General features: G+C 43.3%; 38 protein-coding genes. 22 read left to right on the plus strand and 16 right to left on the minus strand.

Features of this window, described 5'->3' with window-relative positions; genetic code table 11:
* The first annotated feature begins 145 nt into the window (after window positions 1-145).
* Together AB4138_RS22310 and AB4138_RS22315 are read left to right on the plus strand one after the other, a co-directional pair.
* Window positions 146-1051 carry a LysR family transcriptional regulator gene (locus tag AB4138_RS22310; RefSeq protein ID WP_017060060.1) on the plus strand — a complete coding sequence of 302 codons (906 nt, stop codon included), beginning with the start codon at window positions 146-148 and terminating at the stop codon, window positions 1049-1051.
* Between the two features lie 261 nt (window positions 1052-1312).
* Complete coding sequence (locus AB4138_RS22315) at window positions 1313-2464, plus strand: BamA/TamA family outer membrane protein (protein WP_017069662.1); 1152 nt, start codon at window positions 1313-1315, stop codon at window positions 2462-2464.
* A gap of 83 nt (window positions 2465-2547) precedes the next feature.
* On the opposite strand, the gene AB4138_RS22320 is transcribed toward AB4138_RS22315, so the two are convergent.
* The 3 genes from AB4138_RS22320 to AB4138_RS22330 all read right to left on the minus strand — a co-directional run bounded on the left by AB4138_RS22320 (window position 2548) and on the right by AB4138_RS22330 (window position 7035).
* Window positions 2548-3105: a PhnA domain-containing protein gene (locus AB4138_RS22320; protein WP_004730927.1), complete on the minus strand. Its 558-nt coding sequence runs from the start codon at window positions 3103-3105 to the stop codon at window positions 2548-2550.
* A 221-nt stretch (window positions 3106-3326) separates the two neighbouring features.
* Window positions 3327-5762, minus strand: a complete 2436-nt coding sequence (locus AB4138_RS22325; protein ID WP_372307752.1) for a VolA/Pla-1 family phospholipase — start codon at window positions 5760-5762, stop codon at window positions 3327-3329.
* 13 nt (window positions 5763-5775) lie between these two features.
* Window positions 5776-7035, minus strand: coding sequence for an outer membrane protein transport protein (locus AB4138_RS22330; RefSeq protein WP_048608352.1), 1260 nt, complete (start codon window positions 7033-7035; stop codon window positions 5776-5778).
* A gap of 357 nt (window positions 7036-7392) precedes the next feature.
* Between AB4138_RS22330 and AB4138_RS22335 the strand changes: the two genes are divergently transcribed.
* Complete coding sequence (locus AB4138_RS22335) at window positions 7393-8475, plus strand: site-2 protease family protein (RefSeq protein ID WP_017060065.1); 1083 nt, start codon at window positions 7393-7395, stop codon at window positions 8473-8475.
* A gap of 137 nt (window positions 8476-8612) precedes the next feature.
* Here AB4138_RS22335 and AB4138_RS22340 read toward each other — a convergent pair whose 3' ends face one another.
* Window positions 8613-9401, minus strand: a complete 789-nt coding sequence (locus tag AB4138_RS22340; protein WP_017060066.1) for a M48 family metallopeptidase — start codon at window positions 9399-9401, stop codon at window positions 8613-8615.
* A 139-nt stretch (window positions 9402-9540) separates the two neighbouring features.
* On the opposite strand from AB4138_RS22340, the gene AB4138_RS22345 reads away from it, so the two are divergent.
* The 5 genes from AB4138_RS22345 (at window position 9541) to AB4138_RS22365 (ending at window position 13367) form a co-directional block, all read left to right on the plus strand.
* Window positions 9541-9966, plus strand: a complete 426-nt coding sequence (locus tag AB4138_RS22345; protein ID WP_017060067.1) for a hotdog fold thioesterase — start codon at window positions 9541-9543, stop codon at window positions 9964-9966.
* Window positions 9967-10061: 95 nt separating this feature from the next.
* Window positions 10062-10295, plus strand: coding sequence for a DUF3389 domain-containing protein (locus AB4138_RS22350; protein WP_048660191.1), 234 nt, complete (start codon window positions 10062-10064; stop codon window positions 10293-10295).
* A 153-nt stretch (window positions 10296-10448) separates the two neighbouring features.
* On the plus strand, window positions 10449-12140 hold the full coding sequence (locus tag AB4138_RS22355) for an SgrR family transcriptional regulator (protein WP_372307756.1): 1692 nt from the start codon (window positions 10449-10451) through the stop codon (window positions 12138-12140).
* Window positions 12141-12188: 48 nt separating this feature from the next.
* Window positions 12189-13094 (plus strand): DMT family transporter, encoded by a 906-nt coding sequence (locus AB4138_RS22360; RefSeq protein WP_372307759.1) that lies wholly within the window; start codon window positions 12189-12191, stop codon window positions 13092-13094.
* 21 nt (window positions 13095-13115) lie between these two features.
* Window positions 13116-13367: a hypothetical protein gene (locus tag AB4138_RS22365; protein ID WP_017060071.1), complete on the plus strand. Its 252-nt coding sequence runs from the start codon at window positions 13116-13118 to the stop codon at window positions 13365-13367.
* 124 nt (window positions 13368-13491) lie between these two features.
* On the opposite strand, the gene AB4138_RS22370 is transcribed toward AB4138_RS22365, so the two are convergent.
* On the minus strand, window positions 13492-14100 hold the full coding sequence (locus tag AB4138_RS22370) for a DUF2238 domain-containing protein (RefSeq protein ID WP_017067299.1): 609 nt from the start codon (window positions 14098-14100) through the stop codon (window positions 13492-13494).
* A gap of 201 nt (window positions 14101-14301) precedes the next feature.
* On the opposite strand from AB4138_RS22370, the gene AB4138_RS22375 reads away from it, so the two are divergent.
* Both AB4138_RS22375 and AB4138_RS22380 read left to right on the plus strand, forming a co-directional pair.
* Window positions 14302-15141, plus strand: coding sequence for an isopenicillin N synthase family oxygenase (locus AB4138_RS22375; protein ID WP_017060073.1), 840 nt, complete (start codon window positions 14302-14304; stop codon window positions 15139-15141).
* A gap of 309 nt (window positions 15142-15450) precedes the next feature.
* A complete protein-coding gene (locus tag AB4138_RS22380) occupies window positions 15451-16071 on the plus strand; it encodes a DNA-J related domain-containing protein (protein ID WP_029235437.1) in 621 nt (206 codons plus the stop codon).
* A 125-nt stretch (window positions 16072-16196) separates the two neighbouring features.
* On the opposite strand, the gene mrdA is transcribed toward AB4138_RS22380, so the two are convergent.
* From mrdA to AB4138_RS22405, 5 genes are all read right to left on the minus strand, one after another.
* Entirely contained in the window at window positions 16197-18095 is a 1899-nt protein-coding gene (mrdA, locus tag AB4138_RS22385; RefSeq protein ID WP_102478747.1) for a penicillin-binding protein 2, read from the minus strand.
* A gap of 376 nt (window positions 18096-18471) precedes the next feature.
* Window positions 18472-20127: an ABC-ATPase domain-containing protein gene (locus tag AB4138_RS22390; RefSeq protein ID WP_017060076.1), complete on the minus strand. Its 1656-nt coding sequence runs from the start codon at window positions 20125-20127 to the stop codon at window positions 18472-18474.
* A 120-nt stretch (window positions 20128-20247) separates the two neighbouring features.
* Window positions 20248-22155, minus strand: coding sequence for a GGDEF and EAL domain-containing protein (locus AB4138_RS22395; RefSeq protein WP_102333628.1), 1908 nt, complete (start codon window positions 22153-22155; stop codon window positions 20248-20250).
* A 179-nt stretch (window positions 22156-22334) separates the two neighbouring features.
* Window positions 22335-23534 carry an enoyl-ACP reductase FabV gene (gene fabV / locus AB4138_RS22400; RefSeq protein ID WP_372307762.1) on the minus strand — a complete coding sequence of 400 codons (1200 nt, stop codon included), beginning with the start codon at window positions 23532-23534 and terminating at the stop codon, window positions 22335-22337.
* 81 nt (window positions 23535-23615) lie between these two features.
* On the minus strand, window positions 23616-24233 hold the full coding sequence (locus AB4138_RS22405; RefSeq protein ID WP_017060079.1) for an arylesterase: 618 nt from the start codon (window positions 24231-24233) through the stop codon (window positions 23616-23618).
* Here AB4138_RS22405 and AB4138_RS22410 point away from each other — a divergent pair.
* The 3 genes from AB4138_RS22410 (at window position 24232) to AB4138_RS22420 (ending at window position 29333) form a co-directional block, all read left to right on the plus strand.
* A complete protein-coding gene (locus AB4138_RS22410) occupies window positions 24232-24906 on the plus strand; it encodes an ABC transporter ATP-binding protein (RefSeq protein WP_004730959.1) in 675 nt (224 codons plus the stop codon). The genes AB4138_RS22405 and AB4138_RS22410 overlap by 2 nt on opposite strands.
* A gap of 1 nt (window position 24907) precedes the next feature.
* Window positions 24908-27346, plus strand: coding sequence for an ABC transporter permease (locus AB4138_RS22415; protein ID WP_017071507.1), 2439 nt, complete (start codon window positions 24908-24910; stop codon window positions 27344-27346).
* A 532-nt stretch (window positions 27347-27878) separates the two neighbouring features.
* On the plus strand, window positions 27879-29333 hold the full coding sequence (locus AB4138_RS22420; protein WP_017060081.1) for an FAD-dependent oxidoreductase: 1455 nt from the start codon (window positions 27879-27881) through the stop codon (window positions 29331-29333).
* A gap of 180 nt (window positions 29334-29513) precedes the next feature.
* Here AB4138_RS22420 and AB4138_RS22425 read toward each other — a convergent pair whose 3' ends face one another.
* The 3 genes from AB4138_RS22425 to AB4138_RS22435 all read right to left on the minus strand — a co-directional run bounded on the left by AB4138_RS22425 (window position 29514) and on the right by AB4138_RS22435 (window position 32087).
* The gene (locus tag AB4138_RS22425; RefSeq protein WP_017060082.1) at window positions 29514-30464 is read right to left on the minus strand and encodes a biotin-dependent carboxyltransferase family protein; all 951 of its coding nucleotides are present in this window, start codon (window positions 30462-30464) and stop codon (window positions 29514-29516) included.
* The gene (locus AB4138_RS22430) at window positions 30457-31209 is read right to left on the minus strand and encodes an allophanate hydrolase subunit 1 (protein ID WP_017060083.1); all 753 of its coding nucleotides are present in this window, start codon (window positions 31207-31209) and stop codon (window positions 30457-30459) included. Before AB4138_RS22430 ends, AB4138_RS22425 begins: the two co-directional genes overlap by 8 nt.
* A 134-nt stretch (window positions 31210-31343) precedes the next feature.
* A complete protein-coding gene (locus tag AB4138_RS22435; protein ID WP_017060084.1) occupies window positions 31344-32087 on the minus strand; it encodes a 5-oxoprolinase subunit PxpA in 744 nt (247 codons plus the stop codon).
* Between the two features lie 170 nt (window positions 32088-32257).
* On the opposite strand from AB4138_RS22435, the gene AB4138_RS22440 reads away from it, so the two are divergent.
* The 4 genes from AB4138_RS22440 (at window position 32258) to galE (ending at window position 36071) form a co-directional block, all read left to right on the plus strand.
* Window positions 32258-32473 carry a hypothetical protein gene (locus tag AB4138_RS22440; RefSeq protein ID WP_065681473.1) on the plus strand — a complete coding sequence of 72 codons (216 nt, stop codon included), beginning with the start codon at window positions 32258-32260 and terminating at the stop codon, window positions 32471-32473.
* Window positions 32463-32999, plus strand: coding sequence for a YfiR family protein (locus tag AB4138_RS22445; RefSeq protein ID WP_372307765.1), 537 nt, complete (start codon window positions 32463-32465; stop codon window positions 32997-32999). Before AB4138_RS22440 ends, AB4138_RS22445 begins: the two co-directional genes overlap by 11 nt.
* Entirely contained in the window at window positions 32999-34975 is a 1977-nt protein-coding gene (locus tag AB4138_RS22450; RefSeq protein ID WP_372307768.1) for a diguanylate cyclase domain-containing protein, read from the plus strand. Before AB4138_RS22445 ends, AB4138_RS22450 begins: the two co-directional genes overlap by 1 nt.
* Before the next feature lie 82 nt (window positions 34976-35057).
* A complete protein-coding gene (gene galE / locus AB4138_RS22455; RefSeq protein WP_372307771.1) occupies window positions 35058-36071 on the plus strand; it encodes a UDP-glucose 4-epimerase GalE in 1014 nt (337 codons plus the stop codon).
* Window positions 36072-36429: 358 nt separating this feature from the next.
* Here the strand turns inward: galE and AB4138_RS22460 are convergent, their stop codons facing one another.
* Entirely contained in the window at window positions 36430-38577 is a 2148-nt protein-coding gene (locus AB4138_RS22460) for a TonB-dependent hemoglobin/transferrin/lactoferrin family receptor (RefSeq protein WP_372307773.1), read from the minus strand.
* Between the two features lie 224 nt (window positions 38578-38801).
* Between AB4138_RS22460 and AB4138_RS22465 the strand changes: the two genes are divergently transcribed.
* Window positions 38802-39689: a LysR family transcriptional regulator gene (locus AB4138_RS22465; RefSeq protein WP_065584957.1), complete on the plus strand. Its 888-nt coding sequence runs from the start codon at window positions 38802-38804 to the stop codon at window positions 39687-39689.
* On the opposite strand, the gene AB4138_RS22470 is transcribed toward AB4138_RS22465, so the two are convergent.
* The gene (locus AB4138_RS22470) at window positions 39681-42362 is read right to left on the minus strand and encodes a GNAT family N-acetyltransferase (protein WP_372307775.1); all 2682 of its coding nucleotides are present in this window, start codon (window positions 42360-42362) and stop codon (window positions 39681-39683) included. The genes AB4138_RS22465 and AB4138_RS22470 overlap by 9 nt on opposite strands.
* A 216-nt stretch (window positions 42363-42578) precedes the next feature.
* Between AB4138_RS22470 and AB4138_RS22475 the strand changes: the two genes are divergently transcribed.
* Both AB4138_RS22475 and AB4138_RS22480 read left to right on the plus strand, forming a co-directional pair.
* Window positions 42579-43142, plus strand: coding sequence for an SPOR domain-containing protein (locus AB4138_RS22475; RefSeq protein ID WP_017060092.1), 564 nt, complete (start codon window positions 42579-42581; stop codon window positions 43140-43142).
* 179 nt (window positions 43143-43321) lie between these two features.
* On the plus strand, window positions 43322-44317 hold the full coding sequence (locus AB4138_RS22480; RefSeq protein WP_048613615.1) for a D-alanine--D-alanine ligase: 996 nt from the start codon (window positions 43322-43324) through the stop codon (window positions 44315-44317).
* Window positions 44318-44472: 155 nt separating this feature from the next.
* Here the strand turns inward: AB4138_RS22480 and AB4138_RS22485 are convergent, their stop codons facing one another.
* Complete coding sequence (locus tag AB4138_RS22485) at window positions 44473-45441, minus strand: tyrosine-type recombinase/integrase (RefSeq protein WP_372126408.1); 969 nt, start codon at window positions 45439-45441, stop codon at window positions 44473-44475.
* Window positions 45442-45541: 100 nt separating this feature from the next.
* On the opposite strand from AB4138_RS22485, the gene AB4138_RS22490 reads away from it, so the two are divergent.
* Window positions 45542-45910, plus strand: a complete 369-nt coding sequence (locus AB4138_RS22490) for a DUF3319 domain-containing protein (protein WP_372307778.1) — start codon at window positions 45542-45544, stop codon at window positions 45908-45910.
* Between the two features lie 3 nt (window positions 45911-45913).
* Window positions 45914-46225, plus strand: a complete 312-nt coding sequence (yciH, locus tag AB4138_RS22495) for a stress response translation initiation inhibitor YciH (RefSeq protein ID WP_372126409.1) — start codon at window positions 45914-45916, stop codon at window positions 46223-46225.
* Window positions 46226-46428 lie beyond the last annotated feature (203 nt).

Genomic DNA, 46428 nt, shown 5'->3' on the forward strand with positions numbered 1-46428 from the left:
CATCAACGATAAAACCTACTATCTTAAGTAGGTTTTTTTGTTTCAAATTGACGAGTTATTTTCACTAATATTATTCTGACAAAGTAGATATTTCGCCAACCTGTGATAATTTAAATACATAACGATTAAAAGTAAGCACAACAAAATGAATTTCAGCATTGAACAACTTCTCGCGTTCGTTACCGTTTATGACCAACTCTCTTTCAGCAAAGCCGCCGTTAAACTCAATAAACACAGAACGACAATCGGGCAGGTTATTACTAACCTTGAAGACCAACTCGCGGTAAGCCTATTTGAAAGGGTTGGGCGCTCTGTAAAGCCGACAGAAGACGGGCATCTTCTTTACCATTACGCTAAGCAAACCATTGAACAAGCTCGTACCTTCGATAAGGTAGCATTGAGCCTCTCTTATGGCGGGTTGGAAAACATCACCTTTGCTTATTCTGGTGTGATACCTCATCAAATGCTTTTGGATATTCGAAAGAAACTGCGTCGTGATTTCCCGATGATGCGAGTGAACTTTTTAATCCGAAACAAAAAGGATATTAAGAAGGGCCTTCAAAGTGGCGAGTACCACTTTGGATTAGTCAATGTGCATGACAGCCGGGGTATACACAGCTTTGATGCGACTTTTCTAGGTCACATTGAGTTTTCCCCATTCGTTCAAAAAAATGGTGAGTTCTCATCTTTGGCGCAAGAGGATGTACTTTTAGCGTTAAGAAATTCAACGCAGTTTATCTTGAGATCGTTTATTGAAGAGGGAATGTCAGAAAAAGTAACCATCAGCTCCGATAACGAAGAAGTCGATCAATTGGCGTTAGTTATTAAAATGGTTGAAGCCGGTTTAGGGTGGGCACTGTTACCAAAAACGTTTGCTCATTCTGAATTTTCCCATTACGACATTGAACCTATACAGTCGTCTGAAATGCACCAAGGATTCAAATTCGGTTTTGCGCTTTGGTGCAATCATTCTAAGCAAGTGAAGGATGTAAAATTATCGGTTTTATCTGTTATACAAGAACATGTTGATCGAGTATTGAGTCAATATTAGCAAAGGAAGAATGTAGGTAACTTATTAATAGAGGCTCATTTATATGAGCCTTTTGCGTTTCTGTCATCTCGAAAGCTCTTTAATTTTGTAGGGCGACATCCTCTATATAGGAGTAGGGCAACACCATTATTTGGCCTATTCTATGCCCGTCGATTGAGGACCCCCTTTATTGGCAATAAGTGTTTAATTTCTATGTTTATTGCAAGGAAGCAAACTTTCGGCCGGGTTTCGTTACCCGGTCTTTTTTATGAGGCAAATTTTATGACTCGCTGCGGCGGCATTGTTCTTCTTTCCTGCTTTTTATTTACAACATCTTCTTTCGCATCGTTTTATGATCCTGTTGATGGTCAATTTGATATGGGGCATCACCTTGCGGAAAACGCATATGGCTTTTTGCCTATCCCAATTTTGATTACCGAGCCTGCGGTGGGGTACGGCGGCGGTGTGGCTGGTTTGTTTTTACATGAGACGGATGAGGAAAAGCGACAAAGAAAGCAAGCTGCTCTTTCTGCCATAGATGGTGGTGCGCAGTTAGTACCCTCAGCAATGTCAGTAGTGGGCGCAGTAGGGACAGAGAACGAAACTTGGTTTGTATTTGGTGGCCATAGACGATCTTGGATGAATGATTCCATTCGTTACACAGGAGGCGGCGGCTTTGGTGTTGCGAATTTGGATTTGTACACATCAATCAACTGGGGCCCCATAGATCATGACCTTAGAATAGGCACGTCAACTTCGGTAGCCGTACTTTCACAAAAGGTGCAGTTCCGGATTGGGCATACGCCTTGGATGTTGGGAATAAAGCAGTTATTAGCTAAGTCTGAGATTGAATTTGATAACATGGTTTTAGACCGAATTTTGGGTAACGAATCGGTTACTTCTGGTTTAGGGTTGGAGGCTGAATATGACACAAGAGATAATTTATTTTATCCAACCAAAGGTTACAAATTGTCTGCAGATTACATGGTGTACGACGATGCGATTGGCAGTGATTACAATTACCGAAATTTGAACATAGATGGCGAAGCCTATATCCCAATTGCCAATAAATGGACGTTAGGCTTGGCTGCAAATTATCAAAGCTTCGAACAGCAAGACCTGTTTGTATCACCCACAGCGAAACCGTACGTGTCGTTACGCGGGGTGTCATCTTATCGGTACCAAGGAGATGAGATTGAAACAATCCAAGGCCAATTGACGTATAGCATCACTCATCGTTGGAAGGTGTCTGGGTTTTACGGTTCAGGGGTTGCAAAGCAAGATAACGGCATAAGCCACGACAGTACCGTCAATGCCGGAGGTGTCGGCTTTCGATACCAAATCGCGAGACGTTACGGTTTGCACCTTGGGATGGATTATGCGCAAAGCCATGAAGAACGCGCTATCTACTTTAACGTAGGCAGTGGTTTCTAGAACAACGGAATAGGTTAAATTTTTCCAAGAAAAAAGGCGCTAATTAGCGCCTTTTCGTTTTCTATCACTTTCTTACAGTAAGATTACTTCTTACGGCAGAACTCAGCGATTACGTACATTGATTGACCGCCGTTTGTTTTACCAGAAACAAGCTTAGGATCGTCACCAACGCTGATGCCACGGATAACAGTACCTTGCTTAATCACTTGGTTAGTACCTTTGATTGGCAGGTCTTTGATTACTGTTACGTCGTCACCTTTTTTAAGTTCAACGCCGTTCACATCAAGAGGCTTGTCATCAGCAGACATGCCAATTTGTGCCCAAACTGATGTTTCTTCTTCAAGGTACATCATGTCTAACGCGTCTTGAGCCCAGCTTTCAGAATTCAGACGAGTAAGTTGACGCCATGCCATTACTTGAACTGGCGCTTCTTGGCTCCACATGCTGTCGCTTAGACAACGCCAGTGGTTGATATCTTTTGGATCGTCAATCTCACCAAGGCATTTGTCACATACCATGATGCCGTGATCCACTGTTACGTGGCTGTGTGGCGGTACTGCGTATGCAGTAAGAGAAGAATCAGAACCACATAGTTCACATTTAGATTGGCAGCGTTCTAGCATCGTAGCTTCAGAAGACATAATGGACTCACATTTATTAGGTATTAAATTACGGGGCTATTATCCACTTTATTTGCAATAAAGAAAGAGGTCGTACGGTATTCTGTCTTGATTAATTTTAGCTGAGATCAACCAATTGTGTTTTAAGGTTCTATGCAAACGGTTAACTAGGTACGATGGGATGTCGATAGATACAAAAATGCCAGCGGTTAGGCTGGCATTTGTTTACTTGCAACTATTACTTATTCTAAGAAGGAACCAGTAATGGATCCTGAAGTTAACGCGTTGTCGATCAAGAAGTCTACAGCTTGTGTCTGCATGCTTGCATGATGACCTGCGTCCAAAGGTGTTGGTGTAGTGGTATCTTGCGGTAATACAAATGTACTATGCGCAGCAACATCACTGAACTTAACAAAGTCCTTCGCACCGTCAGGGGTCGTGTTACTCGAATCAACGGCTGTTAGGCCAAGCTTCGTTGCCAACGGTGTGGTTCCCGCGAACGGAGCGTTTGCCACAGTGTTTGGTACTGTATCATCACCTTGTACTTGCCCCATATAAATAGGCAGAACAGGTGAGCCAGAAGCAACTAGATAAGCAGCATTGGTAAATGGGTCAACAGTATCTAACACAGTTTGTGCAGCGTAAGCGAACTGTTGAAAAGCGGCTGTCATGGTTGCTTTCTGTGCTGCAGTCGCGTTTGCTTCAAACGTTTGGTAGCACTGCTTATTAGAAAGACTTCCACAGTTTGCGGTTGCGAAACCTGCGTATTCAGTTGAAGCGCTCAATGCAACGCTGTGCTTAACTTGAGGACCAAACTCTGTAGAACCCAGTAGAAGGTTAGATATCTGACCGCCTGAGTTTTCTATAGCTGCTGCACTGAATGAATAAAGCGAATTAGCTGCGACACTACCGAGCGTACGGTTAGAGGCTGCAACTGCAGTCGTTCCAACAATACCGCCTAGTGAGTGACCTAGAAACTTAACTTGCGAGCCTTTGGTTAAATCAAAACCTTTAAGTGGCGACGCGCCTAACAATGTTGCTTGTGATGATACGGCTAAAGCCGCGCGTAAGCCCATTACATCAAGCGCACTTTGGCGTACGTTATCGCGAGCGACGGGTAAGTTCGCTAAGTTTAGATAAGCCAGAACGTCAGCGTTTGCCGAACGAGTATCATCCAAACTACGTGTACCGTGGAGCGGTAAGTCAATCGCTAAAACAGCTGTTCCGGCTCGTGCTAAGTTGTAGGCAAATGCGTAAGCGTTTTCTTTCGCTGAGGTGATACCGTGTTGGTAGATCACTACATTAGCAGGATCAGAACCATTCGGTGTAAACAACAAGAATTCAACAGCTTCCAATGATTTAACTTGTGGGACAGGAGAGTACTTGGTGAGCACTCTTTCAATATCAAGCGGTGAGCCGTCAACCAGCGTTAAATTTAAACCGATTAACTTCAGCTGTTCAGTTTGACTCGTCGCTAATATGCTTGTGTCGATGCCTGCAGCAACTAACTGGGCTGCCATATTGGCTTGCTCGGCACTATTACTTAAAGTATTTGAGACCTTAGCCAGGCTAGGCATACCCGATTCGAATGGCTGTGCATTCCATTCAGTAGCACTTGTTTCTAGATAATAAGGTAATTGAACGAAACCTTGGCTAACATCAACATTGTCAGTGGCACCGTACATAAGTTCGATGGCTCCTTTGGCTTTCGCGATTGTTGCTGCATCTCCGCCGCCAATGTATTTGTCAAAATCAACATCGTTAGTTAATGCGGTTTTGAACGTTTCAGTAGAAACAAACTGCATTGCGTAAGCTGTTGTAAGGTCGACAGAATTAGGGTTTGCACTGCCTTTCCAGACACCATTAAGGTTTGCAGATGCTAATCCTGTTGCGGTTGCTGCCTTTGTTGCGAAAAGAGAGCTGCCAACCGATTCGGTTGTAAACCACGTCGAATAGATGATGTCTTTGCTATCAAGGCTAACCTTGCCGGCTGCATTGGCCCCTGCAAAGATTGTCTCTACACCCTGAGTTACCTTCTGCGCTTGAGCAAGGCTACCTTCTGTGTAAGTTACTGCACTCGATTTCAGCGCAGCATAACTTGCCGACATGCCAACTGGGTCGCCGTTAACATCCGTTAGTTCATTGGAAAGTGCCAATACGTATTCACTTGAAGCATCTAAGGATTCATTGAACACAATTGTGAATGTGTCAGTTGAGGCGCTAGATAGAACGTTGAAGTCGGTACCTAGGGTCAATACTCCAGCAACACTTGGTGCAGTTTCAGAAGTTAGTGAGCCACTAAGCTTTAATAAGTAAACACCCCCAGTTGCGACACCATCAGCTAAACCAGTACCTTCAAAATTCATGATGATTGGCATCGAAGTCGACCAACCATCCATTGTATTCATTGCAGCAATAGGGTTTGTTAATGAATCATCACCACCGGTCGGCAAGCCAAGTGTACCGTCGGTAGTATCCATCAACGCGAAACTAGGAAGAGGAACAGCAATATCAGCACCCGTTAATTGAAACTTGATGCTCGTCGCTTGTGCGAGTGAATCTTGAATGTATTGCTCATATTGAATCGCTGTTGAAGCACCTGAACTCGAAGAGTCATCACCACAACCAGCAAGAAACATTGCTGAAGCGAGCAGCGAAATATTAAATAACTTTTTCATGTTTTAATTCCGTTTAGTTGAAGGTGTAGTTCATTTGAATTGCAGATAAGTAAGCTACAGCATCACCAGAGAATTCAAGTTCTTGACCAAGTTCATTGGTTTCAGTGAAATCACCTTCTTTACTTTGAACAAGAGCGAAACCAGCATCGATTGAAAGGTTAGGGCTGTACTGATATGTCAAACCTGCGCTGTACCAGAAACGATCGCTATCTGGAATACTCAATGTCGCTTCACCAGCTTGCTCGTCATAAGCTAAACCAGCTCTTAAGGTCCATTCTTGGTTTAACTGGTAAGTTGCACCCAGTGAGTAACGGTTATTGTCGTCGTAGTCTTCGGTCTTTTTAAAACACTCGCCATTTGCGCAATCTGAACTCGTCGCTTTAAGCTCTTTAAAGCTACTCCATCCAGTTTGTTGCCAGCCGTAGTGAATTGCCCATTGGTCGGTCAATTGGTGGAAAGCTGAAATTTCAATAATTGAAGGCAACGTGATTTTTAGACGGCCTGTTGTTGTCGTAGCACTACCTTGCACGATGCTGCCCGTGTAATCAGTAAAGTCACCATCATCAAAGTCGAGGTCTACCTCTGAACGATAAGCGATAGAGAATCGGTTGTTTTCATTCAGTTCATATAACGCGCCTACGTTCCAACCAAATGCAAATGTTTCACCTGTCATGCTGATCAGTTTTGTAGAGGCAGAGTCACCAGTAATGTTAGAGATAGAGCCTTGGTGACGATTAAGTTCAGCTTCTGCGTAAACAAGGTTTGCACCCGCACCGACACTAAATTGATCATTAATACGATAAGCGACATTAGGGTTTACGTTTACTGATATAAGTGAGGTATCACCAGCAAGATCACCCGCATAAATATCATCTGGGTAATCGGTAGCAACTCCATAGTTAGAGAACATACCGATACCCCAAGCCCATTTATCGTTGATCGGGCTGATGTAGTAAGCAGCAGGGACGACTTGCAGTGGCGCTACGTCTTTAGATACTTGGCTCTGTCCGCCTGAACCTGGAACATTGTTTTGAGTAATATCCACCTCTGGATCAACGATAGAAACCGCGCCTGAAAATTGGGCTGTATCAAATAGGGTCATTGCGGCGGGGTTTCTCGCTAGTACACTCGCGTTATCAGCTACAGCACCTTCACCTGAAAATGCGCGACCAAGACCTGAGGCAGAGTGCTCAGCAACTTGGAAACCAGCCGCAAGTGAATTACATGCAAATAGCACAGAAAGTGAAACGAGAGAGCGTTGTATTGTTTTCATCCTTGACCCTCCTAGGGCATCAAATCTCATTCTTATTGTTGAAAACACACTGAGCGTTGTTGGTGTTTAAGCTCTAATGTAAATGGCATGTTAAATTCATGTTTAATATAAAGTCAAAGAAAGAGTTGTTATTTTGTGAGGTTATGTTTTAAAGGGGCGGCACTTTAACATCGATAATATAAGTATAATCAATAATTTATTCGTGGTTGGAGGTGTGACCAGAGTGTTTATGCATCGTTGCGGTATAAATAGTGTTCAATAGCTCAATATGTAACAACTTTGTTTCTGTTTACCACCATTCGCTAAATCGGCATAATATCGACACTCGTTAGAAGTCATTAAATTGGAATTTTAAGTTTGGAATTACTCGCGATAGAGTTTCTTGGTAAACCGCTTCGTTTAGAAGGATCAATGGCAGGGTGGCAACAGTTGTATTGGGATAACACTTTGGTATCTCAATTAGATGCGACCACAGACCAAGAAGACGCCCGAAAACACGAATTTACACTACGCGCTGGCGAAGAAACGTTGCAGTGTCACGTTGAATCGACCGTTCAGTGGCAACCGTTTGAGATGACGTATAAAGCGTCGGTGAATGGGCAAACCATTACCGAAGGCAATCGAAACACCAAAGATATTGAACAACAAACTCCTGTTGTCGCTCCTAAACCAGAGAAGCGTTTTAGCTTAATTGGGTTGGTGTCGCTTGGTATGAAAGCGCTTAAAAGCGCCAAGCTAATCAAGGTCGTACTTGCTTCTGCGAGTTTAGCGGCCTATTCATGGTTGTTTTCAATTCAGTTCGCTTTGGCCTTAATCGCCTGTTTAATGTTCCATGAGTACGGTCATATTAGAGCGATGAAATACTTCGGCATGAAAACCAAAGGGATCTATTTGATACCATTTCTTGGTGGCTTGGCGTTATCCGATGAAAAGATTAATACGCGTTGGCAAGATGTGGTTATCTCAATCATGGGGCCATTGTTCGGCCTGATATTGTCGTTAGTATTTATGGTGCTGTATTGGGCGACTGGCGAAATGTTCTTTGCCGGCCTTGCAGTATTTAATGCTCTATTAAACCTGTTCAATCTATTGCCGATTTTGCCTCTCGATGGCGGACATGTTCTTAAAAGTATCAGTTTCTCGATGAACAGTGTGCTTGGCATTGTACTTTGTGTCGCGGCTGCCGTTGCTGGTGTGGTATTGAGTTATCAGTTGAATTTAACCCTGTTTGGTTTCTTATTGATCATGGGCAGTGTTGAAATACTGTTTGAATGGAAAGGACGTCATCACAGTCACTTGTTACCGTTAGACAAATACGGGCAAGTCGTGTCGTTCGTTTGGTATGTAGGTTTAGTGAGCAGTTTGATTGGTGTTATCTGGTATTTTGCATCTACTGGTGATCAGCTATTAAGCCTACCATTACAAATTCTTGGTACTTAACGAGTGAGTTTCTGTTGTTGGAATTATCCAGCTGCTTAGTGCACTTGAACTGTTAGCAAGCAAGAAACTGAAAATGCCCTAACCAATATGGATAGGGCATTTTTGTATTTACACCAGCTAGGCGATTCTTACTTAGATTACGCTTTGCAATTTGGTCTTGGTGAACCTGATTGAGGAAGCGTTTTTATCGTTGCTTGTAGATCTTTAATACGCGTACTGTGGGAAGGGTGCGTAGAAAGCAACTCTGGCGGTTGATTACCCCCTGATGCTTTCGCCATGTTTTGCCACAAGTTGACACTTTGGTTTGGATCGAAACCTGCTTGAGCCATATACTCTAAACCAACAACATCGGCTTCAGACTCTTGAGTTCGCCCATACGGTAGAATAACGCCATATTGAACGCCTAACCCTAACGCGGCCATCGTCATACCTTGATACTGTTTGTATTCTGATGCACCTAACGCAACGTTAGTAATAGATAAGCCCGTATTAGCGATTTGAGACTGAGAAAGGCGCTCATTACTGTGGTCCGCTAAAACGTGTGCCACTTCGTGACCGATAACCGTCGCGAGTTGGTCTTGATTGACTGCAACCTTGAGTAACCCTGTGTATACACCGATTTTTCCGCCAGGTAGGGCGAATGCGTTCACTTGATCACTATCAAACACAACAACTTCCCATTCACTAAAACCTTGTTTAGGAATATATTGAGTGATGCTGTTCGCTACGCACTGTACATAAGCGTTAGTTTTGGCATCTTTGCTGATGGGTTGTTCTTTTTTCATTTGTTCAAAAGACTGTGCTCCAAGCTGAGACATGTCTTTATCTGAAAAAAGCAGCAATTGGTTTCTGCCTGTCGGAGAAGCGCTACACGCGGTTAGGCCTGCAAGTGTGAGAAGCGAGGCAAACTTCATCCATGACGTCATACAATATCCTCTGTGTATTCGGTTTTTATGCATGTTAACATCAACTTGCGTAATAGCTAAGGGCTGTAAGATAACTAACAGCGGTAATATAGAAAAAAGCTATGCACGCGATAACAAGATCAATAATTAAGGAACCTATATGAGTATTTGGAAAAAGCCCGTTGACCTAGATACCTTCAACGCGACCTCAAAAAATACCTTAATTGAACACCTCAACATTGTTTACACCGAAGTAAATGACAATTCTTTGGTAGCAACCATGCCGGTTTGTCACTTTACGCACCAACCACTGGGTATGCTTCATGGCGGCGCATCGGTTGTGCTAGCAGAAACGCTTGGCTCATTGGCTGCAAACTTCTGCGTACCAGAAGGCTATTATTGCGTTGGGCTCGATATCAATGCGAACCACGTAAGGTCAATGCGTGAAGGGCATGTCATTGGTACTGCTGAGCCTATTCACTTGGGCGTCTCTACTCAAGTATGGCAGATCAATATCACTGATGATCGTCAACGCTTAGTTTGTACCAGCCGTTTAACCATTGCCGTTAAGAAACATAAGCGATAACAGACTAGGCAGTCGTACGCTGGTTTTGTCTTTAGAAGAAGTAATCAGTACTTAGAACAAGCAATCAGTATTTAAAGAAGTAACCCGAGAAGCCCATGGTCATAACGTTTAAAAGTGGAAAAGTCATCGCAACCGCACATGAATTGGTTGTTCGTTTAGATGGTGAGCATAGAGTCACGCTGCAAGCCCAAGTTGATGCAATTCAATTGATCGGAAAAGGGGCAAATGTCATTTCAGCTAACGGTTCTGAGTGTAAATGGTCGATAAAATTAGACGATGAACAGCAGCTCCGTGAAATCGCTAATGAAATTGGCTGCGATGTAATATAATCCTTTACGGTAAAAGCACTTAACCCTTAAGACTGAATAACATCTTAGGGTGTCGTACTCATAATTCACAATAAAATTGTGTCAGTAATATTGATTTTACGCCATAAAATAGGGAAACTGAATTCAATGTCCTTTGAATAAGTTTTCCTCTTTATGAGCAGCCCAAGACTTCGCGTTCAATTTGAAACCCTGTTTGAATACTTCGATGGTAAAGATTCTGATGTTCAACTCGACGACATCACGGATGTGCTTTGTTGTACCCGTCGTAATGCCCGAATGGTACTCAACAAGCTTGAAGAAGAAGGGTGGGTAGAATGGTTACCTGCAGCTGGTCGAGGGAAGTTATCTCAACTTATCTTTAAACAGAATCGTTGTGATGTCAGCGAGAACCTAGCAAGACGCTATTTACAAGAAGGCAAAATTGGACAGGCGCTGTCAGTGCTTGATCACAATGCTGCCAAACTCACCCAAGTTATTCAAAACTACTTGGGTGTACAGTATCAAGAAGGCGAACAAGTTATTCGTTTGCCTTATTACCGTCCGCTATCCATGCTTAATCCGACAAAGTCTATGCGTCGTTCAGAGCAACACATCGCCTGCCAAGTCTTCAGTGGTCTAACGCGTTTGGATGAAAACGATCAGCTCCAGCCTGATCTTGCGCACTCGTGGCAGCAGATTAGTGATTATCAATGGCGGTTCTTCTTGAGGCCAGGTGTTCGTTTTCATAACGGAGAACCTCTGTTAACCAACCATGTTGTGGATACACTTCTTGCCCTCGAACCTCTCAACATGTTTTCGCATATCAAAGATGTCTCTTCACCTGCAAATTGTGTAGTAGATGTTTTTCTCACACGTCCAGACAAGTATTTTCCCCTCGCACTAACGGAATCGGTCGCTAAAGTCACATTACCGATCACTTTACGTGGTGAAGACTACGATATTCGACCGATTGGAACGGGACCTTATCGCATTGAAAAGAACGACGAGAAACAACTCGTGTTAACCGCTTTCAATGGGTACTTTGGTTTCAGACCGTTAATTGATCGCGTTGAAGTTTGGGTGGTGGATGAGGCTTATTCTTCAATGGTTTACCCAAGCCTATCTAAGCCTGTTATGGCCGACCGTGGCGATAGCGATGAAGTAGAACTCGATCCTGGTTGCACGTATTTACTGCTCAATAGAAAGAAGGGTATTGCACAAGATCCCGCATGGGCACAGTTTTTATCTAACGCGTTGAATGCGGCGGATCTGTTTGTTCATATTCCAAAAGAGACTGTTATCGATTTGGGCGTGTTACACGCTTATGGGATAAAACCCGGTTGGTATGACATAAAGTTAAAAGTGCCCGTTTGTCCACCAGCAAATTCCAAACCAACGATAAGATTGGCGTATCAATGCCAACATCCAATGTTTCCAACGCTTGCCAAGGCGATTGTCACGATGCTGAAGCAATACAACGTCGATGTTGATCTTTACGGTTACGAAACCGATCCTCCACACGCTGATGATGTCGATATTTGGATTAACCCTATGGGTATCGCTAATAACAGAGACGACGCTTTAGCCGGTTGGCTAATGGACTACAGTTTTCTTGATGAATCTAGCCCGGCAGAAGACTTCGACCAATGGTGTCACATGATTGACCGTTGGCGTTCTGGTGAATTCGAGCAATTCCCAGCAAGACAGTTAGGTAAACAACTAGTCCAAAGCAATCAATTGATCCCGATGTTCCATTGCTGGTTAGGCGTCAATAAAGATCAATGTGGTACGTTGCAAAACGCGAAATGTAATGCATTAGGTTGGTTCGACTTTAGCCAAGTTTGGGTGAAGCCTGACGTTGATTGAAATCCAAGAAAACTCAATTAGGACCAAATAACTCATTTAGGAAAAACGATGCAAACTCTGATGGTTACATTTATTACGCTGGTGGCATTTGCTGCGAATTCAGTTTTGTGTCGCTGGGCCTTAATGGATCAAACGATCGATCCTTTGAGCTTTTCGATCGTTCGCATCTTATCTGGTGCGCTTACGCTTCTGATTTTATTAACTTTGTCTTCCCAATCTAAAGCTAGACGTGTGTTAACAAACAACACATCGCTATACACAAGGCTAAAATCACAGTTTCAATTCACGTCAATACTGTCACTGTTCGTGTATATGTTTGGTTTCTCGTTTGCTTACTTAGAGCTCGGCGCAGGTCTTGGTGCTCTGGTGTTGTTTGTCGCAGTGCAATTTACGATGATTGCCGCGCACTTGCTTTCTGGCAACAGAATGTCACTCATTGAGTGGGGCGGGTGTTTGTTATCTGTGGCAGGGCTTGTTTACTTGTTAATGCCAACGGAATCGACTCAAGTACCCGACTTAGTTTCTATTATCTTGATGTCTCTGGCCGGAGTTGGTTGGGGTATTTACACATTGGCAGGAAAGACATCGTCAAACGCACTGCAATCGACGACCGCTAACTTTGGATTCAGTTCGCTAGTTATCCTTGTGGCATTAAGCTTGTTAGTTTTGATTCCTAATGCGTTAACGCAAGTGTCTATCACTGAACCAGGTTTGATTTACGCGGTTATATCGGGCTCGGTGGCTTCCGGTGTGGGTTATAGTTTGTGGTATTACGTAGTGAAAAAACTGAATACCGTGGTTGCGTCTATTGCACAGCTTTCTGTTCCAGTTATCGCAACACTTGGTGGTGTATTACTGTTATCTGAACCTGTCACTATGCAATTTATAGTCTCATCAACCGTTATACTTCTTGGGATAAGCTTGGTTCTTGTCGCCCCTAAACTTAAGAAATAAAGAGTTCAATCATTAACTTCTATGGCTAAACCAAACAAGAAACAACCGACCAAGACGGTTCAGATTTTCTGTGCCAAATGCAAAACGCAGCTTTTTAAGTATCGGAAAGGTGGCAAAGGTGCACTCGTGAAATGTTTTAAGGAGCGTATCGTTGAAGATTTCACGACAAAACCATGTGTGTGCCCTGAATGCGGGATTGAATTTGCGCGAGACACTTTGGTTCGAGGTACGCCAGCCTACAAGTTTGTTGGTGGCAAGGTAACGATGAAATAACCCGTCACGATGAAACGACCAATCATTATAAACGAGAAAATAATGTTGAAACTAAAAATGCCACAGCACAGTTTGTGTGTGGCATTTCAACGTTGCTTTTGATACTCAGAGTAAAGAATTGAGCTCAGTAAGCTCTGACACGCCCTTGAAGCTTAAGAAGTAATAGCGAAACAATTGCGCCCGTCGTATCACACAGCATATCTTTCTGTGCATCCCAAATATCGCCTTGTGAACCAAGGAATGCGATACCTTCATCACCACCTGCAATCTCCGCGTACCACCACTCGATGATTTCATAACCTGCAGCAACACTCATGATCGCAAATAACGCAAAGAAACATGCAAGCACCGGTTGAGCCAGTTTTTTACGAATCAAGTACTCAGCGAGTGGGTAAGCATAAAGGCCAATAGAGAAATGCGCGACACGGTCAAAGTTATTCCGTTCTGAACCTATCATGTTATTGAACCAATCAAATGGCACTTCCGCGAAGGTATATTTTGCGCCTATCGTATGCAAAATCAGCCAGATAAACATTAAAACGTAAGCTGTCTTAGTGAAGGTGAGCTTTGTTGATAACCACCAAATACCCACCAATATCGCGAGCGCTGGGACAATTTCGGCAATCCACACCGCTCTTGAAGAGGGAGCAAACGCTGAAAATAGAAACACAGTCAGATACAGCGTCGTCAATGACAGCAATGGTCGATTTTGAGCAAGTGGCGTGATTGTCATATCAAGATCTCTCGTCGAAGTTTTTAATAGTGTTACACAATAATGAACAGTGTTCAATTGGGTCTTAATCACCAGATTTGTTGAAAAGTGGTGTTATCGCCCAGTATCTAGACAAACGGTTGCTAGAGTTTCACAAAAGTTTGATTTACAACAAAGCGATCCTTAAAATCGCTCTATTACTACATAACAAGAAAGAAAGTCATGAAACTGGAAACTGTCGATTACCTTGCTGACGACGCAGCAGAACAATTTGTTCGCTCTCTACGTGAAACTGGTTTTGGTGTTCTTAAGAACCACCCAATCCCGAAAGAGCTTGTTGAGTCAATTTACGAAAACTGGTACCAATTCTTCATCTCTGAAGAGAAAGAGAACTTCCACTTTAATGTTGAAACACAAGATGGATATTTTCCACCTTCAGTGTCTGAAGTTGCTAAAGGCCACACTGTAAAAGACATCAAAGAGTACTTTCACGTATACCCTTGGGGCCAAATCCCTGAACAGCTGAAAGAACAGATTCTAGATTACTACCAACGTGCGAATGCTTTTGCTCAAGAGCTGCTAGGTTGGGTTGAAGCTCATGCTCCTAAAGAAGTACAAGAGAAATTCTCTATTGCGTTATCAGAAATGATCAACGGCAGTGAACAGACTCTGCTTCGTGTTCTTCACTACCCACCAATGCAAGGTGATGAAGAGCCAGGTGCAATCCGCGCTGCGGCACACGAAGACATCAACTTACTGACGGTTCTTCCTGCTGCAAGCGAGCCGGGCCTTCAAGTTAAAGCTCAAAATGACGAGTGGCTAGATGTTCCATGTGACTTCGGTAACATGATCATCAACATCGGTGACATGCTTCAAGAAGCATCTGGTGGTTACTTCCCATCGACAACTCACCGTGTAATCAACCCATCAGGTGAACGCCAAGAGAAGTCTCGTATCTCTTTGCCTCTATTCCTTCACCCGAAACCAGAAGTAGTGCTATCTGAAAAGTACACAGCAAACGAATACCTAATGGAACGTCTAAGAGAGCTTGGCGTTATCTAGTCAGTTCAATGCTTCGTCCCTAAAATTGGGATAGATGTGAAAGGTCAGCTAAGTCGCTGACCTTTTTTGTATCCGTACCAAAGAATTGCGGCTTTATTACTAACGGTTGCATTCAACGAAATGGTACTCAGTTTTGACGATAAAAGGTGCCTTTAAGCCAAACGTTAGAAAGTTGTTTGTCCTTAAGCTCGACAAATCTTAGAAAATCGCTTTCAATTAAAGAAGATACGCAACGGATGCGAAACAGGTTACTTATAGTATCCACAGTTCTAGAAATCCATTAATTCAGAGAAGCTAACTGAGTCAACTATGTCGAATTATCAAGATGTGAGAGCAAACTTTCATTGCCATATGGAAAACCCATTGCTTTGGCCGATAATGGAAGTGCTTAAGCAAAAGCCAAGCGGATGGAAAGTACACACATTGGCAGCTCATCTGAACGATCTTGGGTTTGTGCCAGTGTTGGATGCTGTGCCTGAGAAAGAGTTGTTTAAAAAGAACTTCCTTATCATGAATGCGCTTTATCAGCTTCAAGAAACCTTACACCCAGATGGTTGGCTCCAAGTCCAAGCGATGGACATCGAATTGATGAATGGTCGTTATCACGGAAGCAGTCACAGCATCGATCATCAAGACCCACTTCGAGAATACTACATTAATTGGGTTAACTATGAAGCGGATGAAGGTGAAGTCAAAAGGCTGTTGAACGAATTTTGGACTCGGTATAGAAAGTATGTGGGTGGTGATGAACTCGATATGGATCGAAGTCGAGCATTGAACCTGTTTGAGTTACCTTTAGACGCGACACACCATGAAATTAGAAAACGTTGGCGACAACTGGCATTGAGATGGCATCCGGACAGAGACGAAGGCAACACCGCAAAATTTCAGACGCTCTGTGAAGCATGGCATGTATTAAGAAGCTCATAATCGACAGGCATTTTTAGCTGTCTAATTGCTTAGAACCCTAAAACAGAAAGCCCCACATTGTGAGTGATACAAGTGGGGCTTTGTCGTTATTACGTTATGTGCTGTAGCGACTTAAGTTATTGGTGTTAGGAGTGATCTTTGCTCTCACCACTTTTATGTTCAAAGGCATAGTCGAGTACTTTACGGATATAAGGCGCACCAACTTTTGAGCCACCGTTACCGTGTTCAATAACCACAGTTGCGACATATTCAGGGTGTTCATACGGTGCGAAAGCCGTGTAAAGCGCATGGTCAAGTAAATGCCTAGCGAGTTTCTTCGAGTTGTAGACCTGATCTTTCGCAAGATCAAAGACTTGTGCAGTTCCTGATTTTCCGCCGCTCGTATAGTCAGTTCCCTTAAATGCACGTCTGCCGCTGCCTCTACTTCCGTGGTTCACGAGTCGCATCGCGTTGATTGGTACATCCCAAATTCTATCCGGCACTTCGGTGATTGAGGGCATTGGCTCCGGTTCGACAAGTTGTTGTGTACTGAAATCTTCGCCGTGATCTAAGGTTGCTCTCAAGATATGAGGGGGCATCACCTTACCATGATTAACTAATACTGATGTTGCTTTAGCAAGTTGCATAGGTGTCGATGTCCAATAACCTTGGCCAATACCAATCGGAACTGTGTCACCCTGATACCAAGGGGTGCGATAACGCATCATCTTCCATTCTCGAGTCGGCATGTTGGCGGTACTTTCTTCATAGATATCAATGCCTGTCGGTTCACCAAATCCAAATCGGTTCATCCAACTTGAAATTCGGTCAATACCCAAATCGAAAGCGGTTTGATAGAAGAATGAATCTACCGACTCTTCAATGGCTTGAGTGACATCGACAGGTCCGTGACCCCAACGTTTCCAGTCACGCCACGATTTAGAGTTTCGTTTAGAGCCAGGAATTCTCCAAACGCCATGGTCGTTACGGATGGTATCTTCAGAGATGACATGTTCTTGCAGTCCTGCCACAGCCATAAATGGTTTAACGGTTGAGGCAGGAGGATAAACGCCTAGAGTGGTGCGGTTAACCAACGGGTGAGCCGGATCATTCAATAAACGTTGGTAGTTCTTACTCGAAATGCCGTCGACAAATAGGTTAGGGTCGTAACTCGGGCTTGATGCCATCGCCAACACGCTGTTGTCTTTCGGATCGAGAATAACCGCGCTTCCAGTTCGGTGATCAAGTTGCTCAAAGACGTATTTTTGCAGCTCAAGGTCAATATTTAACACGATATCTTTACCAGCTACTGGCGGCACGTACTCAATGGTTCGGACTATTCGCCCACGGCTGTTTACTTCGACTTCTTGATAACCTTTGGTGCCGTGCAGAATATCTTCGTAATAACGTTCAACACCCAGTTTTCCTATGATTGTTGTAGCTTGATAATTCGCTTCTATCCCTTGTTCTTCAAGCTTTCTGAGATCGCTATCATTGATGTGCGCCACGTAACCAAGAACATGGGTAAGCACCTCACCATTCGGGTAAAAACGCTTTAAGCTGGTATCTATAGATAAGCCGGGGAACTGGTACTGGTGCACGGAGAACTTGGCGATCTCTTCCTCCGTTAAGTTCTCTAGAATAGTCACAGATTTAAAACGGCGGGTGTTGTGATAGCGTTTTTTGAAACGAGCGATCTGCTCTGCATCACGGGGGACATATTTGTCTAGCTTGGTGAGCATTGCATCGACATCATCGGTTTGCTCAGGAATCATGGTTAGATCAAAGACAAGCTTGTTCTCTGCAAGCAACACGCCGTTACGGTCGTAAATAAGTCCACGAGTAGGGGCGATAGGTAATACTTTGATTCTGTTGCCATCGGCACGAGTTTGATAGCTTTTAAAATTTTCAACTTGAAGTCGGTATAGATTGCCGACTAAGACAAGAGTGAACATCAAGATCCCACAAAACGCGACGATTACGCGGTTTTTGAATAGGTTCACTTCGATTTTATGGTCACGCATCTTAACGCGTTTATGATTCATTGAAGCCTCAAGGGTCTGTTACATTTGGTTACACTTGTCGAGTCGGGACTTTATCTGAATATCACTAGGGTTTTGTAAAAGCTGTGTCATGTTTTGAGGGATCGACAGCATTAGATGGCGGTAAACAGTGCCTTTAATTTTCTCATTACAAAAGATGATAAGTAATTGATGTAAAGATTGGTTTTATGAATTTATAAAGTTCAAGAGTTTTGACGACACTAGAGGTTAGGTCAAAAGAGGTTAGATAAATTTACGGCCCTCAGAATGAGAGCCGTAGAAGGTTAATTTGCTTATTTAGTGGCTTAGAAGCTTTAGTAAATTAGAAGATTAAAACTTCAAAAACCTAGAAGCACAATAAATCCGATATTTAACGAAATCAGTTCGAAGGCTTGAACTGAGATTTACGCATACGGTTCAGAGCAGCCATCACATCTAACGTTCTTGGTTTCGCTAGGTCACCGTAGTTAGGCATGTTAGCGTGCCATTCGTTTTCTAAAATAGCGTTAAACTCTTTAGCAGGGTTGTTTGACCAACCTGGAGTTTGTGCGAATTGGAACCAAGCCCAACCGATCGCATTCACTTCAGACGGTGATTCTAATTGCTCAAGCGCAGAAAGGTCTGCAAACTCTTTACCAAAACGCAGTGACTCTTTGCCTTTAGCATTAACACGGAATTTACCGTCAGTCAGAATGTTCATCAGTGAAGCACGGTTCAATGAACGCGGTACAAACGTTTCTAAAGCAGTTTCACATTCGTTAGTACGCTGAGTAGGGTGCTGAGCAATCACGTCTTTTGCTTTTTCAGTCACATCTACCGCTTGGTAGTCGTGCATTTGAATCACAGTGTTCGCGACATCTAGGTAATCACCAGAGCCACCCATTACAACAATGGTAGAGATATCCATCTCTTCACGAAGCTGACCAATGCGGTCGACAAGTGGTGTGATTGGCTCATCGCCTTTTGACACTAGCGCTTGCATACGCTCGTCACGAATCATGAAGTTAGTCGCTGACGTATCTTCATCGATAAGTAGAGTTTGAACGCCGGCTTCAATCGATTCTTGTAACCAAGCCGCTTGAGACGTAGAACCTGACGCATCTTGTGTGCTGAAGTCAGATGTGTCTTTCTGCATTGGTAAATGGTTGATGTAGTTTGACAGGTTCAAGCTGTGCACACATCGACCATCTTCAGCGCGGATCTTCATCGTATCAATCGCAGTTACAATGCCTTCGCGACCGTCACCAGGAATATGGTTGTAGATAGAACGTTCAACGGCGTTCAACAGTGTCGATTTACCATGGAAACCACCACCAACGATCAGCGTAATGCCTTTTGGAATGCCTAGGCCGGTCACGTCACCTTGGTTTGGAGTATTTAACGTAACACTCAATGATTCTGGAGCCGCGAAAGGTACCGCGTCTTTCATTGGAAGGTCGCAGTTACCCGCGATACGAGGTAACACACTGCCGTTTGCAACGAAAGCGGCTAGGTTGTTTTCATCCAATTGAGCACGCAGCGCTTCTTGGTCTTCAATCGTTTCACAATGTTTGATCATTGCATCGATGTTTAACTCACGCTCAAGCGTCGCGCGACGAATAAACTTCGGTAAGTAGAAAGTGATGATGTTGTTCGCTTTCTTAGCAAGAATGCTACGACCATCAGCTGGTAAATTAATACGGAAACGAATTTCGATGCCGTGGTCTGTGAATACAACAGCTGTGTTGTCTAATACGGTTTGACCCGTCAGCGCGATAGAAACGGTCGACTCTTGTTTCGCGAACTCAGAGAAGCTACGTGCGATAAAGTCACGAGCGGCTACTTGGTATTCGTAAGATTTTTCTTTCAGCCAATCTAACCCGGTCAAAGACCACGCGCGCGTTGCACGAAAACGAGAAGCTGACGCGTATGGGTCACCTTGGATGTGGTCGATGTGTAATTCAAAATCAGCAAAGTCGTATTGACCTTTAATTTGTTGATATGCACGGTAGTTTTGTTTTTCGAGCTTTTTAAGCTTTGCAGTCAACTGATCCATAACGAGGAATGCCTATATAAGGGGAAAGATAAAAACAGAAAGGCGGCGATTATAAAAATCACCACCTTTAGAGTAAAGAGAAAGTAGGCCTAAATCCAAAACTAACTGCTCTTTTTCGCTTTAAGCGTAACGAGTTGTCCCCAAATAGTTTTGATTGATTAAGCTGTGTTCGAATTCTTGGCTCGGCATTGGTCTTCCGTAAAGGTACCCTTGGCCCACATCGCAGCCTTCGTTAATAATAAATTGCTCCTGAACCTCCGTTTCTATGCCTTCAATCGTCACTTTTAAGTCGAGCTTTTTGGCAATTTGGACAATAGAACGAACAATTTCCGAGTCTTCGTGTGAGTTGAGCATTTGGTCGATAAAGCTCTTATCAATCTTAATGGTGTCGAATGGGAACTTCTTCAGATAACTGAAGGAGGCGTAGCCCGTACCGAAGTCATCTAGTGACAATGTAACGCCAATATCGTGCAAAGATCCCAAGGTATTCTTGGCAACCACTTCATCTGCTATCAGTCCACTCTCCGTAACTTCAAGTTCTAAGAAACGAGGCTCTAAATGATAGGTTTCGAGTAGGTGAACCACTTGTTCCGCAAAGTGTACGTTCTTGAGTTGAATTGCAGACACATTCACAGCCATCTTGAAATCTTCAACGTATTCGGACCACTCTTTGGCTTTTTCAATCGCATTGCGTAAAACAAAGCTGCCCACTTCGAAAATCAAACCGTTTTGTTCAGCCATGTGGATCAGGGTTTCGTTAGAGATATCACCCAAAACAGGATGTCGCCAACGAAGCAAAGCTTCAGCACCGACCCAGCGATGCGTCAACGGGCTAACTTTGGGTTGAAAGTAGAGCATAAGGTCATCATTACGAACGGCTTGAAGCAAATAGCCTTCGATCTTATTAATGTGAGTTTGTTCTTCGGTATGGGATTGAGAGTAGTAAGCGAACTTTTGTCCTGAATCTTTGCAGGCTAACATCGCTTCAGAAGATTTCTGCAGAATGCTTTCCGCGTCATCTTCGTCGTTCGTAATTGCAATCCCAATAAACGCGTGCAAATGCACTTTGTCACTTTCGATGTCGAATTCTGAATGACCAACTTTAACGAGCGTCTGGCAAAGTTCTTCAAGGCGATGGTGTAAATCTTTAACGCTAAACGCCAATACGAGGTCAACCGAAGTAGGGCGTGCAGTTAATACATCGATATCAGAAATACAGTCGATGCGTTTTCGGTATTCAACAAGCACTTGGTCTAACGCGTTATAGCCGTAGCGTGCTTGTATGCGTCTACCGTTGGTAAAACCAATATGAACGACTGCAAATGAGCTGTCTGTCAGCCTTCTCTGTGACAGTAGCTTGTGGTTTAAGCGAGATTCAAATGCGTTTCGGTTTAAAAAGCCGGTGCCGAGGTCGTGATTCTTTTGGAAGTTAATCTTCTGTTCAGCCGCTTTTCGTTTATCAATTTCTTGATTCAACGAGTAATTAAGGCTCGCGAGATCTTTAGTGCGATTGTAAACGCGGTTTTTTAGGTCGCGATTCATTTGGGTAAGCTTGGCGTGTTGGAATAGGGTTTTAAGCTGAGATTCAATCGAGGTGCGAAAGCTCTGTAAAAGCTTGATATAGGTGGGGGTGTAGTGGTTTTCTTTCGAGTCTAAAATGCAGATAGTGCCAAATAATTCACCATTCGGCCAAAGCAGCGGAATGCCACAATAAGAGATTAAGCCAAGCTTCGTGTCGGGGTTGTTTTCCCAATCAACATCGGCAAGCGCATTGGGTACCACAAGTTGCTGCTGGGAATCCATCACCGTCTCACAGTAAAGCCCATTGCCTAGGGTTTCAGAATCACCTTTGTTGTAAGGGTTATTTTCATTTCGGCTGGTCGAGAATACTTCAATATAATTGGCGTGAACACGCATGATCAGTGCGGCGGGCACTTGAGTGATTTGAGCCAAGAGGTCGACAATATTTTGCCAACCAGACACCATATCGTCTGGGATATCTAAGTCTACTGTTTTTATCTTCTTCATATGACTCCGAGTCAATTATGCTAAATGCATCAACACATCCTGTGTTAATTATGATGAACCAAAGAAAACTATGAACCTTACGTTTAATAAGTATAAGAAATGTTGCACGAAAAAACCTCCGCAATTATGCAGAGGTTTTCAAATGTGAATCCGGGTCTCAGTAATGAGATAATTTTAGATTAAGGCTTTAACTTTATAAAATCTTCTGTATTAAGTTTCTGGCTATAATCTACCGATGGTTGAGCAAACCCATTTAATTGTAGAAATTCTTCTTTAAACCCATGGTAATCCCCTAAGGTTTGGAAGTTATTTTCGTCCATCTTTTCTAGCAGTTCAGTTACGTGCGCTTGGGTTTCTGGGTCTAATTCCCAATCATCCATACGGATCAATCGCTCACCATCAAGTGGTACTTTGGATTGACCATAAAGTTTACTGCCAAACAGACGCTGCATTTGTTGGATACAACCTTCGTGGGTCTCTTTCTCTTTCATCACCTTATACAAAGCAAGTAAGTAAGGGCTTAATCCAGGGATGAAAACGCTCGCTTTAGTGACTAGGGCTTTACATACCGCCGCGTAAGCGTTGCCGTCGAAGTTAGCTAGTTCGAGGTTTAATGCATGACTGGTTTGATGAAGGTCGATCTTAGCGCGACCTAAAGTACCGTCTAAGTAGATAGGGTGCGTCACTTCAGGGCCAACATAGGAGAAGGCGATCGTCTTACAACCCGGAGCAATAGACTCAGCGTTGATCAGTTCGTCTATCCAGTTTTCCCAATCTTCACCACCCATCACTTTGAGTGTACTTTCAGCTTCTTCGTCTGTTGCAGCGTCGAGCGTGTTGGTCACCCAGTCGTCGTGCTCAAGGGAAATCGTCGCGCCAGTAACGCTTTCGCCAATCGGTTTAATAGCTGAGCGCCAAAATTCATCGGAGTCTGGTTTTGGTCTCACACCTGCGGCTAAGCTGTAAATGATGAGATCGACTTCACCTTCGAAGTAGGTTTCAATGGCTTCGACAACTTGTGAGCGTGTTTCTTGCGAAAATGCGTCGCCAACGATGTTGATAGCAGTGCGTTGCTCTCGTTCGGCTTCTTTTTTGAAGTAGATGTTGTTGTACCAACCAGCACTACCTAGGGATTTTTCGTTTGGACCGCGCTCGAATGAGACGCCGATAGTGTCAGCTTTTGCGCCGCCAAAGGTAAGGGCAATACGAGCGGCAAGGCCAAAGCCTGAGGAAGCGCCGATAATCAGTACTCGTTTAGGGCCATCTTTGATTTGCGGCGCACTCTTAACAAACTTGATTTGTTGCTTTACGGCTTCTTGACAGCCAAGAGGGTGAGCGCTTTTGGCTACCACACCCTTGATAACAGGTTCGATCAGCATAAATAACCTTACAGTTAACGGTGATATGCACTCAGGCTAACGTAAAGCTGTGTAAAATTTATTGAGCTAGACCATTAAAACTTAAAGATACTGATATAATTCTTCGGCGACGAATTCAGCAATCCAAGGTTGAGCTTCTGGTTTTGGATGCAGTCCATCGTTCATCATCCACTCAGGTTTGAGGATGATATGCTCTAGGAAAAACGGCAAAAGTGGCACGTTTTGTTGATCAGCAAGCGCTGCAAAAACGTATTCAAACTGCTGGTTGTAACGCTTTCCGTAATTTGGTGGGATTTTAATCTGCATCATTATAGGTTTGGCGCCCGCAGCTTTTATCTGCTCAATGATCTGCTCAAGATTTGCAGACATCAGCTTAGGTGGGAAACCACGAAGTCCATCATTCGCACCAAGTTCGATAAGAACGGTGTCTGGAGCATGTTCTTCAAGCAATTGTGGTAGGCGGGCTAAACCATTGCCCGTTGTATCACCAGAAATACTCCCGTTAACCACGGTTACCGTTTTGTCATGCTTTGCTAACGCGTCTGGTAACAGGCTTGGCCAACTCTGTTTGATGTCCATGTTGTAACCAGCACTCAGGCTATCACCAAGGACCAGTAACTTAGAATCTAAGCGGGTATCTTGAGCCAAAGAAGCGGTTGAAAATAAAATAAAGAATAAAAAGGAAATTAGTCGAGTCATGCATACATCCATCATTAAAGCAGAAGCTGTTTCGAAGACAGTGTCTACTAATCAAGAACATTTAACAATCCTAGAGCACGTCGATATCGATATTCGTGAAGGCGAAACTGTCGCGATTGTCGGCACGTCTGGCGCGGGTAAATCGACCTTAATGACGCTGCTTGCTGGTCTTGATGTACCAACGAAAGGCGAAATCAGTTTATTAGGACAGCCACTTTCACAGCTTGATGACGAGGCAAGAGCGAAGATCCGCAGTGAATCGGTAGGGTTTGTATTTCAAAGCTTCTTGTTAATTCCAAGTCTTTCAGCGCTACAAAATGTCACGTTACCTTGTTTGTTAAAGGGAGAAGACGAAGACATCGAACGCGCGACTGCTCTGCTTGAATCAGTAGGCTTGAAAGACAGGCTTGATCACTTACCGTCGCAGCTATCTGGTGGTGAACAACAAAGGGTCGCGTTGGCGCGCGCATTTATGATTAAGCCAAAAATTCTTTTTGCCGATGAACCCACAGGCAACCTAGACCAACAAACGGCAGCCAAAATTGTTGAGTTGTTGTTTGAATTGAACTCATCCCACGGCACAACTTTAGTTTTGGTGACACACGATCCTAAGCTTGCACAACGTTGCCAAAGAACACTCAAGATGCATGTCGGTCAGATAGAGGAAGTCTAAATTGAATTCATCAAACGGACTGAATAAACGCCTGTTTTCATGGAGTATCGAAGAGATTCGACATGGCCAGTTGTGGCCAGTTTCAATCGCTTTAACGCTTATTATTGCTTGTGTATTTGCATTGTCGGCGTTGGCCGAACGTATGGAGCAGGTAATTGTTAAACAGGGCAAAGATGCGCTTACTGCTGATAGCGTGTTTATCTCAGCAAACCCAATTCCGCAATCCTTGTTAGACCTCACTCAAGTTGAACAATTAGAAAGATCTCAGTTGACTCGTTTTTCAACCATGGCATTCAGTGATAACTCAATGCAGTTAGTGACGGTAAAAGCAGTTGAAAGTAATTACCCATTACGCGGTGAAATGATCTTAGAGGGCGCTGATAAAGCATCAAGTAACCATGTTGAGCCGGGTGAACTTTGGCTAGACGAGCGTATATTTGCACAGTTAGAGGTTGAAATTGGTGACAATGTCACTATTGGTGATGCCGATTTAGCGATAACTGGACGAATCACTCAAGAACCAGGCTTAAGCTTTAACCCATTCCAACAAATGCCAGCTGTGCTGATTCATACAAGTGATATCGATGCCACGGGAGCGATTCAACCGGGCAGTCGCGTTAGCTTTAGATTGTTTTTAAATGGTGATGAATCGAAACTCAAAGCCGCACAAGACAGTATCGAACTGACACCAAGTGACCGCTGGCGTACACAAGACTCAGCCAGTCGTACCAACGACATGTTCGAAAGCACCACTCAATACTTATCACTAACGGTAGCTATCGTAGTGATCATGGCTGCGACCACTTTGGTACTCACTTGCCAACATTATGTTGCGAGTCGTCGTAAAACCATCGCGATGCTTAAGAGTTTAGGTGCAAGCAAGCAGTGGATCGTTAAATGGTTGTCTGTACAGGTATCTTTGTTAGTGGTTATCGGTGCAGTACTGGGAATAACCATCGGTATCGGCTTGGAGTTTTTGCTTCGTATACCTCTGGGCGACTTATTACCAACGCCACTTCCTAGCTATGGTATTGAACCTGCAATCTTGGCGATTTTATCAAGCATCCTAATTGGTGTTCCTGCTCTTGGTATCCCGTTAATTGGCTTGGTCAATACCTCGGCAATCAGCGTTATCCAATCAAGTCACCAGTCCAATGAAAGCTACAAGAAATATTTGTTGTTACTGGTACCGATTATTCCAATGATGCTGATGTATGGCGACAATCTATTGGTATGGATAGTTCTAGCGGGTATCGCTTGCCTGTTCTTAGTACTTGCGGTCGTTAGTACGCTTGTTCTGCGTTTGGTTGGCAAGTTACCGACATCTACGTCTATGCGTTTAGCATTGAGCAGAATTAATCGCACACCTTTAGCAACGGGGATTCAATTTGGCTCTTTAGCGCTTTCACTGATGTTGCTGTCTATCATCTGGTTGGTAAGAAGTGATTTACTGTCAGATTGGCAGCAAACCTTACCCGAGAACGCACCAAATGCGTTTGCACTTAACATTGCAAGCTATGAAAAAGACAGTTATCTCGAGACGATTGATGCAAACGAAGTAGAGCGTACTCAAGCGTTTCCAATTATCCGAGGACGACTGACGACGATAAACGGTGTCGAAGCATCGGAATACAGTGATACCTCTGGAGAAACAGACGCACTAAGCCGTGAGATCAACTTCACTTGGGGAGATAGCTTACCTAAGTACAATGAAGTATTAGAAGGCAGCTGGACACAAGAGCATGGCGTATCTGTAGAATCGGATGTCGCGGAGCAACTGGATCTAAAGATTGGCGATGAGCTGTCATTCACAATCAACAGCCAGAATGTTTCTGCCAAGGTGAATAGCATCCGCAAAGTCGAGTGGCGAGAAATGAAGCCGAACTTCTACTTCATTTTTACTCCAGATGTCTTGAGTTCAATCCCTTCTACTTGGCTAGTGAGCTTCAGATTAGAAGAACAACACAATCAGATGCTCAACGAACTCTCTCGAAATCATCCAACCGTGAGTTTGATGGATATTCGTAAGATGGGTAGCAAGATCCAAGAGTTGCTTAAGCAGATTGTTTGGTCGATTACCGTACTTGCGGCGTTAGGTGTGGTGGCGGGGCTGTTGCTTATCTTCACTCTATTGCGATTGAGCTTATCTCAAAGACAACAAGAGATACGCTTGTATCGAACATTAGGCGCGAGTAAGAAGCGAATTCTCAATACTATTTGGTGTGAGTACGGTTTAATGGCGTTAGTCGCAGGCTCAATTGCAGCCCTTGGTTCTGAGCTCAGCGTGGCAGGAGTGATGAACTTTGGTTTTGAGTTACAACCTTCACTTCACCCGATGTTGTGGATAGCGCTACCGGTGCTAACGTTCATCACATTAGCCGCGGTAGTGAATAGCTTAATCAAACGTTTGTTGGCACCAGTAAACAAGGATTTTGGCTAGTCGTTAGCGAGATCTAGCCAAGCGCTTAAAACGGTCTAAAAGTGAGATTATTTATACTTAGTCATGCACTATTTATAATACGTCGCTTTAGACCGTTTTTTATTTAACCAACCGGTAGCATAAGTAAAAAATATCGCACCTTAGATTCCACTGTTTTTAGCATTTTTTAAAACTAATTACCCAATAATGCCGATTTAATGAACAGCGGTTAGTCCCTGTAAACAAAGGGTTTGCGCAACTTAGCAAGAACGTTATCAACAGTTATCCACAAAAACGGTGGATAACTTTAGGGATAAGTTAACCGCTATGTTTTAAGAGTACTGAGGCAGCCTTTATGTGGCGTCACTTAGGACAAATTTGACTGTTAGAATAACCTTTAAAACCCTATCTGGAGTTATTGAGTCAAGAGATTATTTATGTTTTTTACATAGATATTAAATCCCGCCTATCTAAGACCTTGATAAAAATGTGTTTTAATTCATCGCAGAACAAAAGTAGAATAGAGGCAGTTAATCTTATTCTACAGAACACGATGAACCACAACAAAACGGATACAAATCAACCTTCTATTGCCATTGTTGGTGGTGGTATTGCCGGAACAACGAGCGCGATTCACTTTAGTGAGTTGGGTTTTAAGGTCACTATCTTAGAAAAAGGGCCGAGTTTGGTTAATGGTCCACCAATTTGCCACCTGCACGCTGGCGGCAATTTGTATCGAGATATTTCTGTAGAGCAGTGTCTTCAATTGCTCACACAGTCAATTGATACCGTCCGCTTATTCCCTCATACGATCAATATTCGTCCGACAATCATCGCCGTTCCGCACAGTGATGGTGGAGAGCCGTTGGATCTGCTTCCTCGTCTCAAGATAATCAAAAGCGCTTATGCCGATCTTGTTAAACAAGATAAAAGCAACCAAGTGCTCGGTGATCCGGAAGAGTATTATAAGCTGTACAGCAAAGAAGATTTATTAGCACTTTCTGCGAAAACACAGCCTCTGAAACCAACATCGCTTGATGATTGGTGTATTCCTTTCGCCAAGCATACGGATTTAGAGACCCTAAAGTATCCTGTTGCGATGGTCCAAGAGTATGGCTGGAGCGTATTCCGACTTTCTGCGACCGCTCAACTCTCTTTGGGGCAACAAGCTAACTGTACTGTGTTAACCAACAGCCGATTACAATCTGTTGAGTCGACAGGTCAAGGTTGGTCTTTGACTTATACCGATGCCGAAAACCAAAGCTGCCAACTAACGACCGATTACTTGATTAATGCGAGTGGGTTTGAAACGGGTATCGTAGATGACTTTGTTGGCTCTAAGCAGCAAAGACTTGTTGAGTTTAAAGCTGCATACGTTACAGAGTGGCCATATTCGCAAGAATGTAAGGAAGAGTGGCCAGAAGTTATCTTCCATGGCCCGAGAGGCACACCGCAAGGCATGGCGCAATTAACGCCGTATGCTGATGGTGTGTTCCAACTTCACGGCATGACAGAAGGGATTACTCTGTTTGAGGGTGGGCTTGTTTCATCGTCAACAGACTCGTCACAGCCACAGTTGCCTTCGAAGCTGCTTAAGAAAATCGTATCGGGTTGGAGTGAAGATCAGCTTGAATTAAGAACTCGCGCGGCAATAACGCATATGTCTCAGTTCATCCCAAGTTTCAGTTCTGCATTGGTCGGTGGTAAACCTTTGTTTGGTGCACAACAGATTCCGGGAACCGATCCAAGCTTAAGAGCTTCAGACGTTTCATTCTGTGGGGATCGCTATGCTCGACTTGAAGTAGTAAAAGCTTCTTCAACATTAGAAGCGGCACAAAAGGTCGCTGAGCAATGGTTTGATGTATCAGAGGCGGCATCTATTGAAGACACACACTCAGTGACAATGTCACTTAATCTAAATGATATTGAAAACAGAGCGATAGATTTGACACAAGAACGTGGATACCCAGAAGCGCTTGCCAAGGTGTCAGGTCAAGATCACGCTTAATAGCCTATAATTAGTCTATCATCATCGACTGCGTTTAATTTCTTCAATTCGGCTTACTGTAATAGGTAAGCCGAATCTTCATTTCAACATCTGCTTAGATACCGAACCTCATCTAAATGACATCTTCCTAGTTGATTATTCTCAGCTACATAGCATTTAGCACATAACACATCGCAAAAACTAATAGCCGAAAAACTGAGCCCATTGGCACCAAACATCTTGTAAGCCCAAGCGATCGCCCTTGCTGAACGATATCGCATGTCCAGGTTTTGCTTGCGCCAAGCGTGGTAAATCAATTCTGGCGACACATCCTATCTTCGGATAACCACCTATGGTCTGTCTATCATTAAGCAGCACGATAGGCTGTCCATCTTGTGGAATTTGAATCGCACCTAAGGCAATGCCTTCTGACAATAGCGAAATGTCAGGCGAGTCGACGGGTTCGCCACTGAGTCGATAACCCATCCGATTTGAGTTTTGGTCAACGTGATACTGCGCGTTATACAAAGTCTCTTTTGCTGACTCGGAGAATAGCTCGCTTTGATAGCCTTCAATCACTCGTAGGTTCACGGGTAGATTGTAATCAGGCGTGTATCGGAAGGTAACACTTACCGCTTTAAATGAATGTGATAGTTGGTGCTGGGTAAAAGCTATTTGTTGCCCTTGTTGGCATGGCTCTCCATCTTGCGTTAATCCACCAATCTTTTCACGAGTGACTGTAGAGCAGCTATCAAGAGTTGATGGAACATCGAAACCGCCCTTAATGGCTAAATACGCCCTTAGACCATTTTTAGGCAAACCAAATGAGAGAACTTGCCCCTTAAAAGCTTGAAAAGTGCTCCAGTTAGCCTGTGGTTTACCATCGAGTTTCGCTTGTAAATCACCCCCGCATAGTGCCATCTCGCAATCAAAATCGATTCTCAACGCACATTGCCCAAGCGTGATTTCCAACGCCGCTTGGTTGACTGGGTTGCCCAATAGATGGTTAGCCCAGCTATAAGAGTAGTCATCAACCGGTCCACCTTGCGTTAATCCAAGATGAGCAACACCAAATCGCCCAAAGTCTTGAATCAAACTCAACGGGCCGGGCTTAATCACTGTCAGTGTTGGTTTAGTTTTTGTCTTAGCCATTTACGATGCCTCCACCCAACTCTACAAATTCTTTTTTTGAAATCGCTATGAAACGGACGGTATCACCAACATTAAGCAGAGACAGTGGTCTTTGCGTGATATCGGCGTTCTTCAACTGGCTATGATCGAACAACGGAAGTGGGCAATTGCCAATAATATTCCAACCGCCCGGTGAATCCGAAGGGTACACAGCTGTTTTCGTATCCGCGATGGCGATACTGCCTTTGGGCACAATTAAGCGGGGTGTGGAGTGACGGGGCAAGGCAAGCTCATTAACCACATCCGACATAAAGGCAAAGCCAGGCGTAAACCCAATCGCACTGACGCTGTATGTCTGTGAGGTGTGATGTTGAATTATCTGGTCGAGCGACAGGCCTTTGTTTTGATATCGGTCTAAATCGAGCGCCGTTTCTGGTGAGTAATAGGCAGGAAGCTCAATCGTATCGCGAGTTTTACTAACACTAGAAAAGGACGACAGAGCATGACTCAACAAATTATTGAGCTGTTCAATGAGCTGCTGTTCTGATATTCGATAAGGGAGGTAGTCGACCAATATTGTTTGGTAAGCCGGTGTCACATTCATCAACACCGATGCTAAGTTTTGGCGAATGGCATCGGAAAAGTGAGCTATGTATTGCGCATATTCGGCGCTAGATTGATTATTTGAAGGCGATAGCGTCAAGGTCACCAAAACGCTGCATTCCGCGACTGGCGCTATATTGAATTCAATCTGATTCGTCGTCATTTCGTTTCCATACGTTTGTTATCTTGCCTTTTTTAGCTTACTTGGCGTGTCTCACTTCCGTGTCCAAGCCAATACAAATCAATTAGATCTCACGAGCGATTAGACCATGCGTCATACCAATCACACGCTTCATACTAATTAAAAGCGTTGAGGTCTTGTCTGATTTTTCTAATTAATGCGATGGATTGAGGGTTATCACCATGAACACAGATAGTATCAGCTTCAATAGGCAGTCTTTCGCCCTCTAAAGTCGTAACCGAGCCATAGTTAATGATTTGCATAACTTGGTTATAGATATCGTCTTGATTGACGTAAACCGAGCCTTTTTGAGTACGTGGCGCTAATTGTCCGTTATTTAAATAAGCACGGTCGGCAAACGCTTCAAACAAGAGAGGCAAGTCATGGTCGTCAGCAATATCCAAATACTGTTGATTGTCTGATGAAGAGAGAATCATCAACGGGATGTTAAACTCAGCGACGGCTTGGGCTACCGCATTGAACACATCAATGTTTGCCATCATATCGTTATAAAGAGCGCCATGAGGTTTCACATAGCCAACAGTGGTATGGTGATAGCGGCAAAGGGCTTGTAATGCACCGACTTGATAACAAACCAGCTCACTGATTTCGTCCATGGTGTGTGGAATAGAACGGCGACCAAAACCAACGAGATCTTGATAACCGGGATGAGCACCAATTTGGGTGTGATAGTGCTGCGCCAGTTTTATCGTCTTGGACATAACGTGCGGATCAGACGCGTGGAAGCCACAAGCGATGTTTGCCATATCGACCCATTCCATGACCGACTCGTCATCGCCCATCTTCCAATTGCCGAAACTTTCTCCCATGTCGCAATTAAGCAAAATCTTCGTTGTCACGTGGTGCTAATCCTTTACGTTGAGGTAAGTAATGACGGTCTTATAAATGCCATAAATAAACAGTGACCTGACTCAAACTTTCGACACCGAAAATTTACCAGTATGGCATTTCATATATAGTTGAACTATTGATTAAAGGATTAATATCTATCTGTATATTAGGTGAGCACATGATATCGCGCCAGGTTTGCTTAGGACTAGCATTAACGACACCTGTTTTTGTAGCTGCTCAAGAAAACTCTTTAGACCAACTCATGTCGATGAGCCTTGAAGAGTTGTCTATGTTAGATGTTGAAATGGAAACGGCTTCGAAAGTAACACAAAAACTTACCGAGATTTGTGTCAACCAAGAGTCTGTATATGTGAGGGTCTCTCATGAATTCTAAGTGGCTCAAGTACCGTATTAAACTCGGTTTTAATAAACTCAGCCTTGCCACTTTAGCTATGTTTATTGTGCCTTTGAATACATCAGCTGCTAGCTTCAAACCTTATGAAGTGAAAGCGGTGTACCTTTTTAGAATTGCGAATTTTATACGTTGGAATGATGAAAGCTCAATGAACGCTGTGAACTTTTGTGTGATTGGCGATGAAAAGGTAAGCCAAGTGCTAACGTCAATTACCGAGGGGAAATCTATTCGTTCGCTCGCTATCCGAGTTCAACAGTCGATTACTTCTAAGTGTGATATTACGTATTTGTCTGACCGTAAAAATGACCAATTTCTTAGTCAAGAGCACTCGCCACATACTGTGACAATCAGTGATATCCCTAACTTTACGGACTTAGGTGGAATCATTGAACTCACGCACATCGATAATAAGCTCAAACCTAAGATCAATCTAGAGAACGCAAGGCGCGGTGACTACGTCATTGGCTCGAACCTGTTACGAATCGCTATAGTGGAGGGCCAATAATGTTGTCTTTCATTAATAACATATCGATTAAAAACAAGCTGATATTACCCATTATCATCTTCATCGCAGTCACTTTTGTCACGATCCAATCGGTAAATTACACTGTCACGTTTGAGAGAGAGAAAGAGAGTCTTCTCCAGCGTGTTAAAGTGCTAGCACAAGGTGTTGCTTATAACTTGCAAGCCGCGATTTTATTTGAAGACAAGTCATCGGCTCAGGAAATATTGTCAGCTTTCGTCGCAGATAAAGATATTGTTAGAGTGAAGCTCTATGACATCAACGAACAGCTGTTTGCCAGCTATCAGGTAAGCAACACTCTGGTTTCAAGGCCAAACGCAGAAGAATTAGACGATATCGCCGATCATCAATTTGCCATCTCTGAGCATTTCATCTTCTTGCTCGTTCCAGTGACACTGGATGGCGCAGTGATCGCGAACTTGAGAGTAACAATATCGAAAGAGACGTTTAATTCGATCTTAACGAATATTTTCAAGGTTGCGGTCGTCTACCTGTTGTTTCTGGTGATGTTAGGCGGAGTAGTGGTCAAATTGGTGCAACGCTTGATTATCGAACCGATGTTTGACCTCAATGAGGCGATGCAAGCCTTTGTTGAGCGTCGTTCGAAGCAGCCTAAATTAGTCGTAACGAACCGCGATGAAATCGGCGATCTGGTTCGAGCTTTCAATACCATGTTAGAAAGGCTTCAACATCGCGATAACCAAATCAATTTTACGTTAGACAAGTTACAAGAAGAAAAATCATTCGCAAATGAGGTCATTGAAACCGTTCAGCACTCTTTGTTGGTGGTGGATGAAAAAGGGCTCATTCTTCATGCGAACGCAGCTACTCGGGATATTTTTAAATGCTCGGAAGCCTTTCTTGAGAATTTGTTGATCCAAGAGTTGATCGCGACCAAGCAAACGGGTTACTTACAAGATGTTATTGATGCCAATATTGAACTTAATGACGAATTGCTGGAAACCACCGATCTCTTTCAATCAAAACGCTGGCTTCGTGTGAGCAGTCGTTCTTTGACAAAACATGGTCGTATTCTTTATGCAATCCAAGATGTCACCGACATAGAAACGGCCATGAGTCGCCAACGTATTGCTGCGGGTGTTTTCGAAAACAGTAAAGACGGCTTGATCGTGCTCAACTCATCCAATGTGATAACCATGGTTAACCCGGCGATCACACAACTTCTCGGTTATCACTCTGATCTGCTGGTGGGCAAAACACCATTTGAAGTATTTTCGTGGCAGCAATTTTCATCATTGATGCCGACAATTCGCAGTTCGTTAGACAACTATGGTCAATGGCAAGGCGAAGTGTGGGAGAAAAGCGCGTCCGGCACGTTAGTTCCAATGTTTGTCAAAGTGAATCGAATTGCCTCAGACAACGAGAAAGACGAGTTTGATATGGTATTAACGCTGTCTGATTTATCCAACGTTAAAGAGATGGAAAGACTCGAACACTTGGCTCATCACGATGCATTAACCGGGTTAGCGAATAGAGCGCAGCTGTATAAGGTTATGGATGATGTTGTCACGTCGAGCCACTATTCAAATCAGCATTTTGCGGTTATTTACTTGGATTTGGATGGCTTCAAAGAAGTGAATGACAATTATGGTCACGATGCGGGTGACGAAATCCTTAAAGAAGTGTCAAACCGGTTATTATCTCAGGTAAGAGCGGGGGATTTGGTTGCACGTTTGTCGGGTGATGAATTTGTTCTTATTATTAAACAGACAAACAAAGTCTTATTAGCGAAGTTAGCCGAGCGATTGTTGGATCTGATCGGGCAAGAAGTGAATTATAAACAGCGTTCACTTCATGTTGGGGCGAGCTTAGGTATCAATTTAGTTGATGGCTCAGAGCGTGATATTGACGTGATTCTAAAGGTTGCTGATGAGGCTATGTACCTAGCGAAACGCAAAGGAAAAGGTCAGTTTGTGTTCGCTCGTGAGGGTAAATAGGCACCGGTGTTTGTGAGCTCACCCTAAGTTGTTGTATCATAAGTGATAGGTTGAATATTTTTAATTAAAAGGTCTGCTAAGCATGAATGTTTTAGTTACAGGTGGCATGGGTTACATTGGTAGCCATACAAGTATCCAGATGATCAACGCAGGTATGACACCTGTACTTTTTGATAGCTTGTACAACAGCAAACCAAGCGTTCTAGAGCGCATCGAAAAAGTCTCGGGCGTTCGTCCCAACTTCATTGAAGGTGACGTTCGTGATAAAGCGCTTTTGACTGAAACTATGAAGCAACACAACATCGAAGCGGTTATCCATTTTGCTGGTCTGAAAGCCGTCGGAGAGTCTGTGGAAAAGCCTCTTGAATACTACGACAACAACGTAAACGGCACTTTAGTTCTTGTTGATGCAATGCGTGATGCGGGTGTAAAAACCTTGGTATTTAGCTCTTCAGCAACGGTATACGGTGATCCTGAAAGTGTGCCAATTACTGAAGACTTCCCAACAAGCGCTACCAACCCATATGGTCGTAGTAAACTAATGGTAGAAGAGTGTTTAACCGATTTCCAAAAAGCCAATCCTGATTGGAGCATTACACTGCTGCGTTACTTTAACCCTGTAGGTTCACATCCAAGTGGTGAGCTAGGTGAAGACCCGCAAGGTATCCCAAATAACCTAATGCCATTTGTCTCTCAAGTAGCAGTGGGCCGCCGTGAATTCCTATCTGTATTTGGTAGCGATTATCCAACAAAAGACGGGACTGGCGTTCGCGATTACATCCACGTAATGGATCTGTCTGATGGCCACATCGCAGCGCTTGAGAAAGTAGGGTGCAAAGACGGTCTTCATATCTACAACCTTGGTACGGGTAACGGTTCAAGTGTGTTAGACATGGTTAAAGCATTCGAACAAGCAAGCGGTAAAGAGATCCCTTACAAGCTAGTTGAACGCCGTCCTGGTGACATCGCAGAGTGTTGGGCAGATCCAGCTAAAGCTCAGAAAGAACTGGGCTGGAATGCAAGCCGCACATTGGCTGAAATGACCGAAGATACATGGCGCTGGCAGTCAACAAACCCGAATGGATTCCCTGGTTAACCTAGTGGTTTCGTGAATGATTCAAAAATTAAAAGATGCTTTCGGGCATCTTTTTTGATCTTAATCGAATAAAAAGTAAATTAGTGGTTAAAAAGTATCATTCTGTATCCGCTGTGTTATTATGCTCGCGAATTATATGTTTAATGTTAATTTTCTTTGGAGTTAATCATGGAACTAGGCCTAATCATCACTTTCATCGTTGCTGCTGCAGTAATGGTTAAAAAAGAGATGGCAGAGAAGTAATTTCACTTATTACCTTTTTTATACAATTTTTTAGTGAAATAAATTAAAAGCCAGCAATTAAGCTGGCTTTTTAGTTTCTGCTGTATCAGATTCTGTCGTTAAGTTTTCTAACGAGTTAGAATTCGTATTTAGCTGAAATACCGTAGTTTCTTTCCGCTTGAGTGTTCTCTTTGTAAAGTTCATCATCACCGCGAATATCATTCCAACGGCAGTACTCTTCGTTAGTTAAGTTGAACACACCACCACGAATCGTCAGATCCTTCATTGGTTTGTAGTAAGCTGTTAAATCAACAACTGTTGCGCTTGGAAGCTCAGCCTGGCCTGCGTTACCGCCACTTTCGTCATCGAAGTTGATGTCTGAACCAGATTTGTCAGCTGTGTAGTTTAACTTAACGCTAGTACCCCAATTTTGGTTTGGCGCATCATAGTTAAGACCTAACACCGCATTCCAAGGGTTAACACTATTTAGTGCATTTCCGTTTCCGTCCTCACCCTCTGTGTATGAAGCTACGAAGTGAGTTGAAATACCCTTAGGCGCACCAACCAAGACATCCCAAAGTAACGTGTTTGAGAATTCAATCCCCTTTATCGTTGCCGAATCCAAGTTAACGTTAGAATAGTGCGTTGTTCCACCAACCTTTTTCATAACCACTGTCTCGATAAAGTCATCGTAGTCACTGTAGTAGGCCGCGATTTCAGATGATGAAGCTTGAGTGTTGTGACGATAGCCTAGCTCGTATGAAATACTGGTTTCTGATTTAAGATCTGGATTTGGATCATTTACGTACCCATGTCCAGGGTTATCATATGTATAGTAAAGTTCATCAAAAGAAGGGGCTCTAAAGCCTTGGCTAATTTGGCCAAAAATAGTGCCTGTATCTGTAAGTTTGTATGTTGAACCTAAACGACCAGTTACCGCAGAATCTGAGAAATCACTCAACGTCTCAGTGGTGTTGTTACCAGGATCAGTTGAGAAATAGTCAAAGCGTACACCAGGGGTAACAATAAGTTTGTCATTCACTAAGCTAATTTCGTCTTGAATAAACAAGCCAAATTTTTGCTCCTTAGCATCTGGAGTATATACATAAAGTTGGTTATCAGTAGCAGGATCAGAGTTATACTCCATATTGGTGTTGCTGATGTCACTATGTGTATAAGTTGCACCATACACTAGGTAATGGTTGTTAATTTCTTTATCTAGCTGAGTCTCGATTTCAAGCTTATCTTCAGTGTACTCGTAGTCTTTTGTTTGTAAGTTGTCGTTGTTAGCTGGTACCCAAGGTGGCATACCTGGGCCTGCAGGTTTAAAGCGCTTAGTTACACCATTCTCTTCTTTAGAAATGTACGATACTTTACTCGTTACAGTATCGGCAATTGTGCCATCAGCGAACCAAATGTGCTTAATAGCGAATCGATTTTGCGTTGTGTCATCAGCACCTGTATAGCTATCGTAGCTTGAGTGGTAGATGTCAGAGTCTGAAGTATCTTTGATTAGCTCAGCTAAAAACTCGATACGATGACTTTCGTTTACCTGATATTGCAACTTAACCAAAAGATTATCTGCTGAAGTATCTTGACCTTCTACAGCGTAGTTCTCTAAGTCGTTAGGGTTACGGAAGTTTTGCAACTCTTCACCATCTCGACGAGTGTAGGCTACCAATGTTTCTAGGTCATCGAATCGATTAGCTAATGCAACGTGCTCACTGAAAGAGTTATCTTCTGAAGAGTAAGACAGTTTCGCTTGACCGCCAAAGTCTTCTCCATCTTTTAAGAAATCAGAAGGGTCTTTAGTTTCAAAGGCGACAACACCACCAATAGCGTCGCTTCCGTGTAAACTTGAAGCCGCACCTTTGATAATTTCGACACTTTTCAGCATATCGGGATCGATTGAAATACCGCTAGAGTTAATAAATGCGTAAGGGCCACCATCAAATGAACCTGGTTGCGATGAGCCATCCACTAAAATCTTTACGCGCTTACCTTCCATGCCACGAATGTTGATGGTTTGTGCACCTTGTCGAGAGCTCGAGTTCATCGTTACACCTGGAGTGTATTCGAAGATTTCGTTAACATTTTTTGCCATGTTCTCTTCGATTTGCTCATCGGAGATGACTGCAACAGAAGCCGCTGTATTGATAAGTGTTTGATTCGTGCGCGTCGAGGATACAACAACCTCATCAAATAGGGCATAATCTTCAGCAAAGGCTGACGTTGATGAAAGCGCTAAAACGATTGAAGCAGAGAGCAGGGATTGCTTATACATCTGATAGTTACCTTAGTTCCATAGTATTATCTTGATTTGCGAAATATAATATTGGATCTAAATGATAATTACTATTATTTGCATTTAAATAATTTTCAATTTTATCAACTAACTCATAATTAATACTCTTAAATATCTGTATTAAAAAGACTTTTACAGTTCCATTCACAGCCTGAATGCTTCTGTTTTTGTGATTCAAGTCTCATTTATAAAGTAGGAAAGCTATGCATAGTCCAATAACACTTGAAGCGTTACACATCCTAGACGCCATCGACCGACGTGGAAGTTTCGCCGCCGCGGCCAATGAAATGGACAGAGCGCCTTCATCACTCAGCTATCAAATACAGAAGCTTGAACAAGATCTAGACATCATGATTTTTGACCGCTCAGGCCACCGTGCAAATTTCACGGAAGCGGGTCAGTTGATACTTGAGCAAGGTAGAATCATTCTTGGAGCTACAGAACGTCTTGTTAACGAGGCAAGCATTCTAGCCAATGGTTGGGAGCTCGATTTGACCATCGCCTTTGATGGCATTATCCCGATTGCTAACTTTTTCCCACTGGTAGATGAACTAGGAAAAATCAGTAAAACACGCGTTCGTTTGCAAGAGGAAATCTTAGCGGGTTGTTGGGAATCTCTCACAGATGGTCGTGCTGACTTATTGATATGCCCTAAGCTCGATACAATTCCAAACGATATGAAAAGTGACGTAATTGGTAAAATGGAGATGGTGTGGGTCGCGGCATCAAGCCACTATGTTCACAATCGTTCTGGTGAATTCGATCAGAAGGCGAGAGAAAGTTACAGGGTTATTGCCATTGCAGACACCGCACGCGATCAGCCAGCACTAAGCATCAATATTCTAGAGAAACAGCCACGTTTAACCGTGACAAGCTTTCCTGCGAAAGTAGAGGCTTTGACGTCAGGACTAGGGATTGGCACTTTGCCGAATAGTGTCGCTAAACCTTTGATTGAATCGGGCGTTCTACAGCAGATCTCCGGTACCGAGCCACAGCCTATTGATATCGTAATGGCTTGGCGACGCAACAAAATGGGCGACGCTAAGTCTTGGTGTATCCAACATCTTAAAAAGACATGGGCGTTAAAGTAACGGTAACACCATATCTGCAGTACCATCTTCAAAACTGATATCTAGCTTAAAACCGAGCTTTTGAGCTAGTGTTAGCATCCCTCTATTGGTTGGCATCGTCATACCCGACATCTGTTTAGTCTGCTTCGCACGGCAGTAATCGATAACCTTGGTCATAAGAATGCGACCTAGACCAACACCTTTAAGGTCAGAACGAATCAATATTGCGAATTCGGCGTCTGTGTTCTCAGGGTTAATCAGCGCACGGGACACGCCGATGATCGCTGGAACGCCTTGTTCCTCGCGAACGACCACAAAAGCGATTTCTCTATCGAAATCAATCTGAGTGAAATTCGCCAACGCCTCATGATTGAATTCACCGACATCACTAAAGAAACGCTTATAGAGATCTTCCTTAGACACACGGTTAATGAAGTCAGCATGCAGCGGTTCATCTTCGGGAAGAATAGGGCGTAACAACACTTCGGTTCCATCTTTTAGCTGGATACGTTCTTCAAGCTCGACTGGGTAAGGGCGAATGGCCAACCTTTCTTGCGGATCCCCTTCGTAGGCTTTCAATATGATATCAGCGTCTAATATCGTGAATTTGTCTCCGTTGGCGAGTACTGGATGGATATCCAAATCATGTATTTCACGGCAATCAACGACCATCTGCGATATACGTACCAATAATTCAGAAAGGCCCTCTATATCAATCGGGTTAGGGAGTTTTTGTAGACGAATCTTGCCACTTTTTATCGCTCGAATAATCAAGTAGCGCGCCAGTGTCATGTTGAGCGGTGGAAAAGCAGCGGCGGCGTCAATCGATTCATCCCATTCCGAGCCACCTTGTCCAAGTAAAATGATAGGGCCAAAGGTTTCGTCCGTTGTGACCTTAACTCGCAGTTCTTGGCCACCCGCGAGCTTGGCCATTCCTTGAATTAACAAGCCATGGATGTGCGCTGTAGGGAAGGATAATTGAGAACGATCGAGAATTGCCTGAGCCGCATTGGCCACTTCACTGCTGTTTCGCAAATTGAGCATCACGCCTTGTACGTCTGACTTATGTGCAATATCCGGCGAACGTAATTTTACTGCGACGGGATAACCAATCGTTTCAGCGATGTGCACCGCTTCACTTGGGTCAGAAGCGATCCAAGTTGGTAACACATCGAGGTTGAAGCTCTTGAAAAACTGACTGTTTTGGTGAGTATCAAGGCTAACTGTATCTTTATCCAGTAATTGTCTTTTTATCCAACTTTTCGCATCTGCTAGATCTTCAATGTGTACTTTTTCTGCAGTAGTCGGCGTTTCCATTAACTGACGTTGGTTACGTCTGTACTCGACTAAGTGCATGAATGCGACCACTGAGCTTTCAGGGGTTCGATAGGTAGGGAAACCCGCTTCGGTAAACAGCTTTCGTGCAGGCCTTGCTGTTAGCTCACCAGACCAATTCGTCAGGATATTAAAGCGCTTGTGGCGAGGGTGCTTTTTAATCGCTTCAATAATTCGTTCTGCCGTTTTAGCGGAATGTGCAATTGCTGAAGGGCTGTGCATGATAAGAATCGCATCCGCTTCATCACCATCGAGTAATATGTTTATGGTGTCGATATAACGTTGGTCACCGGCATCACCAACAATATCGATAGGATTGCTGTGAGACCAACTCGATGGCAACACCTTGTTCAACTTATCAAGTGTCTCTTCTGAAAACTCTGCAAGCTTGCCACCGCGGTCAAATAGGGTATCCACCGCCATAATTGCAGGACCGCCACCGTTAGTAACAATAGCCAAGCGCTCGCCGCGCAATGGTACTGAATGAGTCAGTGTTTCTACCGCAGCAAACAGTTCATGTAAGTTCTTAACTCGTAGCATGCCGCTGCGTCGAATTGCAGAGTCGTAAATGATATCTAATGTGTCGGCACCGCCAGTGTGTGCCATTGCTGCGGCTCTGCCTTTCGCCGTTCGACCGCCTTTCAACACCAAAATTCGTCTGTTACGCGAAGCCGCACGCGCTGCAGAAATAAAGCGTCTCGCATCGGTAATGCTGTCTACATAAAGCAATATCGCTTCGGTGTGAGAGTCGGTGCTGAGATAATCCAATAACTCCGAGAATTCGATATCGCTACCATTGCCTATGGAGATAAACGCCGAAAAACCGATCTCTTTGTCATTAGCCCAATCGAGAATAGTGGTACACACAGCTGCCGACTGAGAAACAAAGGCGATCTTACCGGGTAATGCTGTCACTGGAGAGAATGAGGCGTTCAAATTTAACCAAGGGACAATTACCCCCAAACTATTGGAACCCAACACTCGAACGTTGTGCTTCTTGGCAATAGCTAGGCATCGTTCATCATACGTCTCGCCATTATCGCTTTCTTGCTGCATGTCTGAAGAAAGCACAATGACAGAGGCTATACCTTTCTCAGCCAGCTCTTCAAAAATGGCTACATTGCGGGTCGCATTGGTACACAAGATTGCGAGATCAGGAACAATCGGTAACGACAAAATGTTCTTGTAAGAAAGAACGCCGGCCACTGAGTCATATTTCGGCGTAACCGGCATCACCGCACCTTTAAAATCCCCATGCAACAAATTGTTCATAACGATATATCCTGCGCGCGTTTCTCGTTGAGAAGCACCAACAACAGCGATTGAACGGGGTTTAAGTAGGGGATCAAGATGATTCATAGACATATCCTAGCAATGCACGTAAGTTCATCGTAACTTACTTTGCACTTACGGGTTGATGGCAAATTCACCGAATTCAGATGAATAAGCAAACACTGCATAAAGTTTGTGAAATAGGTCACCCACTAATGGTGTATAATCTCAAAGTTAACTTGATTCTAAACCGACGTATCGGCATGATTTATAGTAATTATTATTAAGGATATAGAGCTTTCCATGAAAAAATTTGCAATTGTGACTTTGCCACTGCTCTTGGCTGCATGTGTATCTGACGACTACGTTACCAATGTCACTTCAGATAGTTATCAAGAAGAGTACAAAACGGCAAAAGTTGAAGCTCCCGTTGTATCTCAATCTGAGCAAACAAGCGTTGTTGAAGAAAATGTTGTCAACGTTATCAGAACCGAACCTGTTGAACAGAAAGTCGCTCAAACGACTAAAGCTAAGCCAGTTGCCGTAGTGACAGGCCCAACCAAGAAACAACAAGACATGAACCAACGTTTTGGTTACACAGTTCAAGTTGTTGCTGTTGGCAGCCAAAGTAAAGTCGATTCTTTCGTTAAAATGCTACCTACGACTTCTCAACCAGTTTGGGAAAACTACAAAATGGTTAACGGCACTAAGTGGTTCACGGTACTTTATGGTGACTACGCAACGCGCTTAGAAGCTAAAAAAGCAATCTCAACACTGCCGAACACTTTCCAAAACTTGAAGCCGTTCGTTAAGAGCATTGATGACATCAAGAACTCTGAATACCCAACGCTTAACAAGTTGAACTAAGTTTTGATTCATAAAGAAGGGGCAAATGCTCCTTCTTTTGTTTTAAGACTCGCTGTTTTGTTTAATAGTTAATCGCTCGATCTTTCGAACGCAATTTTAACAATCAAAACACTGTACCTATCTCGACTTTTGTTTATCATTGAAGTCAGTACTCCTAGTTTCAAGGACCGAATTTACCCATGAACACCACAAACATCCTTCTACTTTGCGGCGGTGGATCTTCAGAGCATGAAGTGTCTTTAGTTTCAGCCAATTACCTTTTTGAACAACTCAATAGCGTTGCAGATTTTAACGTTGTAAGAGTTGAAATTAAAAACGAAGGCTGGTGTCTTGATTCAGGTGAATTGGTTTATCTTGATATTAACGACCAAACCTTGCGCGGTGACAATTTAGCATCTAAAGTCGATTTCATTGTGCCTTGCATCCACGGCTTCCCAGGTGAAACTGGTGATATTCAATCACTGTTTGAAATGGCTAAAATTCCATATCTAGGCTGTGGTTCAGAAGCTAGCAATAACAGCTTTAACAAAATCACTTCAAAGCTTTGGTACGACGCACTCGGCATTCCAAATACGCCGTACCTGTTCTTATCAGACAACAATGATCAAGCTCACTCTCAAGCAATTCAAGCATTTGAAAAGTGGGGTAAAGTGTTTGTGAAAGCGGCTCGTCAAGGTTCTTCTGTAGGTTGTTACCAAGTTAACCAAGTAGAAGATTTAAGCGAGGCTATCAACAAGGCGTTCACTTTCTCGGACCAAGTATTGGTTGAGAAATCAGTGGTGCCTAGAGAGCTAGAAATTGCTGCTTATGAAATCGATGGCGAGCTACACATCAGCAAGCCGGGTGAGGTGATTGCACCGAATGGCGCATTTTACTCTTACGAAGAGAAGTACAGTGCAGACAGCCACTCGATCACTGAAGTTGAAGCAAGTAATTTAACTGACGAACAGCGTGAATTGATTGCAGACAGCGCACGAAAAGTCTTCACCCAGATGAAGCTTCGTCACTTGTCTCGTATCGACTTCTTTTTAACGCAAGACAATGAGATCTACCTGAACGAAGTCAACACCTTCCCAGGTATGACGCCAATCTCCATGTTCCCTAAAATGGTTGAGCATGACGGCCACAAATTCAGCCAGTTCTTAGAAAACTGCGTGAGAACAAGCCTTTCTTAGGTTTCTAACTCGTTTTCGTTCACTTAGAGCTGAACCAACAAGTGCCTTGAGCTTTCGCCAAGGCGCTTTTTGTTTTTAACGCTAACCGTTTTTACAAATATCGTTTTAACCATAACTTATATCAAAATAGTAATATCCAAGTAATCTGCGACCCGTCATTGCCAAGGTATTAACGCCTTAAACTTCATCTTCTCACTATCAGCCGTTCCCGTGAAACCGACATATTGAGCTGGCATTGCCGGGCTAAGCCAACGACCAAAGTCCTGAATCTCTCTCACCTTAAGACCTTGTTTCGACAACTCTTGTGCAGCACCAACACGAATCGAATTTCCAGAGAAATGGTGATTTTCTGGCAGTTGAAGTAAGTCGCTAGCTCTTCTCAATATCCTATAGATGGACGAATCATCTAAAGGCTGCAAACCAATATTTTCATGCTTGTCTATCGCACGAAATACTGGCAAGTCATCTTGTATACCAGTAAACGAAAGCCAACGTTGAAGTGCAACACTGGCTATTTGTGACAATTGATAAGCCGAATCTTTGACTGTTACTTGGTAATGATCTTCAACGTACTCAACATCACTCATCGATAACAACTTAAGCTCTGAGCGCTTTAAAGCACACTCGAACATCACGTTATAAATAGCAATGTCTCTGATCTCTTTCAGGTTTGCTTTCTCATGGGAGAGTAACGTATTCAAATCAGTGAGATGCACAGATGTCATAGCATTGGTTTGTTTAGCGTCACCGGCCATTTTAGATTGTAAGTGGAGTAGGGTAAAGCGAACTTGCCTGTGCTTGATCGGGTTAGCAAAGCTCAACACAGTATGTAACATGCTAAGCGTTGCAGTGTAACGTTTTAGCGATGCGTATTTTCTATCGTTAGACTCCGTTTCAAGAAAACGACGAACAGCGGTTATAGATGCGGGAAGTGTGTTAATACGATGTTTGGTACAGAACGCATGATAGCGATTCCAATCACTGTAAATGCCCAACAGTGAATTGCGAGAGTATTGAAATCCTGTCAACTCATCTATAATTTCTATTGTCGCGTTGCTGTTTAATTTTTCAACAAATGAATTAATTATCACAGAGTCAGTTAAAATAGGGACTTTTTTTCTCAAATTATCATACCTCGACAGGTGTTTTTACCATATTATGCTTGATATCATTATTAGTATACTTATGATTAATGCAGTGAAAACAGAAAGATGATTAATAGATATGGCTAATTCAATTTACCGAAGCGTCCATCTTCAATCGATAGATGCTAACAACACAGTTTGGCGTGCTAAGTTAAAAAACAACGTTATTCAGGGCAACCTAGCTGCCGTGAAAAAGAGTATTGATTGGTGGATTGATACCGCATCTATTATTGATCCAAAAGAGTTCACTGCATTAAATAAGTCGAGAGGAACTGGTGGCTCGACTGAAAACTTCAACGGCTACCAAATCAAGAATGACACCGGTGAGCCTAATGCGTGGTATTGCATGTTTAACGGTCGCTTAATCAAAGGCGGCAAGGTTGCAATCCAACGCCATATAGAAGCTTACTTACTCGCAAAACAAAAAGCAGAGCAACAAAAGAAGTAAATTATGAGCCTAGTATATTCAACAGAAACAGGTCGCATTAAGCCTGAAGAAGAGAAAGTCCAACGTCCTAAAGGCGATGGTATCGTTCGAATCCAAAAAGAAACCAAAGGCCGTAAAGGCAAAGGCGTTTCTGTCGTAACTGGCTTAGACCTAGATGACGCACCATTAAAACTAATGGCAGTAGAACTCAAGAAAGTTTGCGGCTGCGGTGGCTCAGTAAAAGATGGCAACATCGAAATTCAAGGTGACGCGCGCGACAAGATCAAAGCGCACCTTGAAAAGAAAGGCTACAAAGTTAAATTTGCTGGCGGTTAATCTCTAACTAATACCAGGGTTAAAATCGAAGATTATTATCACTGGTTATTAGGTATTTTATGGTAAATAGCCAGTATGGTTAAATACACAGTATAAATTAGAGAATATCGGCACAATACAAAGGCAGGGCATCACACAAAGATACCTGCCTTATAAACATCAAAATCCATTTAACATAACGTACATAATACGCACTTAGGCTA

This window comes from Vibrio sp. 10N.286.52.C3, assembly GCF_041468865.1.
Classification (GTDB): Bacteria; Pseudomonadota; Gammaproteobacteria; order Enterobacterales; family Vibrionaceae; genus Vibrio; species Vibrio crassostreae_C.

Coding starts and splice junctions, on each gene's coding strand:
- AB4138_RS22330 (WP_048608352.1), bottom strand. CDS start 7,035: ATGAAAACAATACAACGCTCTCTCGTTTCACTTTCTGTGCTATTTGCA.
- AB4138_RS22375 (WP_017060073.1), top strand. CDS start 14,302: ATGAAACTGGAAACTGTCGATTACCTTGCTGACGACGCAGCAGAACAA.
- AB4138_RS22480 (WP_048613615.1), top strand. CDS start 43,322: ATGAACACCACAAACATCCTTCTACTTTGCGGCGGTGGATCTTCAGAG.
- fabV (WP_372307762.1), bottom strand. CDS start 23,534: ATGCTGATCGAACCTGTTATCAAGGGTGTGGTAGCCAAAAGCGCTCAC.
- AB4138_RS22370 (WP_017067299.1), bottom strand. CDS start 14,100: ATGACAATCACGCCACTTGCTCAAAATCGACCATTGCTGTCATTGACG.
- AB4138_RS22425 (WP_017060082.1), bottom strand. CDS start 30,464: ATGGCTAAGACAAAAACTAAACCAACACTGACAGTGATTAAGCCCGGC.
- AB4138_RS22420 (WP_017060081.1), top strand. CDS start 27,879: ATGAACCACAACAAAACGGATACAAATCAACCTTCTATTGCCATTGTT.
- AB4138_RS22490 (WP_372307778.1), top strand. CDS start 45,542: ATGGCTAATTCAATTTACCGAAGCGTCCATCTTCAATCGATAGATGCT.
- AB4138_RS22450 (WP_372307768.1), top strand. CDS start 32,999: ATGTTGTCTTTCATTAATAACATATCGATTAAAAACAAGCTGATATTA.
- AB4138_RS22445 (WP_372307765.1), top strand. CDS start 32,463: ATGAATTCTAAGTGGCTCAAGTACCGTATTAAACTCGGTTTTAATAAA.
- AB4138_RS22345 (WP_017060067.1), top strand. CDS start 9,541: ATGAGTATTTGGAAAAAGCCCGTTGACCTAGATACCTTCAACGCGACC.
- AB4138_RS22380 (WP_029235437.1), top strand. CDS start 15,451: ATGTCGAATTATCAAGATGTGAGAGCAAACTTTCATTGCCATATGGAA.
- AB4138_RS22350 (WP_048660191.1), top strand. CDS start 10,062: ATGGTCATAACGTTTAAAAGTGGAAAAGTCATCGCAACCGCACATGAA.
- AB4138_RS22465 (WP_065584957.1), top strand. CDS start 38,802: ATGCATAGTCCAATAACACTTGAAGCGTTACACATCCTAGACGCCATC.
- AB4138_RS22355 (WP_372307756.1), top strand. CDS start 10,449: ATGAGCAGCCCAAGACTTCGCGTTCAATTTGAAACCCTGTTTGAATAC.
- AB4138_RS22430 (WP_017060083.1), bottom strand. CDS start 31,209: ATGACGACGAATCAGATTGAATTCAATATAGCGCCAGTCGCGGAATGC.
- AB4138_RS22460 (WP_372307773.1), bottom strand. CDS start 38,577: ATGTATAAGCAATCCCTGCTCTCTGCTTCAATCGTTTTAGCGCTTTCA.
- AB4138_RS22320 (WP_004730927.1), bottom strand. CDS start 3,105: ATGTCTTCTGAAGCTACGATGCTAGAACGCTGCCAATCTAAATGTGAA.
- mrdA (WP_102478747.1), bottom strand. CDS start 18,095: ATGAATCATAAACGCGTTAAGATGCGTGACCATAAAATCGAAGTGAAC.
- AB4138_RS22440 (WP_065681473.1), top strand. CDS start 32,258: ATGATATCGCGCCAGGTTTGCTTAGGACTAGCATTAACGACACCTGTT.
- AB4138_RS22475 (WP_017060092.1), top strand. CDS start 42,579: ATGAAAAAATTTGCAATTGTGACTTTGCCACTGCTCTTGGCTGCATGT.
- yciH (WP_372126409.1), top strand. CDS start 45,914: ATGAGCCTAGTATATTCAACAGAAACAGGTCGCATTAAGCCTGAAGAA.
- AB4138_RS22405 (WP_017060079.1), bottom strand. CDS start 24,233: ATGACTCGACTAATTTCCTTTTTATTCTTTATTTTATTTTCAACCGCT.
- AB4138_RS22310 (WP_017060060.1), top strand. CDS start 146: ATGAATTTCAGCATTGAACAACTTCTCGCGTTCGTTACCGTTTATGAC.
- AB4138_RS22365 (WP_017060071.1), top strand. CDS start 13,116: ATGGCTAAACCAAACAAGAAACAACCGACCAAGACGGTTCAGATTTTC.
- AB4138_RS22360 (WP_372307759.1), top strand. CDS start 12,189: ATGCAAACTCTGATGGTTACATTTATTACGCTGGTGGCATTTGCTGCG.
- AB4138_RS22325 (WP_372307752.1), bottom strand. CDS start 5,762: ATGAAAAAGTTATTTAATATTTCGCTGCTCGCTTCAGCAATGTTTCTT.
- AB4138_RS22395 (WP_102333628.1), bottom strand. CDS start 22,155: ATGAAGAAGATAAAAACAGTAGACTTAGATATCCCAGACGATATGGTG.
- AB4138_RS22390 (WP_017060076.1), bottom strand. CDS start 20,127: ATGGATCAGTTGACTGCAAAGCTTAAAAAGCTCGAAAAACAAAACTAC.
- AB4138_RS22410 (WP_004730959.1), top strand. CDS start 24,232: ATGCATACATCCATCATTAAAGCAGAAGCTGTTTCGAAGACAGTGTCT.
- AB4138_RS22315 (WP_017069662.1), top strand. CDS start 1,313: ATGACTCGCTGCGGCGGCATTGTTCTTCTTTCCTGCTTTTTATTTACA.
- AB4138_RS22340 (WP_017060066.1), bottom strand. CDS start 9,401: ATGACGTCATGGATGAAGTTTGCCTCGCTTCTCACACTTGCAGGCCTA.
- AB4138_RS22470 (WP_372307775.1), bottom strand. CDS start 42,362: ATGAATCATCTTGATCCCCTACTTAAACCCCGTTCAATCGCTGTTGTT.
- galE (WP_372307771.1), top strand. CDS start 35,058: ATGAATGTTTTAGTTACAGGTGGCATGGGTTACATTGGTAGCCATACA.